The organism is Nocardia elegans NBRC 108235 (genome assembly GCF_001612845.1).
GTDB lineage: Bacteria > Actinomycetota > Actinomycetes > Mycobacteriales > Mycobacteriaceae > Nocardia > Nocardia nova.
The window spans coordinates 1-56,420 of the sequence record NZ_BDBF01000004.1 but is presented as its reverse complement, the minus strand read 5'-3'; the positions used below and the strand labels follow the sequence as shown (position 1 = coordinate 56,420).

The following is a 56,420-nucleotide window of genomic DNA, read 5'->3' as shown; positions in this document are numbered from 1 at the left end:
TCGGGGCATGAGGTCTCCTCCTCGGTGGTGGTGTGGGGGCGGGCTTCGAGGTATGCGCTGACCGTGGTTCCGTTGCGCTGGGGGAAGATTCGCCAGTCGGTGACGATGTCCACGACGGGGTCCAGGGCGGTGATCATTGCTTTGACGTGGTCTCGCTCGCCGGTCACTCGGATTTTTGTCGTGTCGCTCATACCCGGCTCCGTACCGCCGCGGGGGCGCCGAGGTTGATGCACTCGGCCATGTGGGTGATGAGGATTTCCATGTCGTTGTCGTCCAGATCGCGGATCACGACATCGAGTGCGGATTGTCCGCCAGTCGTCAGTGCGGTGACTGCGGTGTTGACCAACTGAAGCACACGGATCGGTTCGTTCATCAGCACTCCCCCTCTCCAACGGGCGGCTCGTAGACGGCGGTGTAGAGCTTCGGGGCGGAGAAGTTCGGGGCAGGCGGTTCACCGAGTCCCTCGTACCGGAGCCGCACCTTGCCGCCGACGGCGGTGCGGGTGGCGCCGGCGTCCATGCATGCGCCGATGAGGGCATCGGCGATGCCGGTGCGGACCCAGACCTTCCGCAGGCCCTGCCCATAGGGTTTGGTGGTGCCGTCGGTCTGCACGATCAGGATCGGAACCATGCGCTCGTTGCCGTCAGCGTCGAGTTTCGGTGCGCGAGTGCGGTAATCGAGGTCGGGCTCTTCCTCGATGGCGACGATGACGCCTTCGATCTGCGCGCCGGGTTCGCTGGTGCGGTTGAACGCGGCACGGGTACGCGGGGTGAACGCCTTGCTCATCGTGGTGTCGCCCGCGGGGCGGGCCGGCTTCGTCTTGGTTGCGGTGCCGGTCATGGTGGTGGTCCTACTCGCGTTCGTGGGGGTGGATTGCTGTGTGCCGCTGGGCCGCGCCCGATTCGGGCGCGGTGTCTCGGCGGCTGGCTGGCGGTGCTCGGTGAGCGGGAGCCCGTACGCGGCGGCCAATTCGTTGGCCTTGGCGTAGAACAGGACGGCTTCGGGGGTGCCGTTGACGCTGTCGGCGTGGGCGCGCAGCTTGGTGACCTTGTCGCGGGCTTGATCGGGTGTCACTGCCGTGCCCCTCGTTCCTGTGGGCGGCTGGCGGGCTCGGTGACCGGCACCGGGTGGGTGGATCGGGTGCCGGCTCCGGTGGCCGGGCGGCTGTTTCGGCTCGGGGTGGTTTGATCGAGATCGGTCATCGGTCGAGTCCGTTGAGGACGGGCTTGGTGATGACGGGGCCGTGGAAGATCGGCTGCGCCGGTCGCGGCATCGCCGCTGCGGGACCGTTCGCGGTCCGCGCCTGCTGCCGATCCAGGTCGTGTTCGGCGAATTTGTTTGTCAGTTCGGCGTTTTCGGTGCGGAGCCGCTCGTTCTCGGCCCGGGTCTGGCTGAGTTCGGCGCGGAGTCGCTCGATCTCGTTGATCTGGGTGTGCTCATGGTCGATCTGCCATCCGGTGACCTCGTCGATAACCGTGTCGCGTGGGCCGACGGCGTGGTAGGTCGGGGACTCAGCACCGACTTCGCTGATGTTGACGACCAGATCGGCGTTTTTGGGCCAGCCGTGGGAGTCGTCGGCGAGACGATCGAGCGCCCAGTCGTGTCCTTCGGGGAGGCTGGTGAACTCGGCTCGTTGGGCCATCTCCGGGTGAGTGCGCACGATCTCCGCGCTGCCCACCACTACCTCGTAAGAGCGAGCTCGCTCACTCTCTGGGCGGTTCCGAGGTCCTGTCTCGGCGTCCCGTTCCACAACTTCGGACGCCGGTTCCGGCCGCGCGGGCGCGGGCTGCTGTCCGAACTGCTCTTGCTCTCGTTCGACCGTCGGCACCCAAGCGCGCTGGAACGACGGCTGATACGCCTGCCGCTGTTCGGCCAGTGCGGCGTAGGCGGCGCGTTCGCGGTGCAGCTGTTCCCACTGCTGCAGCTGGCGCTGTTCGGCCGGGCCGGCGATACCGGTACGCAGCCGGGTCAATCCGTCGCGTGCTCGCGCACGCAGGGTGTCCAGACCCCAGGTCGGCCGGAAGATGGGCCGGACCGGGTCGCGCGGGTAGGCGTGGACGGTGGCCAGCGAGGTGACGGCCTGACCGCGTTCGGTGGCCGTGAGGTGCTGGGAGCCGTAGATACGATTCTCGATTCGCTGCCGGGTGGCGTCGAGGTCGCGCTGGCGATCGAACCAGGTGTCGGGGGTGTCCCACGCGCGGATTTGCTGTTCGTTGAGCAGTCTCCACCGGTATTCGACCAGGCTGGCGGTCAGGCGTCGACGCTCTTGGGAGTGGGCGAATTTGGTTTGGTGGGCGTCTGCCTTGACCAGTGCGTTGATCTCGCGCCGCACACTGCGGGGCACGCGCGTCGCGGTCGGGTTCATGGTTCGCCAGGAGCTCAGAACGTGGTTGACCCGGCGGGCCAGCCCGGACATTTCGTTGACGATCTGGTCGGTTTCGGATGTGTTGTGAGGCATATGGTTTGGTCCTCTTCTAGTCGGTGGTTGGATCGCGGTGTCGGTTACCAACGGGCGCGCTTGGCGCGGGCGAGCTGGCGAAGGTTGGGGCGGCCGTGGGTGGTCCACACGCTGTGGCCGGTCCAGCCGACGCCGTAGATGAACCAGGCGATGCCGACTGCGGCGCCGGCGGCGAAGAACGCGATCACGGTGATCGCGGCGACCGCCACACCGGTGGCCGCGGGGCGCCACCAGAACGCGATGACTGCGCGCCATCGCAGCGCGGCGGCGACCCACGGATCGTCGAGGTTCTCGATGTCAGCGGCCGGCAGAGCCCCAGTGTCGGTGGCATCGAGGTCGGGGACCGCGGCAAGGTGGCGTGCGCGTCGCTCGGGCGTGTTCTTGGGCATGGCGTCGGGGAACATCGCGTACAGCTGTCCGACGCTGGGGGTTTCAACGTCGAGGCGGTCGTCTGCGGCGGGTTTGGGTGCCTCGATCGCCTTCTCGGGGATGGGTGGGATGTCGTCGGGTTCGATGGGTTCGGGCAGCATGGTGGGGTCCTCCTTTGCCTGCTGGTCCTGGGATTTGTCTGGCTGGTCGTCGTGGTCGCCGAAGTCCTTGGCGGGGCTCACGCGGGCGCTCCACGCCCGTGGAGCAACGCACCGCCGGCACGTCGCCACCGGCCCTGCTTGGTTGTGGCGTGCTTGGTGCTCGGCTGCATTGGGCGCAGCGGGATCGTGTCGGGATCCAGCGGTGTGATTCGTCCCCATGTCGCGGTGCCGCGGTTGACGTAGACGCAGTCACCGGGTTCGAGGCGCCGCAGCAGGTTCGGGTCGATGAGCAAGGCGTCCTGCATGCGGACCTGGCCCTCGTCGCCGTGGCGGTCTCTTAACGTGTGCCGCGACGGTTCCAGCGCCCGGCGGGTGCCGTAGAGGGTGACGACGTCGTCGGGGCCTTCCATGCCGAAGCACAGCAGCCCACCGGACCATGCCTTCATGAGCTGTTTGGCGTCGCGGTCGGTGCCGGCCAGCGATTCGAACGAGTGCGCGCCGACGATGCAAGCCACGCCCTGCGAGCGCAGTGCCTCGCAGGCATCGGTGAGGCTGGCGCCTTCCGACACCCGGGAGAATTCGTCGATGGTGAAGGTGATCTCGCAGCCGTGCGGGGTCGCGGCGACCTGTTCGACCAGCTTGATCACGGCTTTGGCCTGCGATACCGCGACACTCTTCTGCGCGGTGCCCGGAACGGTGATGAACCAGTAGTCCTTGTCGAGCAGATCGAACGGACCGTCGAACACTCCGTCCAACTCACGAAACAGGTTGTCGAAACGTGCGGTCTCGGCCGGCAGTACCGGCTGTTTGCCGTCGTTCGCGGCGATGATCGCGTTCAGCTCCGGCCGGTGCGCCGGTTTGTCCGGGAACACGAAATGTCCGTCGCCGTTGAATTCGCCTCCCCACGCATGCCACAGCCACGCCGGGTCGAACCGCGACATGAACTCCTTCGAGTTGGTCGGCGGGTTCTCGCTCGGGCCCTTCCCGGCGTCGGGATCGGGGGCGTCGATGATCAAGTGCACCAGCGAGATACGGAGTTCTTCGTAGAACTTCTGCGCTGAATCGCTGGCCTTCGCAGTAGGGGCAAGGTCCTCGATGACATGCCGCAACGGGCCCGCCTTCAGCGCCCAGATGTTGAGTTTGTCGGCCGGGACCATCGCGATCCGCGACGGGTGCACGCCGCCGGCGAGCAGGGCCGCCTTCAGGTCCGCGTAGGTGACCAGGTCTTCGATGCCGCCCTTGCAGGACAGGAAGATGCTCACCGCGCGTTTGGGCTTGATACCCAACGCCTTCCGCGTGGCCGTCGGCAGCGCCGCGGCGGCCAGATAGCGCTCGTGGCTGGCGAAATGCGACGCCACCGACAGCCGGCACTCCCCGGTGGTCTTGCCCGAACCAGGGCCACCCAGGATGCCGACGTGCTTGCGGACCGCGCTGTACGGGATCGTCAGCAACGTGTCCGTCGTCGAGCTCAACTGTCCGGCAACGGACTTACGGTGCTGGCTCACCACGGCGGCCTGTCGTCCGAGCACGATGCTGCGCCGTCCTCGGCCGCGGCCGGTGACCGTGGTCAGCGGTGTGGCCCGGCCTGCCAGTGCCCGGGCGGCGTTGAACTTGGCGTCGATCTCTCGGCGCTGCGCGCGCTCGGTGGCGGGAATGTCTTTCTTGCCGACGGTGTGCAGCTGGTTGCGGTTGCGTGCCCACCACCACGTCGCCGCAGCCAACGCGACCGGGATACCGGTCACGCTCATCTCCAGCATCGCGGGCAGCCAGTCGGCTTCCACCGCCAGCGCGGTGCCGTGGGCGAACAGTTCCAGCGGCGCCCACGGCGACGTGCCCACCAGCGCGGTGGTCGCGGGCAGGATCAACGAGGCAGCCGCATAGTTGCGCAGCCGCGCCGGCTCCCACCCCATCCGGCGCGCCTGAAGGATCGCGGCAGCGGTCATCGCGCCGGTGACACCGACGCCGGCCCCGGCATCGGCGAGAAACGCGCCCAGGTGTTGCACCCATTCGGTATTCGGGTGCAGCGAGGGGTCGTGGGTGTTCATGAAGTGCAGCCAGCCCGGCTCTTTCGCCTGCTCCCCGTGCTGGGTCGTCGTCACCTCGAACACCGGATGCTGCGGCGTCGGCGCCGATGCGCTGCCGCAGTCCTGCGGGGTAATCAGCGGGCGACAATCGCCCACCGGTGCGGGCGTGATCTGCTGCGGTGCGGGCGCGTTGGCTGCGTCGCAGTCGTGGGGTGTGATGAGCGGTAGGCACTCGGTCGGTGCGGGGATTCTGTCGTGGGTGGTCATGCGGTGCCCTCCTGTCTTGCTGCGGGCAGGTCGATAGAGCGGTGCGCGATGACGTCGGCCAGCGACCGCAATCGGATGTCGGGACGGGCCGGGATTCGGCCGGCTTGGATGAGGTCTTCGATCACGCTGATCAGGGCTCGGCTGATCTGTTCGGTGCCGTAGACGTAGAGCAGACCGGCGTCGATGGCGGTGGCCTGCTTGTAGGCGTCGACCACGGTGGCGGCCAGCCGCTTCTTCGTGGGGCGCTTCAGCGTCAGCTCGACCTCCACAGCCAGCCAGCGCCCGCGGTGCAGATAGCGGCCGTCGTGCACATGCGGGCGCCCGAATCCCGGCCTACGCGGCACGAGCCCGCCGCGGTCGACAACCATCAACCCGCCCGGACGCTGCCCAGCCGCGATCGCGGCGTCCCGCAACAGCTTCCGTTCCGGCACCCACAGCGATTCGTCCAGTCCGCACAGGGCGGCCCGTACACGGGAGACGGCGAGTTTGTGAGTGATGTTGGTACCGGTCGGATTCCACGGCGAGACCGCGTGTTCGAGGCGCTCTGCGGCCACCGCCGGCCACGGCCAGATCACCGTGACGTCCCGGTCGGCGTTATCCGGCCGGATCGACACCGACCGCAGGACACCGAAGCCATCCCGCCACCGCTCGATCAGGGTGTATGTGCGGGAACGCTCGGTGCCGCACGCCAGCTGCACGGCGGTGAAGTCGAGACACCACTGCTGACATGCGAAGCGCGTGACCTTCTCGTCGCGATCGGTCCACTGCAATCGCGGGTTCGGCTTTGGTCGTGTCATCGGTCCAACCCCCAATCGAGTTCGGGCCGGTCCGGTGTGCCGGCAGGTGCGAGGTGAGCGGATGCGAACTGCCGATCGCGCACGACGGTGCGTTTGGTGACGTGCAGGTGCTCAGCGATTTGCGACGCCGATCGACCGCGAGCGGTGAGTTCGGCGACCTGAGCGCGGCGCGCCTGCCGAATTTCTTGCTCCGACGGCGGTTGCCATCCGGCGCGGTCCGGTTGCGCATTCGGGTCGTCGAGGGCGTCTTCATCCCATTCGAACGGCAGTGCCCAGCCGCGGGCGCGGCCGTAGGCACGGGCCTGATCTGACGGCCCTGGCGTCATCTGCAGCCGGCCGAACAGAGCCTTGATGTCACGGTCGCGACCGGCAGGCAGCGACTGCCCGGTGTGGCCTTCGGGCAAGGCTCGCTCGACGAGAGCGGCCATAGTGGCGTGACTGGGCTTGATTCCCAGTTCGTGGGCCAAACGACTTTGGGGATACCCGTACGCGATCAGTGCCTGAATGCGTCGCCGCGCCCCGGTGATCGGCACCAGTGCCGTGTCCGCCGCGACGTCGCCGGCCCGTTCGGGCACCGCGACCGCGAGAATTGCTTGCTCGGTCTTCGCGCTGATGTGCTCGGTTTCCGGGCGAGCAAGGTTGGTCATCGTCGAATGGCTGATGCCGGCCAGCTCCGCCACATGCTTGGGTTTGAGTCCGGCAGCAAGCAGCTGGTCGATGTGCGCGCGTGCAGTATCTGGAGCGACGCGTGGTTGCCAACGGCCGTACGCCAATTGGCGGCGCCGGTGCCGGCTGTAGGCCGCCTTACACATGCCGTGGCCCTGATCGCCCGGCCTGCCGCAACCGCAGCTGCACATCGGATGTGCATCGGAAGCCGTCATCGGTCCAACCCCCAATCCATCTGCGGGCGACCGACATTCGGTTGGCGCGGAACGGAGACCGTGGGAACCTGGCGCGGCCCCGTCCCCCGCCCGGCTGGGCCTTCGCGGTACAGCGCGAGCTGATCGGCCGGTATACGGGTGAGTTGGTTGATGTCGTGGCCGGCGTCGAAGTGGTCCGACAGGTCTTTTCCGGTCGCGGCCTGCATCACCTCGACGTGCCCGCCGATCCCCTGCAAGCAGTCGTGCACGCTGATCGCGTGGTCGAACCCCGGTCCGTCGCGGTCGGCGACGATGACCACATGCCGGGCGCCACGCAGCTGCTCGGCGTGTTCGGGCCGGAACTTCCCCGCACCGCCGGCGTTGCAGGTCGCCGGGTAGCCCGCGGCGATCGCGCGATCGACGTCCTTTTCGCCCTCGCACACCAAGATCGGGTGACCCTGCTCGATCGCCCACGCCACAATCGGTGCCTGATACAGCACCGGCTTGAATCCCCCCGACACCCACGTGCGATCGGAGGCGTCCCAGCGGCGCTGATAGAAGCCCTTCTCGATCCCGTGCTCGTGCGGGGTCACGGTGCGAACCACCTGTCCGACAGGCTCATTCGCCGCAGTCGTGTACGTGTAGGTCGCCACCCGGCGTCGCGGCCCGACAACGGCACCCAAATCGCGGGACGGCTGCTGAGGTCGGTGGCGGCGAACCGGATTCGGCGCCGCGGCCGGCCGACGCTGCTGGCCGGCCCGCTGCCTGCCGCGACCGCGCTCGGGCAGATGATCGAACAGATCACGCACCCGGATGTGCGCAGCCTCCAGCACCTCTTCCTGCGGACACCCGGCGAAGCAATTGACGATCGTCTTCTCCCGACGCGGGTCGTACTTCACACCCAGCGACGGCGACGAGTCCTCGTGCGCAGGGCAACGGAACTTCGTCCACTGCCCGGAATTGCTCGACGCCTCGACGGTGACCTGCCGCAACGCATCGACCACCCGATCGAACGACGGCCCAAATCCCTGCCCGGTCATAGAGGCACCACCCGGACGAATCCCGAGAAGCTCGTCAGCCGAGTCCGGCAATGGCGGGCGCCGCACCGAACAGTCCGGTAGGCATCGAAGGTGTCGCGAAGATCCTCCAAGCAGCTGTTGCAGGCGAAAACCACGGAGCCGCAGCACAAGACCGTCACAACCCAGCACACCCGGTTACTGCACGGACGTCGGTCCGCTAGCAATTCACATTCCGGGAGCAGATCGTCGGTGAACAGCTCTACCGCCGGTTCGACCGTCGTTGCGTAGTCGCGGACTGATGAAAACGACTGGTTCATCGGTCCATCCCCCGGTCCTGCTCCAGAAACGCGCCGGATCCGAGCCACTGGCCTGGCACCCGTCCTGGGGTGCGCACGGTCGGCGGTGTCGGTGCGTCGACCGAGACGAGCCGGTCGGCAGTCTCCGGATGGCGCGCCGCCGCTTCGGCGAGGTGCGGGATCTGCTGCACGCGCGTGGGAATCGCCGTCTCGCGGGCCTGAGCCTCAGCGTCGCGGACCAGTTTGACTGCCTCGCGCGGGTCGAGCCCGATGCCGAGCGCCAGGGTCTTGATCTGCGGCCAGTCCCGCCGGGCAAATGCCCGCACACGGTGGGTGTTCGACAAGCGCGCGACCACGAGAGCGTCACGCGCTTCCTCGGCAGTGAGGTCGTCACGATCGGGCAGCCAGGAGACCTGCCAGCCGCGATCACCGCGGGCGGCGGTATGCGGCAGATCGTCGAACCCCATCCGGTTCGGTTCCACACGCACGCCGGCCGCCCTGGCAGCCTGAGTCAGTCGAGTATTCATCGCGCCAGCCCCCAATCCCGCTCCACAGCGGTCGGATTCGAGGACTTCTCGACCATCGGCGTGGCCGCACGGATCAGGCCGATCGCCTCATTCACGGTCAGCCCGAGCGAACTGGCCCACTCCCGGGCTTCCAACCGATCCGGTGCCACCGCCAGGCGCATTCCATCTCGCGCCTGCTCGGACGTGAACTGGCGACCGGGGAGCCCCGTGAACGCCCACTTGCCGTCACCGATGTCCATCGCCCGGTGCTCGGTCGCCTCCGACCGCATAACACCCTGATCGACAGTGATCGACGGAATGGCCGGCGCAGCGGCGCGCGCCCACTCGGCAGGACCCCAAACCTTCGGCAGCCTCATCGAGTCACCCCCTGCGGGGCACCGCACTCGGCCGGAACAACGGCCACCTGCCCGGTTCCCGGCTCAGGGCAGACGACGATGGTCGGATCCTGGTTTGTCCCGCGGTCCAACAGCAGCACCGCGGCGTAGAAGCCGGCCGCAAACGCGAGTGCTACCACCAACAGCGCAGCACGCTGGCGCGCGGTGAGCATCGGCGTCCGAGAGCGCTGGCCCGTGCTGAATCCGCCGCCGAGAAGCGAATCACCAATGCCGATCGGCTCACCTGTGCGGTGATCGAATGTGTAGTAGTAGCGGTCCATCTCGGTCATCGCCGCGCCCCCGATCGGCGGGGACGCCGGCGCCAACCGGCCCACAGCACCACCAGGAACACAACCGCAAGCACCGTGCTCGGCGAAATGAGGAAAAGCAGGATTCCGAGTAGGACGAGGATGCTCAGAAACTCCGTCGCGAGCCTCATGCCGCATCACCGCCGGCGGGCAATTCCAGCACCTGCGCGGCCTTCGCCGCCTGCATGTCGGCGATCCCGGCCGCGAGCAACTCCCGGAGCAGGATTGCCTGATCGAGCGTCAACTGCATTCCGATGTCGCCCGAGCCCAGCTGGCCCCGAACGTCGACACAAACTTTGTCGACGTTGGCGTAGTACTTGACGCGGAACGAGCCTCGAACACTCGCCGTGGCGACGACTTCGTCGACGTCTTCCTGATGGCCGAACTTGTCGACCTTGGATACGTATGCGCCCATGAAGTCCTGCATCACGCCACCTCCAACCGGCGGCTGAGACGGGCAATCTTGCGCATCGTGCGCAGCTGATCAGCGCGCCACGCGCGCTCCTCGGGCGAGAGCAGACCATCCGGATCCACCGCTCGCTCCAAGCGATTCAGGGACGCAGACCGGGCCTGACCACGGCGCAATCGGGAAATACGGGAGACAGATTTGGCCTTACGGCCAGATACACTGGACATGCTTCGGGGACCTCTCGTCCTGGAAGTGGGAAATTGCTGAAGCGGTTGCACCCGCTTTGGTTCTTGGGCCCTCGGTAGTTGGCGCTACCGGGGGCTTTTCCTCTCTCGGCCGAATTTCGGTGCCGAGCAACGTGATTCAGAGACGGTCTCGGTCAGGGCCCCATGCCTGGCCCTCCTTCCCCAACACCACCGATACATACTGAATCATATCAGTGTGTATCAGTTGCCGTCAATGGCTGATACGTATCGGTACGCACCGGTCCGTCGTAGACTCGAACTATGGAGAGTTCGCCGCCCGGATTGGCCAAATACGAGCGTGTAGCTGCCGCAATCAAGCACGACATCCGAAGCGGAGCGCTCCAAGACGAGGACCGCAAGCTTCCTGGCCACCGCGGACTCGTGGACCGATATGAGGTGTCGCTCGGCACCGTGCAAAAGGCACTTCGTCTGCTCGAGGATCAAGGCTGGCTGACCGCTCGCGCCGCATCTGGCGTCTACGTGAACGATCCCTTGCCGGACGAAAGCGATGTCGCGCCGGCCCGATCCGTGCAAGAAGAACTCGGTCGCCTTCGCAGCACGACCGCCGAGCTGGAAGCCCGAATCGAGCGCCTGGAGCGGGCCGTTCACGACTTGACTCCGTCGTGAGGCCGATCTCGTTGCATCGTTCATGTGGTACAGAAAACACCCGGAGAAGCAGGTGAGGGCACTGTGAACACGATGTGCCCACCGACCCACCAAAAGTCACAGGGGGAGCGTCGATGTCCGACGAGATGGCCAACTTCATTGGGGAACTGAAGCGGTGGCGCGAGAACCAGGGCATATCACAGTCGGCGCTTGCCAAACGGATCCAGTACGACCGATCCTACGTCTCGAAAGTTGAGACCGGACAGGACTTTCCAGCGCCCGACTTCGCGAAGCGAGCTGACGAAGCTCTGTCGGCCGGCGGCGCGATCCGGCGCGCCTACAAGGTCGCCGCACAGGCCGCGAATGGCCAACCATCGCGGTCCGATCCGACTGCAGCGGTGAACGCGCATGACAACGGTCTGATAGTTGAACTCGAGGAAGCGGAGCTGCACTACGACCACATCATCGGCAACTACCGCGCTTCACAGCGGCGAAGGATCCGAAATTGCGGTACGGCGCCGATCTATCGCTACTTGATCCGCATATCCGTAGATCGGCATCCCGGTTCACCGGAGTACTCGAACGAGCTGTATCGGAACGATCCTCTTACCTGGGAAGAACTCAATCTGGTCGCGCACTGTGACGATGAGCCGATGACGTGGCACGTCCAGCACGATCGGGACGCGTTCAAGGAACTCTGGCTGCTGTTCGAGAATGAAGAGTCCCGATTCCCGCTGTATCCAGGCGAGTCGACCGTGATCGACTACTCGTACACGGTGGGCGACGACAAGTGGGGGCAGTGGTTCCAGCGGGCTATCCGGTTACCGACGGATCGGATCGTCGTCCGCCTCGATTTCCCGGTGGAGTGCCGCCCGAACGTCTGGGGCATGGAAACGTCGATGAGCGCGGAAGCACTGCCGTTCCGCGATCCGATCCAGCGGACGGAATCCGGTGACCGCGTACAGTTTTGCTGGAGCACAGACAACCCTCCGCTTCATGCGCGATACCGGCTCGAATGGCGTTTCAAAAACCATCACCCGAAGGATGAGATGCCCACTTCCGAGGTACTTCCAAGCGAGCGAATGTCGGCCATTGGGATCGTCCAGGAAGGCGACCCAGTGCTGTCCGGCTCCACGCAGCCGTTCGACCTACCTCGTGAGGCCGATGACGCCCGGCGCGTCATCGCTGAACTGCAATCCGCAATGACGCGAGTCGCCGATACCCATACGTTCAGCAAGGGTATGGGCATCGCCGCACCGCAGATCGGGATCCCGCGATCGGCTGCGGTAGTTCGCGCTCCCGATCAGACGCTTATCACGCTGCTGAATCCGACGATCATCGATCAATCCGTGGAAACCGATGTCCAGTACGAGGGCTGCCTGAGCTTCTTCGATGTCCGCGGCAAGGTGCCGCGCCCGCTGGCGATTCACGTTGAGCACGTCGACATCGACGGAAACGAGCAGATCACGGTGTTCGAGCGCGGTCTGGCGCGGCTTGTGGCGCACGAGATCGATCATCTGAACGGACTTCTGTATCGCTCGCGGATGCTGCCTGGTACACAACCGATCCCGGTAGCGCAATACCGCGGCACCGGTCAGCAGTGGAACTATCCGGCCTGATGGATAGTGTTGCCGGACGCCGGTTCGTCGTGATCGGTGCGTATGTCGTGGACTGCATCGCGCGAACGAGCGACCTGCCAGCCTGGGAATCCGCGACACTGGCCGAATCGATCACGCTCGTACCCGGTGGCAAAGCGCTCAACCAGGCCATTGCGCTTGCGCGACTGGGCGCCGATGTTCTGGCGTTGGGCGTCGTCGGGCGGGATCCGGCCGGCGGCATCGTGATCGATGCCCTCGAACGCAATCGCGTCGATACCACCTTGATCCGGTACGAAGACAACGCGAACACCCCGGTGTGCATGTGCTTCGTCGGCGACGCGGGCGAGACTTCATTCCTATGGCGAATCTCCGACGAAACTGCAATCGCACCAACTGATATCGACGGTGCCCGGCAACAACTGGCCGCGGCTGACGCAGTGCTCATGACATATGAGTTGCCGCTGGACACTGCGCGCTATGCGTTGTCGGCTTTTCAGCACTTCCCGGCCACAGTGGTGGTACAGCCTTCGCCGCCGCTGGCGGACGCGCATACCTTGCCATACGACGGAGTCGATGTACTCCTGCCGAATCGAAGTGAGGCACTGGCGCTCCTCGCGCCCAAGAGAACCGCGGCCACCTCCAACCCTGCCGACGTGCCGCTCATGCTGCACAACGCGACTGGGGTACCCAACATCGTCGTCACCTGCGGCGCCGACGGCTGCTACGCATTCGCGAATAGCTCGACCGCGCATTTTCCCGCGCATCCGGTCGCAGAAGTCATCGACACCACCGGAGCAAGCGACGCGTTCGCCGCACACTTCGCCGCGTCGGCCGTATCCGGCTCCCCGATCGAAACGTCGATTGCCGACGCACTCGCAGCCGCAGCGTATTCGATCCAGCACGCCGGCGGATCCGCATCGATGCCCCCCGGGCCGCCGCGCTAATTCGCCCCTGCAGACCGCCGGCCACCCACGCCGCCCCAAATCGGAGCCTTCCCCGGTGCCGGTCCTCTGCTCGACCAACTACTCACCGCAACCCTGAATCTCGAAATCTCCACGCACCCAAACCCACCCAGTGCCGGTCCTCCTCGGTCCAGTCCCCTCCCGTCCAGTCCTCTCTTCTCCCCGGTTTGCCCCGCCGACCAGCCCTATGCCCTCAACTGTCTGGCTGCCTGCCGCAGGGACACTAAATGCGCCCGCAGGGTGTGTTTAGTGTCCCTGCGGCAGGCAGCCAGACACCACCACCAAAACCGCTGGTCGGCGGGGCAAACCGGGGAGGACAGTCGGGGGCGGATACTAATCCGCCCCCGACTGTCCAGTACTTCCCCCTTCGGCTCCTGGCTCGAAACGCCAGTGCCCGCACCAGAGGAGCGGGTGGCCCACATGTACATAGGATGCCAACAGTGTTGGGAGGGAACTGATGTCGACGACTGAAGATGCGAAGTCCGAGCGACGGCGGATAGCCTGGTTCGCCATACCGGCAGCCGTCCTTGGCCTGGCGGTAGCTGGATTGGTGAGTGGGGCGGTCATTCACTATGGCCTCACTCAGCCCGTCGCGACCATCGTGACGGGGGTTGGGGCCGTAATCGCGGCGCTTCTCGTCTACCTGAATGGCGCCAGAAGTCGATCGCAGGAGCATTTTCACTATCTCGATACACGCCGGGCCGAACAGATTGCAGCATTGCATGACCGGTACGTGACTGTCGCGAAGTTCCTCGGCGACGATTCAGCGGCGGTAAGACAGGCCGGCGCCCTCGCATTAGCACAGCTCGCGGATGATTGGAACGCTCATGGTCATACCGAGCAGAAGCGAGTTTGTCTCGACTTGATGCATAACTACTTGAGGGGTCCGACGCCGAGACCGCGCAACTCGGATGATCCTGGCGTCAGGGGCGAAGCGGAAGTTCGCCGTATCATCCTCCAGTCCCTCCTCGAAAGATCGCCATCGCTGCGAGATCTGCGCAACATCGATATCTCCGGGGTCATGCTAGAAGGTTTCGGGCTGGAGGGCTTTAACCTGACTCGGGCAACTTTGGCCGGCGCAACGCTGATATCTGTCTCTTTGGATAAGGCGCAGATGGAGGGTGCGGATTTGAGCGGCACAAGATTGAAGTTGGTCGAATTCGCCGGGGCGGACATGGAAGGCGTCAGCTTTCGCAGTGCCAAGCTCTGCGAGGTCGGGTTGTCGAACACTAACCTGACCGAAGCTGACTTTAGCGGGTCGACCCTGGTGGAGCTCGAACTGTACGGAGCGGACTTGCAGGGTGCGATCTTCACCGAAGCTGAAATGCCATATATCAGCCTCAGTGAGGAACAACGTGCACAGATCGTTGGTCGCCCCGCCTCGGTCTACTGAAGTGCGGACACCGACGACGAGATCGTCGCGCGTGTCGTCGCCGAGAGCGCCGCGTTGATCTAGTGGCGGCGATCAAGAGCCGACCACCACGCTGGTAGAACTGCGACAGTGCACGACAGATCCTGGCGCCGGACCAGAGTTGGGTGCAGTTCTTCGATCCCGCCAAAGTTTGAGCACTGGGCTAATCGACACCCTCCGCTTGTTCTTCAGCTTCTCGTTCCATTTCGTCCACCTCGGGCATGCATAGATCGCAAATGACTGGGGAGGACGAACGCTGACCACGAGGAAGCACGGTGCCTTCGCCCGCGTCTACCGTGGTACCGCACACCGCACATGCCTTGCTGAACTTGTTTCTCATGACAACTCCAAACCCCAACCGGCAACGGTGTCTTCGTGATGTTCGGCCAACACGGCCCTGTTGACCTCGTCAGAGATCCGTGCCTTCGTCCCACGAAGCGACGCGTACGCCGGGTAGTCGTCGAGTTCGGGTGCCACAACAACTTCCGTAGTCACCGGGTCGATCGCGATGAGGCCGTTGTCGAACAGTCGATGGATATCTGCTCGTAGTAGCAGTCCTTCCGTGAGCACGTGAGTCTCGTGGACGGAATACTGGCGCAGGTGTGCCGCCTCCAGCACCTTCGGATGGCAGGGGCCGGTTATCGCACAGTGCAACTTGTCGCGCTGAAGCAACGCAGTGCGGAACTTATCCTGGCCGTTGCGTACCGGCACGCTCCGCCGCTTACGTCCGCCGGCAATCGGACGGCGCTGAACAACACCCGTGGTCGTGGCTGCGGGATGCCTTCCACTCGTGACCGGACCAATCGCAAAGGGAGCAAGCAGCTGTTCGAGCTGTTCTAGATCTAGTGGCCGAATTGAGCTCTGCCGGTCGTTGTTTGCTCTAGCGGACATCAGACTGTCGGTAGTCAGAGCGCCGTCGATCGCCCTCCAATGAGCAGCGATGTATGCGGTGTATACGGTCCTGGTTTCGTCTCTGACGACCGGAGCGGAGAACTCGAATCGGCAAGCCCTGCTGCCGCAAACGAATTCTGGCCGCTTCTTCTTCCGTCGCTCGACCGACGCCCTGTCGCATCTGGGGCAGCGTTTGATCTTGACCGGGACATGGTGTTCTACAGCAACCTCGTCGACCACCGATATCCCATGCACTAATCGCTTGTCGTGTACGACTGCCACATCGCCTGGGGCTACCTTGGTGCTGTTCCCCACCGTGTTGGTGTAGACGTACTGGACGCCAGGGATGTCGGCATAACCTTCGTTGCTGTGCCAGTCGCGGTCTTCGCCGACCGACTTCAACGCCCATGCCAGCACGGGGCTCTCCTTCGGCTCTTCGGTTGTGGCCCACCAGTTTCGGTCGCCGCCGGACGATCCTACGCAGCGCCACCGACACGAGTCTTCTGCTCCGCGCGGCTGCCAGTACAGCGTCACGCGACGCACCCAGGCCAGCTATGCCACTATGGGCGCATGCCGCCGGAGTCCGACCACGTCAAGCGGAACGCCGAAATCAACCATCTGATGGGAGTGGGTGAAGGCGTTATTTCCTTCATCAGCGAATCTCTTCGCTTCCTCAATCTCTCGGCGAACGGGATGCTCAATACGCCCAACATGATCACCGTGATGACAGCGAGCAATAGTGTATTTGAAAAGATCCTGGATCACGCCGAGATGCCCGACGAGTTCCGCGAGCTCATCGAGGAGGTGCATCGCACGGCCGAACTGTTGATTGCAAGACACGAGGCCCCTCACCTCTCCGCCGACGAGCTTGAAGCCGGCTTGCCTCTAATCTTCGCGACGAATCTGATTGGCATATGGGGTGCGCTTGAAAGCTTCGTTGGCGATGTGTTCAAGATCTCGCTGCGGTACAGGCCGGACCTGTTGGCAGGCTCTGCCTTCAAGGGCGTGAACCTACCTGTCTCGGTGCTTGCCAACCCTGAGGACGATGCACTTTATACCGCCATATACCAAAAGGTGCTGCCCCCAGGAACTGGGGCATTTGAAAAATTTGAGGACCTACTGAAGGACGTCGACCTCCGCAATATCGGGGTCGATCCAGAAGTTAAGAAGAAGCTGCGTGCAGCTCACCAGATCAGGAATGTGTGGGCCCACAAATCCGGCATTGCCGATTCGCACTTCGTCACTAGTTGCCCGTACTTGCCCTACAAGGTCGGTGAGCGCGTCGACTTGGACCAAGAGGCGATGGGGGAACTTGCGCAGGCCATCGTGGACTACATCACCTTGATCCTGCAGCGTCTCCACAAGAGGTTCGAGGACGACGGCGCAGTCTCACCGTCAAACTGACGGCAGGGCGGTGTCGCCGTCACTCTTGGGCAGATCGATTTCGCCGCGGACCAAGCGACGATACCCAGCGGTCACGTAAGTGTCGTCAAGCCTCGCGGCAGATGCGAGGCATGGTCGTCGTCTACCGGTTCTCCGATTGGGCGATAGATAGATCAGTAGGATACGGCTATGACCAGCACATTCGCAGCTTGCGCCTGGGACAGCTGCACTCAGCCAGCAACCCACCTGGTCGAAATCGAGTACCCCAACCAGACTCACGAAACCTGGCGCGTGTGCCGAACACATGAAAAAACTGTCAAGTTCAACGTCATGCGCAGCCGTGGGAGCGCCCCGGAGCCAACGGGCCCCTCGCCTACATTCACGTGCCGCAATTGCGGACATGCGCTGGAGCGAAGTGCGACCGCTTGTCCGAAATGCGGGTCGGTCGATCGGATCATCGGCGCCGGTGACACGGCCACCTGGCACGAGTCGGTCACACGCAGGGCGTGCCCGGCCCCTCTGGCTCGGTGGGAGTACAAAGACACTGTGGGCGAAAGCTTTACCAGGGATATCAATAGCTGGAGCGAGCTCGAACGTCACGTCGATCGTGTAGATGACCGCTACCAAGAGATCATCACGTACTACGACGGCACACGAATAGAGAGCACTGCACAGGAATCCGAACACTGAGCTGTATCGCACGGTTCGTTCGGTCCCTGGTCGGCCCGCGCCAATCTCGGCTGCCCTCGTATGCCCATCAACATCCTCGATGCCTCAAACACCGAGACGAACGACCTCGAAACCGTTGCCGCGCAGGTACGTATACACCGCGATTAGGGCCCCGCCGGCCGCAACGCCTTGGCTGGACACCACTGCCTCACCGGGAGCGTTCCCTGCTGATTCCCCGTCGTCAGCACGAACTCGACCAACCCAAGCCACGTTCCATCGCTTGCGCGCGCCCGCGCGCGCAAGCGCCCGGGTGTCTGGCCGGTGAGAACCAGGCCGCCAGCCTTGATTCGCATGGCGATCCGGTTGCGACCGAATGGTCCGTCGACGCCGGTGGGTATAGCGGCGGCGAGGTCGACAAGGACCGGCGCTGGCGGATCCCCAACCCGTCGCAGAGGCGGGTCAAACGGGTCGCGCCATTCCTCGAACATACTTTCGAATACTAGAGGGTCTCTAATCTCGGTGGTCGGGAGCCAGTCCACGTATTCACAATCCCGACCGCCACCATGGCCATCCCTGGTGCCGCCGACCACAAACTTGCCGAACAAACGAAGAGCCGCTGCTGAAAAGTCATCCTCTTCAGCAGCGGCTCCCGGGAACTCGCCGAGACCGGTAACCGGCCAGCGCCCTTACTTAAACCGTCTTACGAGGGCGGCCCGGTTTCCGGGCAGCAGATTCGAGCCCTACCGCAATCAAAGTGTCCCGCTGCTCAAGAGGCTTGAGTCGAGCATCCGCGCTGGCGAGGGCACGGATGATCTTCCGGGTCGCCTCCTCATAGAGATCACGACGCGCTCCAGCCGTACCTGCGGTCCACATGCCGTCCTTATCCAGTTTGGTGACAACGAGTGTCCCTTCGAAGAACTCGTGCACCTTCGCCGCGTTGCCGTCTTCGTCCTGTGCGTCGCGAAGCGCATCCCGTTTCCACGGAATCACTTTGGCCATCACGTCGATGACGAACTCAGTCGAGACTCCGCACGCCCTAGCAGCTGCCAACACGGTGACAATCGCAGTCAGGCCACTCGCTGTGCTGTGGACGTACTTCGACTTGAAAGATTTGACATCGCTACGCCCCGTTGCGATCTCACGCCAGCCCGGCAGCGTTCGGTACGCATAATCAATGATCGAAACGATCTCATTCCCCGTGGCTTCGATAGCCGCACTCTCGCCGCCGCCGTCACGCTTTGCCCGCCTGGTGATGATCTCTTCCAGCAGCCTCTCCCGCTGGTCCGGAGAGCGATCCTTGACCCCCACTCCCGCAAGGTTCGCCGCCGCGTCCCGAGCAGCGTTCGCCCGATAGAGATCTTCGAACTCCTTGCCCTTCTGTGCTGCGAGCTCCTTCGCTGCTTTGGTACCCAGGTAGCCGGCACGGTTGCGGAACAAATCGGACTTGTTCATGACGTATTTGCCCAGGCGGTTCTGAATCTTGGTGACGTCCATGACCGCCACGAGCGCAGGACTAATCGGCTTGGTGGACGCCATCTGCACGAAAATGGTTGAAAGAACGTCTGTCTCGTTCTCCAACAGCATCTCGATCGTGATGCTCGACTCCGCAAGGCGCTGACGCACGGCATAGCGTGGATCGTCGGGATCGTCCACGTCCTTAACCTGCCGCCATGCGTGCACTGCCGCCCTGTTGCGATGCTGCCCGTCTTCGATGACTGGGTGCTCCGCGCCTTCGAAGATTGTGAACTTGACCAGATCCGCGCCCTCTCCAACGGGGGTGATCTGTTCGATGGTGACTTGGTCTGGGTTCATCGCGATGGTCAGCATCCCAAGGAAGGGCCGCTCCGACTCGCTGTCCTGAAGAAACTCCGCAATCTTATGCCAGTGCGCTTCGGCGATGTCTCGGTTGCCGGGGCGACTGCTGTCGATGTCGAAGTCGTGCCGCTTCAGCAACTGCTCGAAGTTCAGTTGCTCCCCGATCTCCCTGAACGTCGCAGAGAAGACGATCTTGCTCATCTTGCCTGCATGGGTAAGGATTCCGACCTTCTGGAGCCTGATCGTCTTGCCGATCGACGCAAGGGCGGCGGTGTCGATGTCCGGCGCACCGAGAAGTTGCGACGTTGTATCGTTCACGTTGTGGACCTCCAGTCCATGTGAGGCCGGTTCTCGTTGGCGCGGGGCCGGCCTCGCTTCTCTCTTACGCCAGATACGTTAACTCGCCGGGCGAGTTTTCGCATCCGAATAAAAAATAGGCCGGCGGGTTTCTTTCTATCTGTGGGGCGCACCCTTCGGCAATCCATCGACCCTGCATGCGGGCGGCGCACTACACGTGGGCGCCGGCAGAGACCACGCACGGCACCCAGACCGCAACTACCTGCGGCATGTAAGTCATCGCCTGAGGCAGCCGAATCGCTACCGACATCGTTCGTCGCCGCCACGCCAGCGATATTCCGTGCCTCGTGATCGCATATCGACAGACCCGCGCCTGGGATCCGTGGGACATACGTGCGACAGGCATCAGCGAAGCGGGGTGATTCGCGGTCAATCACGGACAACCACTGGGGTAGCGCCTGGGCACGAAAAATCCCCCCGACCAGGAATGACCGGGGGGATTTGAGAGTGGCCAAGGCCGGGATCGAACAGGCGACCTTCCGCTTTTCAGACAGGCACTAAACTAACGCGTCGACCGATCACGACGACTGGCTGCGACCAGTGTGGCGACTCAGTCGAGTTCTGCTTCTCGGGCTTCGTGTTCCGATTCGTCGACTTCCGGCATGCACAAGTCGCAGATCACCGGATACGGGCGGCTCCGGCCCTTAGTGAGCACCGTGCCGTCGTCGGCACCAAGGGTACTCCGCACTTCGCGCAGACCGCTCCGAACTGATTTCTCATCGCCACTCCCCGTTGGATTGAATCGCCCTGCACGACGTTCCCATGATGCCGTTGGACACCGACAGACATGCAGCGACGCCGGATGCACTGCGCCCGCAAACGGCCCGCAGCAGCGTCCGACGCCGCCAATCTCCCCAACAACTCCAACCAGCGGATTACCTGGTCAGCTCACATCGCCCACATCCCCGTCAACAGCCAACTTGCGCCAAACGTCGAGACCGACGACCTTGAAAACCGTCGTGGTTCACGCCACCGTGGGTTCAAATCCCACACCCACCGCAGGTGCAGGGCCTGTCACCAGGGGACTGTTCCGGCGTCGGAGAAGAATCCGCCGGTCGGTCCGTCGTCGGGCAGGGTGGCCAGGTGGATCGCGATCGCGGCGCCCTGTTGGGGGGTTCGGACGCCGCGGAAGCCGTTGAGGTCGGTGGCGGTAAAACCGGGGCAGCCGGCGTTGATCAGGATGTTGGTGTCGGCCAGTTCCTTGACGTATTGGACCGTGACCGCGTTCAGGAAGGTCTTCGACGCCGCGTAGGCCGCGGAGATCGGGCCGGTGTCCGCGCCGGGCGTGGTCTGCAGCGTGAGCGAGCCGACGCTGCTGGACATGTTCACGATCCTCGGTGCTGCCGAACGCCGCAGCATGGGCAGCATCGCGTTGGTGACGCGGATGACCCCGATCACGTTGGTTTCCACAGCAGCTCGCACGGTCGCGGGATCGACCGAGGTGGGCGTCTGGGGCATGCCGCCGGTGATCGCGGCGTTGTTGACGAGGACGTCGAGGCCTCCGGCACGGTCGGCGATCAGGTCCGCCGCGGCGGCCACGCTCGCGTCGTCGGTCACGTCGAGCGGAACGCCGAAAGCATCGATCCCGTCCGCGCGGAGTTTCTCCACCGCCGTGTCGCGGCGTTGTGCGTCGCGCGCGCCCACGCCGATTCGCCAGCCCAGGGCGCCCAGCCCCGCCGCGATCTCGTATCCGATTCCCTTGTTCGCACCCGTCACCAGCGCGATCGTCTGTTCACTCATACCGTCGATCCTGGTTCGGTCGCGGGTGGTGGGTCCAACACCGATCGGGTGGCCGCTGATACCGCCCGGGTATCAATGCCGGATACGATGACGTGGTGGAGACGCGGGAGTTGCGATACTTCGTCGCCGTCGCCGAGGAGTTGCATTTCGGGCGAGCGGCACAGCGACTCGCCATGGCGCAACCACCGCTGTCACGGGCGATCCGACAGCTCGAACGGCGGCTCGGCGTGGTGCTGCTGCACCGCACCACTCGCTCGATCACCCTGACCGAGGCCGGCGCGGTGCTCTTGCGGGAGGCTCGTGCCGCGCTCGCCGCGGTCGACGCCGCGGAGCGCCGCACCCGCCGCGCGGCCGGTCGGCCGGGCGTGGTGCTGGCTACGAAGGCCGGCGCGTCCAGCGAACTGCTGTCGAAGTTGCTGGACGCCTACGCTGCCGAACCGGGCGCTGTCGCTGTCGAGGTGCTGCTGTGCGGGCCCGGCGAGCAGGGGGCGCTGCTGCGCGACGGCCGGGCCGACGTCGCACTGCTCCACCGGCCCTTCGACACGACCGCCGGACTCGACACCGAGGATCTGCACACCGAACAACAGGTTCTGGTCCTGCCCGCGGGCCACCCCCTCGCCCACCGGCCCCACCTGTCGTCGGCCGAGGTCTCCGCCTTGACGGATCTGCCCCTGCCCCGCTGGCCTCGGCAGGACGGAAGCTATCCCGACGGCCCCGGTCCGAAGGTTCGCGACCACACCCAACTGGCCCAGCTGATCGCGCTCGGACGAACCTGCGCGGTCATGCCCGAGTCGGTCCGAACCCACCTTCGCGACGATCACGCGATCGTGCCGGTGCCGGACGCACCGGCGGTCACGACCGTCATCGCTTGGCCGCCACACAGCAGATCCAAGGCCGTCGCCGACCTCGTCCGCACCGCGACACGTCTCTAACCGACACCGCGATTCCACGGCCGCCCTGTGTCACGACTGTGGCGCCGACCGGCGTACCGGTCGGCGCCACAGTCGTTTCCGGTCTCGATTCGGACGGCCGGCCCCAGGTTCAGAAGCACCACACCCAATCGGCGGATCCCGGCAACGGGATGGTGATGCAGATGGCGATCGGTTTCGCCGTGGTATCGGAAGCGCTGTCGGCGGAGGCGATGGGCGCCGCCACGGCGCCGAGCGACATGACTATCGCGGAGGTAGCGAGGACTTTCGCGGGACCAACGTCCCCGATCAACTCCGGCGGGGGTCGGTTTTGGTGTTCACTCGGTCGAAGGCGTCGCCGATGGCGGTGAGTTCTTCGGGGCTGAGCAGGTCGACGAAGGTTCGGCGGACCGCGGCTACGTGGCCGGGGGCGGCGGCGCGCAGGCGGCGCATACCTTCCTCCGTGAGGTGGGCGCGGACGCCGCGGCCGTCCTCTTCGCAGCTGGTGCGGCGGACCATGCCCTGATCCTCCATGCGGCGGATCTGGTGGGTGAGGCGGCTGCGCGAGGACAGGACGCCGTCGGCGAGATCACTCATCCGCAGCGAACCGCCCGGAGCCTCGGAGAGCATCACCAGGATGCGGTATTCGGGCAGGCTCATATCGCTGTCGGCCTGGAGCTGGCGGTTGAGCTCCACCATCAGACGCTGGTGCCCGTCCATGAAGGCGCGCCACGCCCGCTGCTGTGCCGAGCTCAACCACGGCGGCGTTGCCGGGTGACCACTCGGTTCGTAAGCCATGGCGCCATTCTATTGGGCCCGAATGGAAGCAATGTCGCCTGGTCAGCGACCCGCGGACAAGATCACCCGGATCGGATCCACAGCCGCACCCGTTCCAGCGCGGCGAGCACATAGAGTCGGGGTATGTACGCGGTGACATTGGACGGTTTCGGTGGGCCCGAGGTGATCCGCTGGGCGGAGGTGCCGGATCTGCCGCCGCCCGGGCCGGGCGAGGTGGCGATCGACGTCGTGGCCGCCGGGGTCAATCGCGCGGATCTGTTGCAGCGCCAGGGCTTCTATCCGCCTCCGCCGGGCGCGAGCGACATTCTGGGCCTCGAGGTGTCGGGCGTTGTGGCCGAGATCGGCGCGGGCGTACGGGATCTGCGGCCGGGCGACCGGGTGTGCGCGCTGCTGTCCGGCGGGGGCTACGCCCAGCGCGTGGTGGTCGCCGCGAGTCAGGTGCTGCCGGTGCCCGAGGGCCTGGATCTGGCTGCGGCGGCGGCACTTCCGGAGGTAGCCGCCACCGTGTGGTCGAATCTGGTGATGCGCGCCGGATTACACGCCGGCCAACTGTTACTCGTCCACGGCGGCGGTAGCGGAATCGGCACCCACGCCATTCAGGTCGCGGTGAATCGCGGTGCGCGCGTCGCGGTGACCGCCGGTTCGCAATACAAATTGGATCGCTGCGCCGAATTGGGTGCGAGCATCGGAATCAATTATCGCGAACAGGATTTCGTGGAAGTCGTCGGCGAATTGGGTGGCGCCGATATCATTCTCGACAATATGGGCGCGAAATACCTGCCGCGCAACGTCACCGCCCTCGCCGAGGACGGGCAGCTGTGCGTGATCGGCATGCAGGGCGGAGCGAAGGGCGAGCTGAATCTGGCGGAGCTGCTCGGGAAGCGCGGCACCATCCATGCCACCAATCTGCGTAAGCGGCCGGGCACCGGGCGGTCGAGTAAGGCCGAGATCATCGCGGAGTTGCGGCGCCATCTGTGGCCGCTGATCGCGGAGGGCGCGGTGGTACCGGTGGTACATGCCGAGGTCCCGGTCACGGAGGCGGCGCACGCCCACGGACTGCTCGATTCGGCCGAGACCGTCGGCAAGGTGATCCTGCGCATCGATCAGGCGTGAACGTCCGCGGCACCCGTCGGCGACCGTGCGCCGGACGGCCGCCTACTTCTCCAGCGAGTTCAGCGCCCGGCCGAGCTGTTCGATCTCGAATTTCGTTGTGTAGGGCGCCAATCCGAGGGTGACCGCGCCGCCCTCGTCGTTGACGCCCAGGGCGTCGAGCAGGCGGCTCCCGCCGTGCGCGCCGCTGACCGTGCCGATGCGGTGGTCGGCGAGCTCGGCGGAGATCTTCTCCGCCTGCATCCCCGCGATGGTGAAGCTGACCGTGGGAATGCGGGTGGACGCGCGGCCGATCACGGTCAGATCCGGGACCGCGTCGAGCACCTCCATGAGATGTTCGAACAGCTGGTCGTGATAGTCCTGCAGCGAGGTGATCGATATCTCCAGCCGCTCCCGGCGGCTGCCGGTGGCCTGTTCGTCCAGTCCGGCGAGATAGTCGATGGAGGTGGTCAGCCCCGCCAGCAACGCGTACTGATGTCCGCCGACCTCGAGCCGCTCGGCGCCCTTGGCGTAGGGGTTGAGCGACATCGAGGGAATGCGATCCAGGAATGCCGGATCACGGAACACCAGCGCGCCGATCTGCGGACCACCCCAGGCCGGCGCGGAGAGAGCGACGACGTCGGCATTGAGTTCGTCGATGTCGATCAGGGCATAGGGCGCCGCGCCGAAACAGTCGGCCACCAGCAGTCCGCCCACCTCGTGCACCCGGTCGGCGGCGACCCGGACCGCGGGCGCGGAACCGACGATCGGCGAGGCGGCGGTGACGGCGACCAGTCGCGCGGTCGGGCCGATCAGTTCCTCGAACTGCCAGGCCGGCATCTCGCAGGTTTCGATCTCCACCTCGGCCCAGCGCACATGGGCGCCGTAGCGGTTGGCGATGCGCAGCCACGGGGCCACATTGGCCTCGTCGTCCAGGCGCGAGAGCACGATGCCGGTGCCGAGCCCGAGCCGCGAACTCAGCGATTCGGCCAACCACGCCAGCAGGACGGCCCGGTCCGGGCCGAGGACGACACCCGCCGGATCGCCACCGACGAGATCGGCGACCGCCTCCCGGGCCGCGTCGAGAATGGCACCACTGCGGCGCGCGGCGGCATGACGATTGGTATGCGAAAAAGCAGAGGTCCGGAAACCGGTTGACACGGCGCGCGATACCGAATCCGGGACCAGCATTCCTGCCTGGGGGTCCAGATGGATCCAGCCGTCGCCCAGGGACGGTATCAACCCCCGAACCCTCGCGACGTCGTAAGTCATGCTGGCCACTCTAAGGGCAGCGGGCAAGTCGGCGGAACCGTGCGCCGACCCAATGCGATATCACGCGACATGGCAACCGACTTTCACAAACCGAACCACACACGAGGCGGACAGAACCGCAACAGAATACTTCCGCCCGAAATCGGACCGCATACCCCGTTCCGGCACCGGGCCCCCACCGGGCGATGCGTCGTTCACTTAGCGCTCCGCGCGGGAACCAGACATCATGGATCCCATGACGCAATCGGACGGAGCACCGGATTCCATCGTGGTGATCGGACCCGAGGGGCGGCCGCTGGTCATTCCGGCGGGCGCCCAGGGTGAGGCGCCGTTCGCCGGGCAGGTGGTCGGCGAGGGCGAGACCGCCGCCGAGGGCGCACAGACCGGCGGCGAAGAGTCGCTCGCCGATATGGTCGAGCAGCCCGCGAAGGTGATGCGGATCGGCACCATGATCAAGCAGCTGCTCGAGGAGGTACGCGCGGCTCCGCTGGACGATGCCAGCCGCAACCGGCTCAAAGAGATCCACAAGACCTCGGTGCACGAGCTCGAGCAGGGTCTCTCCCCCGAGCTGCGCGACGAACTCGAGCGGCTCGCGCTGCCGTTCAGCGAGGAGTCCGTGCCGTCCGATGCGGAACTGCGGATCGCCCAGGCCCAGCTGGTCGGCTGGCTGGAGGGTCTGTTCCACGGTATTCAGACCGCGCTGTTCGCCCAGCAGATGGCGGCCCGCGCACAGCTCGAGCAGATGCGTCACGCTCTGCCGCCGGGCGCGCACATCCCGCGCGAAGGCGGACAGGGTGGATCGGTCACCGGAGGCGGTCAGTACCTCTGAACACCGCTGATCATCGGATACCCTCGAGCCCCCACCGGCGGGGATCGGCTCTGCGCTACAGTCGTGCACTGTGCCAGCAGCTGCCCCTGCCGATTCGGCCACAGCCGAACGCCCGGCCGACGCCACGGTGCCCCTGATGTCGGATGCGCAAACATTCCCGCGGGCCTTCAAAGACCTCCGCGAGGGGTTCACTCAGCGTGAGCTGTGGCTACAGCTGGGTTGGCAGGACATCAAGCAGCGATACCGGCGATCGGTGATCGGCCCGTTCTGGATCACCATCGCCACCGGCGTGCAGGCGGCCGCGATGGGTGTCCTCTACGCGGCGATCCTGAATCAGGACCTGTGGACGTATCTGCCGTACGTCACAGTCGGCCTGATCATCTGGAACGTGATCAACGCCAGCATCCTCGAGGGCTCGGACGTGTTCATCGCCAACGAGGGGCTGATCAAACAGCTGCCCTCGGCGCTGAGCGTGCACGTTTATCGGCTGGTGTGGCGGCAGTTCCTGTTCTTCGCCCACAACATCGTGATCTATCTGGTCATGCTGGTGGCCTTCGGCGTCTGGGAACATCTGGACTGGTCCGTGCTGCTGGCGATTCCGGCGATCGCGCTGGTGTTCCTGAATTCGGCGTGGGTGTCGATCGTCTTCGGCATCTTCTCCACCCGCTACCGCGACATCGCCCCGATTTTGGGCAGCATGACTCTGATGCTGTTCGTGCTGACTCCGGTCATGTGGACCACGAAGTCGCTGCACGACCAGGGCGGGGCGGTGAGCGAGCGGGCCAAGCTGGTCGAGCTGGTGCCGACCTACCACTATCTCGAGATCGTGCGCGCACCCCTGCTCGGCGATCCGGTGCAGGTGCGGTCGTGGCTGGTCGTCGGTGTGATCACCGCGGTCGGCTGGGCGGTGGCGATCCTGGCGTTGAAGCAATACCGTTCCCGCGTGCCGTACTGGGTGTAGAGGACGTTATGACCGGAGTAAGCATCGAAACCCACCAGGCGTGGGTGGAGTTTCCCATCTTCGACGCGAAGTCACGGTCGCTGAAGAAGGCGTTCCTGGGCAAGGCCGGCGGATCCATCGGCCGCAATCAGTCCGATGTGGTCGTGGTCGAGGCCCTGCGCGACATCACGCTGTCGCTGAAGGAGGGTGACCGGGTCGGCCTGGTGGGCCACAACGGCGCCGGGAAGTCGACACTGCTGCGGCTGCTCTCGGGCATCTACGAGCCCACCCGCGGCAGCGCGCGCGTGCGTGGCCGGGTGGCGCCGGTGTTCGACCTCGGCGTCGGTATGGATCCGGAGATCTCCGGCTACGAGAACATCATCATCCGCGGGCTGTTCCTCGGTCAGACCCGCAAGCAGATGCTCGCCAAGGTCGACGAGATCGCCGACTTCACCGAACTCGGTGAATACCTGAACATGCCGCTGCGCACCTATTCCACCGGTATGCGGGTGCGGCTGGCGATGGGCGTGGTGACCTCGATCGATCCGGAGATCCTGCTGCTGGACGAGGGTATCGGCGCGGTCGACGCGGAATTCATGAAGAAGGCCCGCAACCGGCTGCGCGATCTGGTGGCGCGCTCCGGAATCCTGGTGTTCTGCAGTCATTCCAACGAATTCCTGGCCCAATTGTGCGATACCGCAATGTGGATCGACCACGGCACGCTGCGCATGCAGGGTGATATCGAGGATGTGGTGCGCGCGTACGAGGGCCCCGAGGCGGGCGATCACGTGAAGCAGATCCTGCGTGAGCTCGAACTCGAACGCAATCCCGCATGACCACCGCCGCAGACCCGGACATGGGCGGTCGAGCGCGGAGGGGGCATGTCCCAGAGAACAAGGATATGGACATGAGTGATCAGGCGGCCTCGTCCGCGGACAGCGGAGTGGCCCGGATCATCGCGGTGGTCGTGACCCACAAACGCCGGGAACTGCTGAGCGAATCGCTGAAGGTGCTCGCCGCGCAGACCCGCCCGATCGACCATTTGATCGTCATCGACAACGGCAACGAGCCCGAGGTCGGCGAGCTGGTGGAAGAACAGCCGATCGAATCCACCTATCTGGGTTCCGAACACAACCTGGGTGGTGCGGGGGGCTTCGCCCTCGGCATGCTGCACGCGCTGACCATGGGCGCGGACTGGGTGTGGCTGGCCGACGACGACGGCCGCCCCGAGGGTCCGGACGTGCTCGAGAAGTTGCTCGATTGCGCCGAGCGCCACGGCCTTTCGGAGGTCTCGCCGGTGGTGGCCGATATCGATGATCCGGATCGGCTGGCATTTCCGCTGCGCCGCGGCGTGGTGTGGCGGCGGCTGCGGTCCGAACTCGGTGACGAGGACTTCCTGCCCGGTATAGCGTCGCTGTTCAACGGCGCCCTGATCTCCGCCGAGGCGCTCGAGGTGATCGGTGTGCCGGATCTGCGGCTGTTCGTGCGCGGCGACGAGGTGGAGGTGCACCGGCGGCTGGTGCGCTCGGGCCTGCCGTTCGGAACCTGTTTGCAGACGGCGTATCTGCACCCGAACGGGTCGGCGGAATTCAAGCCGATTCTCGGCGGCCGCATGCACACCCAATATCCGGACGATCCGGTCAAACGCTATTTCACCTACCGCAACCGTGGCTATCTGATGGCACAGCCCGGGATGCGGAAACTGCTACCCCAGGAATGGGCGCGGTTCTCCTGGTTCTTCCTCGTACAGCAAAAAGATCCGGCCGGTCTGCGAGAATGGTTGCGACTGCGGCGTCTGGGGCGACGCGAGCAGTTCCATAAACCCGGTTAGATCAGTGCTTTTCGCATGAGGAGGTAACGGCTGTGAGCAACCCCTACGGTGGGCAGCCACCCTATGGGCAACCATTCCAACCGAACGGTGCACAGCCGTATCCCCCGCCGCAGCCGAACGGTCCCTATAGCGCGCCGCCGCCGCACGGCGGTAGCGGAGCCGTTGCCGCACCGGGATATCCGCAGCCGCACGCGGGCTCGCAGCCACATATTCCCCAGCCGCACAACGTGTCCCAGCCGCATCAGGCGCCGGGGTGGGGCGCTCCCCCGGCTCCGCCGCAGCCCTACGGCCAGCCGCCGGCGAATCCGTACGGGGCGCAACCGTATCCCGGTCAGCAGCAGTTCAACGGCGGGCCGGCGCCCTACGGTGCACCCAATCCCGTTGCGCCGCAAGGCCAATACGGGCCCTACGGCCCGGCGGTGCAGTTCCAGCCGCAGCCCGGACCGCAGGGCATCGTCGTCGACGCCTCGTACTTCCCGCTGGGATTCCTGCTCGCGCTGACCGGCCCGAAGATCATCGTCAACGGCATGGAGGTGCCGATGGCGAAGTGGGGACAAACCCACATTCCGGTCGGTCCCGGGCAGCACCACGTCCGAGTGGCGACCAAGTGGCTGTGGGATATGGGACCGGCCGAGACGACCGTGCCGGTCGCCGAGGGCCACAGCACCCACGTGTATTACAAATCGCCCGCTATCGCCTTCATCAACGGCGCGATCGGGCCGGTGCCGCAGGCCGCGCCGGGTGCGATCGTGTCCTACATCAGCCTCGGCGTGGTCGGGGTGTTAATCCTGCTGCAGTTGCTGATCGCCTGCTCGCTCTGATCGCGCAGCCCGCGAAGACGTAGGCCCGGAAAAGAAGACGTAGGCCCGGAAAATACGTTGCGGCCCGCGCGGCGGGCTGTCATCGTTTATCCATCCGGTTGCGCACGCGACCGAACCGAGTAGCGAGACACGAGAGGGTCGAGGAGGTGGAATACGTGAACGTCGACAGTCGGATTGTCGCGGCCGGAGCCCGGTATCAGACCGAGAAGCGCTCCGCCGCACGTATTTCCACTCTTCTCCCCATGCACTGAGCCCTTCGCGGGCTCGGTGCCCGACGAAGGATGTCTCCCCTCATGGTCGATTACGACCGTCTCATTCCTTACGGCTGGACCGCCGACCTCTCCGCCGCGTACACAGGACTGCTCGATACCGGCTGGGTCCCGGCCCGCGTGATCCGGATGGATCGCAGTGAATGCGATGTCGCGACGCCCGATGGGCTCGCCCGCGCTTCCTGTCCGCGGGCGGATACCAACATCAACGGCCTGTGTACCGGTGACTGGGTCGCCATCGCACCGGCCGACACGTCCGGCGGCCCGCCGTTCACGGTACGAAAGTTGTTGCCGCGCCGCACGATTCTGCAGCGCGCGACGGTATCCGGACGTTCCGACGCGCAGGTGCTGGCCACCAATGTGGATACCGTCGCGATCTGTGTCGCCGCCGACGGCGAGATCGACCTGGGTCGCATCGAGCGGATGCTGGCCCTGGTCTGGGAGTCCGGTGCGCAGCCGCTGGTGGTGCTGACGAAATGCGATCTGGCGCCGGATATTTCGCTGTCCGAGGTGCGTGCCGCCGGGCCGGGTGCGGCGGTGCTGGCCGTCTCGGCAACGACCGACGCCGGTATGGATGGGCTGCGCGCGGTGGCGGCCGGAACGGTCGCGCTGATCGGATCGTCCGGCGCCGGTAAGTCGACCCTGGCGAATGCGCTGCTGGGCGAGGAAGTCTTCGCGACGGACGGGGTTCGCGCCTCGGACAAGCGCGGGCGGCACACCACGGTGCATCGCGAGTTGCGGCCAATTCCCGGCGGCGGAACTCTGATCGACACGCCGGGGCTCCGGGCGATCGGTCTGTGGGATGCCGAACAGGGTCTGGCCCGGACCTTCACCGATATCGAATCGCTGGCAGCGCAGTGCCGATTCTCCGACTGCGACCACCGCACCGAACCCGGATGCGCGATCCTCGCGGCCATCCGGAGCGGCGACCTGCCGCAGCGACGACTGGACAGCTATCGCAAATTGCAGCGCGAGAACGAGCGGCTCGCCGCCCGCAGCGATGCGCGGTTGCGGGCCGAACGGGAGCGGGTGTGGCGCGACATCAGCAAATCGCAGCGGCGAATGTACAAGGAACGTGATCCTCGTCGCCATCGGCGCTGACCTGCTATGCAACTGGTTGCATAGCATCACTCGGTGCCCTACTGTGCGAATCGGGTAGTTCAGCACCCCGGCCTCCACGGCATCGCCGATCATGGAGCCCGGGGTGATCGCACAGATGGGAGCAGGGATATGACCGAAGCTGGTAAGCCACTGGCCGGCCGCACCATGATCATGTCGGGCGGCAGCCGCGGTATCGGCCTGGAGATCGCCAAGCGGGCCGCCGCCGACGGTGCGAACATCACGCTGATCGCCAAGACCGATCAGCCGCATCCGAAACTTCCGGGCACGATCCACACCGCCGCCGAGGAGCTCGAGGCCGCGGGCGGGCGGGTGCACAAATTCGTCGGTGATGTGCGCGACGACGAGGGCGTCGCCGAAGCCGTGCGGCAGACCGTGGAGCGGTTCGGCGGTATCGATATCGTCGTCAACAACGCCTCGGCGATCGATCTGTCACCGACCGAGACGCTGTCGATGAAGAAGTACGACCTGATGCAGGACATCAACTGCCGCGGCAGTTTCCTGCTGTCCAAGACCAGCATCCCGGCACTGAAGGAATCGGCCGAGGCCGGGCGCAACCCGCACATCCTCACCCTGTCGCCGCCGCTGAACCTCGACCCGAAATGGGCGGGCAGCTCGCTGGGCTACACCATCGCCAAGTACGGAATGTCGCTCACCACTTTGGGTTTGGCCGAGGAACTGCGCAAGTACGGCATCGGCGTGAACTCGCTGTGGCCGCGCACGACGATCGCCACCGCCGCGGTCCGCAACCTGCTCGGCGGTGAGGAAATGGTCCAGACCTCCCGCACCCCCGACATCTACGCCGACGCCGCGTACCTGGTCCTCACCTCTCCCGCCAAGGACACCACCGGCAACTTCTTCATCGACGACGAAGTGCTGAACGCGCACGGCATCACCGATCTGGACAAGTACCGCGTAGTCCCCGGTGACGGGCCGCTGACCACGGACCTGTTCCTGTAAGCCGGTCCGCACTCCGCGAACACAGTGGTGTTGCCACTACCGACAGCCCGATCCTGCGCCGATAGGTTGGTCCTCGGGTCGGGCTGTCGACAGGAGCGCGAAGATGCCACAACGGTTTTCGGCCGTGCGGGGTAGAGTTCCCGGCAGCGATATCGAGGGGAGTTGATTCGCGATGGGGTACCGCTGGATTTTCGGCGTCGCGGTCGTATCGGCCGTCGCCGCGAGCACGCTGATCGGGGGCGCGGCCGGAGCATCGGCCGTCGAGGTCTCACCCGGTGTGTTCTGCGACCGGGCCGGCTGTCACAACGACAACGACGACACCTACCGGGTGGATGCCGAGGTGGTGTGCTCGGGTATGGGTGGCACCGCCCGGGGCACGGCGTGGGTGACGCCGCACGGTGACGCCCGCATCAACGACGGATGCCCGCTGGTGAGCGGCCCGGGCCACTGGGAGACCCCGCCGCCCGAAGTGCAACCCGACGGCACCTGGAACCAGCCGCCGATGCGGTTCGTCCCGGACCCTCCGGAGCCGACCTACCCGACCTCGTACCGATATCTCGGCGCAGTGGTCGACAACAATCCACCGCCGCCTCCGACGGGCTCGTTCGGCCGCTGAACGCGGAGAATTCGCCGAGGCCCGCCCGGTGACTTACCGGGCGGGCACGCGAATCAGATGCCGTACAGCCGTTCCCAGTTCTCGCGGCTGGTCAGTTCCGGCGCGGCCGCCCGGTACTGCCGGCTCAGCTCCGGGAGTTCGCGGCGCAGCCGGCGCAGGACTCGGAGGGTGCGCAGCAGCAGGGCGCGAGCTTTCTCCTTGTCGCGCTGTCGGATTCGCACGCCGGACTGGGAGGCGTCGGTGACCACGACGTGGTCGAACAGCGCCAGGTGCCACCAGTGCGCATCCTCGCGGGTGACGCCCACGACGCCGTGCTGGGTACGCCCGGTCCACTGCTGGATCGCGCGCTTGACCAGCACCAGCAGCGGCCGGCTCGGTTCACCGCCGGCGCGGCGGAGCTGGATGTCCGACTGCCGGACCGGTGCGGTCGCGGCCGCGTGCTTCTTGGTCTCGCCGTAGTCGGCGCGGCTGGTGCGAGCGGTGGCCAAAGCCTGAATTCCGCCGTCGCGCAGGATCTTCGGGCCCTGCAGGAAGTCCTCGATGCCCTGCAGCGTGGTGTGCGCGAGGCCGTACTGCATACCCACCAGGTATTCCGCGATCTCACGGAACAGCTTGCGGGTCACCGCCTTCGGATCGAGATCGGTGTGCATGGAGCTGACGATGAGCGAATTGCGCATGCTGAAGTAGCGCGCCCAGTCGTCGAAATCCTTCCAGTAGAAGTCCGCGTGCCAGACCGCCGCATTCGGCAGCGTCACGGTCACGAATCCCGCCTCGCGGGCGCGGACGCCGTATTCGACGTCGTCCCACTGGAAGAAGATCGGCAGCGGCAGTCCGATCCGGGCCACCACCTCGGCCGGGATCAGGCAGGTCCACCAGGCGTTGTAGCCGGCGTCGACGCGGCGCTCCTGATTGCGCTTGAGCATGCTGGTGTTGCGCAACGCCTTGGGCACCTTCTGACCGTGCCGCAGCTCGTTCAGGTGTACCTCCTCGGCGCCGACGTTGAGATAGTCGGGGTTCAGCAGGAACAGCATCTGCGCGCCGACCAGCGTCGGCTCCACCGTGAGATTGGCAAAGGCGTTGAGCCGCAACACCGTTTCGGGCTCGCAGAGGATGTCGTCGTCCATCAGGATGACGTCGGCGTGCTCGTTCGCCGCCGACACCTCGTACAACCCGCGGGTGAATCCGCCCGCACCGCCGAGATTCGGCTGCCGGATGTAGCGCAGTTTGTCACCGAAGAGCGGCTGCGTCTGCTGGAACAACTCCCGGTCCGAGACCAGGTCGGTGCCCTGGTCGACCACGTACACCGCGTCGATGGCGGCCAGCACCTCCGGATCCGAGGCGAGTGCGGCGACCGTGTGCGCGCAGTCCTCGGCCCGGTTGAAGGTGCAGATCGCGATCGCGACCGGGCGGACCCGATCCGGAGCGGCGGCGGTCCAAGTGAGCTCACCGATCGCGAGTTCGCCTCCGACAGCATCGAATTCGACCCACAGCGCACCGCCGTCCACGTACTGATCCAGCGGGGCCCGCAGGGTGACCGTCCCGTCGGAATCCACATCCGCGGAGTCGATGATGCGCCGGTGCCCGGCGATATCGGAGGCGGCCAGCCGGATCCGGGCCCGGTCGCCGACCGCGACCCGCATCGAGACCTCGACCTCGGTCACCGTCGTCCAGCGCTGCCAGTAGCTGGCCGCGAACCGGCCGAAATAGGTGTTGGTGTGGGCGTGCGCGCCCTTTTCCAGCCGCAGCGACAGCCGTTCGCGATGCGATTTGCCCTTGACCACCGCATACAGTTCGTCGCTGATCTTGGGCGCCGGGCCGGTGAAGATGCCGCGGGCCAGAACCAGGCGGTCGGGGGCGCGGTGCTCGGTCCGCAGGGCGCCGGGTGCGGGCTCGGCGATCCGCGGATCGTTCTCGGTTGCGGTCACGGCCTGGCCAGCCGACTGATCCATGGTGGAATCCCTCGTAAACAGTGTCCGATGGCGCCGAATACGGCGCGGGCGCGGTCAAGTGCGGGCTCGGTGCGAGCGATACCCATTATGTCCGTCTCATGTCGCGGAGTCCGACCGGAGGGCCGGTGATCGACAATTGCGAAGCACGATCATCGGCCCGACCGGGTGCGGGTGTCCCGCAAATCCCGACCCGAGCGGGACTCGGCGAAGACGAAAGTGTCGTAGGCCCAGTAGCGGAAAACCACCGCCACGATCTGGCCGATCAGGGTGCCGGAGATGTTGTCCGCCAGCGGGGAGGACAGGTGCAGCACATATCGGGAGAATCCGAGACATCCGAGCTGCAATCCGATGGCAACCACATTGAAAACGGTGTACAGCAGATATTCGCGAGCGGGACTGCCGCCTTGCTTGTGCGCGAAAGTCCACCATTTGTTGCCGAAATACGTGACCACCGTGGCCACCAGAATCGAGATGATCTTCGCGAGCAGCGGCGCGTGATTCAGTACGCCGTCGCCGCCCCAGAAGACCAGCACATTGTAGGTTCCGGCGTCGACGAGAAAGCCGATCGCGCCGACCACCAGAAAGGCCGATCCCTGCCGCAAGGCGGTGACGACCTTGTGTCGCAAGCTATCGCCGGTTCGATCGACCGGTTCGGTCGCCGTCTCACTGCTGGCCACCCGGCGACGGTACCGCACCCGGGTTCCCCACCGCGTGATGCAGGTGGAGTGCGGCTCGCCGCGGGTGTGATCGGACGGCCCACAGCGGATGCACAGGGCGCGAGGTCGGGGCCGGCACACCGGCCCGCAGCCGACACAGTGAGGGTTAGCGGGCGCGGGTCGGGCGCCGACCTGTACCCTCCCGGTGTTCCGTATTTCATCGGCCGATCAAATGAGGGATTGACGGGGTGAACCCCACCGAGCTTCGCATCGCCGCAGTCGTGCCCTGCCACAACGAGGAGGCTGCGGTCGCCAAGGTCGTCACGGACCTCAAGGCTGCCGTGCCGGGCATCGACGTCTACGTCTACGACAACCGCAGCACGGACGCCACCGCCGAACGTGCCCGCGAGGCGGGCGCGATCGTGCGCACCGAGACCGTCAAGGGCAAGGGCAACGTGGTCCGGCGCGCGTTCGCCGATATCGAGGCCGATGTCTACCTGATGATCGACGGCGACGACACCTACGACGCCTTCGCCGCTCCGAAGATGATCGAGGCGCTGCTGTCCGGCCCCTACGACCACGTCCTCGGCGTGCGGAAAGAGGACGAGGGCACGCAGGCCTACCGCGCGGGCCACGAAGCCGGTAACCGCGTGCTCAACGGCGTGGTCGGCAAGGTGTTCGGCGAGAACGTCGAAGATATGCTCTCCGGCTACCGGGTGTTCTCCCGTCGCTTCGTGAAGAGTTTCCCCGCGGTGTCGCGCGAATTCGAGATCGAAACCGAATTGACCGTGCATTCGCTGCATCTGCGGGTGCCGCAGACCTCGGTGCGGGTGGGATTCCGCGATCGGCCGGAGGGCAGTGAATCCAAGCTGCGCACCTACCACGACGGATTCAAGATCCTGGGCCTGATCTTCGGCCTGGCCCGGCACGAACGTCCGGTCGCGTTCTACGGGCTGTTCGGGACGCTGGCCTGGCTGATCTCGATCATTCTGATCGTGCCGATCGTGATCCAGTTCTACGAAATCCACCAGGTGCCGCGGTTCCCGACGCTGTTCCTCGGCTTCACGCTGCTGCTGCTGGGCAGCCTGGCGTGGACCGCCGGTCTGATCCTCGACGGCATCCGCCGGTCCCGGCACGAGGCCGCCCGCCTGATGTACCTGCGGTATTCGGCCGTCGGCGTCGAAACGCCCGAGCAGGTCCGGCAGGCACACTGATGACGACCCAGGCCGACAAGGAGGCCTCCGACAGGCAGGCCTCCGACCCCGGCGCCGTGACCGGCGAAGCCGATACCGAACAGCCGACGCGCGACGAGGTGAGCCACGGAAGCAGCCGGGCCGCCGAGGAGCGACGGCCCGCGCGTCCGCTCCGGCGCGCCTGGTCCCCCGTCGCACGCCACCTCGGACCGGCCGCGGCCGTATTCGTCCTCGTGGCGGGCGTCTTCGGCATCGTGTTCGCGACCATCACGCCGCCGTTCTGGGGTCATGACGAGATCACGCAGTTCGGCCGCGCGTATCAGGTGGCGCACGGCGGGTTCACCCCCGAACGGATCACCGACGACCGCGGCGTCTCCTACGGCGGCCAGATCCCGTTGAGCATCGACGGGCTGATGGGCTACGCCTTCACCGACTACAACCGTCACCCGACCGAGCCGGCCCTGCTCGCCACCGACGAAACCGCCTACGACCGGCTGGGTTCCGCGCCTGTGACCACGACCGCGACCAAGCAGATGTGGTTCACCAACACCGCCGCCTACTCCCCGCTGCCGTATGTGCCCGCGGCCGTAGGCATTCGGCTGGCGCAGGCCATCGGGCTCGATGTCGGCGATACGGTGCTGCTCACCCGGCTGGCCGGATTGCTCGCCTATCTGGTGATCGTGGCATTCGCGCTGCGGGCGCTGCGGGCGTTCCGGATCCAGTGGCTGGCCTTCACGGTCGCGGTGCTGCCGATCGCCCTGTTCCAGGCGGGTACGGTCACCGCCGACACCGTCACCAACGCCCTGGCCGTCCTGGTGTCGTGCCTGGTGGTGAAGGGCGTCTTCCTCGACACCCGGCTGACGAAGCCGGAGGCGGCGGCCGCATTGGCGGCGACGCTGGCGCTGCCGCTGAGCAAGCCGACCTACGTCATCCTCGCCATGCTGGTGGTGCTGATTCCCGCCGGGCAGTACGGCTTCGGGAAGGTGCTGCGCTGGCTACCGTGGTGTTTCGCGGCGCTGGGCGCGATCCTGTTCGCGGTATGGATGAAGATCGCCGCGCCGACCGGCGACGGTATGGGGCTGATGCGCAAGCCGGCGGAATGGCATTCGGTGCGTCCGGGCGATCAGCTGCACGAAATTCTTTCGAATCCGGTGCATTTCGCCAATACTTTCGGTGACAGCATCTGGTACCGGGACGAGAAATGGTTCACCCAATTCTTCGGCGAGCTCGGATTCGCCTATGTGGACGTTCCCGCGCTGTCGATCCTGGCCTGCCTGCTGGCATTGGCGGTGAGCGTCGGAATCGCGGATCGGCTGACCGGTAACCGGTGGCGCACCTGGATCGTCGCGCTCACCGTACTGGCCAGTGTGGCGATGATCTACGTGACGCTGTACATGTCCTTCACGCCCGTGGGTTACTGGATGATCGACGGCGTGCAGGGGCGCTATTTCGTGCCGCTGGCGATCGCCGGATTCGCGGTGCTGCTGCGGTGGATGCCGTTGCGCCTGAGCGATTCCCGCGGCGTGACGCCGGTACGCGGACCCGCGATCACGGTGGTGGTCGCGACCGTGATCGCACTGGCCGCGGCCGCGATCAAATACAACGTCCTGATCTGGGGCTAGAGCACCTTTTCGCCGGCCGCCGCGTACGCGCGTTCGGTGTGTTCCTTCTGCGGGCGCCACCACGCCTCGTTGTCGCGGTACCAGGCGACGGTCGCTGCCAGTCCGGCCCGGAAATCGCCGTAATGCGGCCGCCAGCCCAGTTCGGTGCGCAGCAGGGTGGCATCGATGGCGTAGCGCTGATCGTGCCCGGGCCGATCGGTGACGTGGTCGAAATCGCCGGGGTCCCGGCCGAATTCGGCGAGCAGCAACTCCACCACGGTCCGGTTGTCCAGTTCACCGTCGGCGCCGATCAGATAGGTCTGCCCGATGCGCCCGCGCTCGAGAATCTCCCACACCGCGCGATTGTGATCGGTGACGTGAATCCAGTCCCGGATCTGATGTCCGGCACCGTAGAGGCGCGGTCGCACGCCGTCGATCAGATTGGTGATCTGGCGCGGGATGAATTTCTCCACATGCTGATACGGCCCGTAGTTGTTGCTGCAGTTGGAGATCGTCGCTCGCACCCCGAACGAGCGCACCCACGCACGGACCAGCAGATCGCTGGAGGCCTTGGTCGCCGAATACGGGCTGGACGGTTGGTAAGGGGTGTTTTCGGTGAACGCCGGATCGTCGGCTTCGAGGTCGCCGTAGACCTCGTCGGTCGAGATGTGGTGGTAGCGCACATCGTATTTGCGCACGGCCTCCAGCAGGGTGAACGTGCCGACGATATTGGTCTGCACGAACGACCGCGGCCGGGCCAGCGAATTGTCGTTGTGCGATTCGGCCGCGAAATGCACCACCGCGTCGGCTGCGGAGACCAGGCGGTCCACCAGACCGGAATCGGCGATATCGCCGTGTACGAACTCGATTCGATCCGCGATCGGCGCCAGCGAGGCGCGATTTCCGGCATAGGTCAGTGCGTCGAGCACGGTGATGCGGACGTCCGGACGATCCGCCACGGTTTGATGGACGAAGTTCGCGCCGATGAATCCGGCTCCGCCGGTTACGAGCAATCGCACGATGCCACCCTAACGCGGGCGCGAATACGCGCTCCGAATCACCACCGAGTCACACCGGCCGCGCACATCGATGTGACCTTCGTCACACCACATGCTTTATGTCCCTTTTGTTCGAATTGGAGGTGGTGTCCGAAAACCGCACGCATACTGCATGTTTCCGCAACCTGACAATCGGCAAGAACCCGACGGTGAACAGAATTTGAATGAACGGACACAACAGGTTCACCGCTCGTTAGCTGACGTCGATTTTTATTTCTCATGTCCCAGAACCACTCTGTATCGAGGTTCCGCAAAAAATGATGATGAGGAAATTCGTCGCGACCGCCGCCATGCTGGTCGCCGCTGTCGGTGTCGCGGCCGGAACTGCCACGGCCGACCCCGCGGCCCCCGCGGCGCCCGAGAGCGTCTACTACAAGGCCAGCGTCGAGAACGACAAAGCGATTATCAAGACCGACGGCGGCTCGATCGTCAACGAGAACGGCATGCTGGAGATCAAGGCTGCCAACGGCGCCGTGCTCGCCGGCACCCCGCTGAACTTCCGGGTCGACGACTTCGAGTTCCCGATCGCCGCCGACATCTCCGGCAACACCGCCACCCTGACCCCCCAGTACGACATGGCGCACGCGGTCTACAAGCCGGTCGCCCTGCCGTTCGAGGACTCGGCTCCGTGGAAGACCCCCTACGACCGTGAGGTCGCCGCCTTCACCCGTATGAAGGACACCATCGCCACCGGCGCCACCATCGGCACCCTGGCCGGTGGTATCGGCGGCGCGCTCATCGGCTGTGTCGCGGGCGCCGCTATCGGTCTCGCCGCGACCGGTGCGCTGCTCGCCCTGTTCGGCGCCGGCCCGCTGGGCGGCTGTGTCGCCGGTGCTGCCGCCGTCGGCTTCCTGGGTGTGCTCGCCGGCCAGATCTTCGTGACCGCTCCGGTCGCGATCGGCGCCGCGATCCAGTACTTCGCCACCACCACCGCGCCGTTCAACCCGCCGGCGCCGGCGCCGGCCAAGTAATTCCGAAGGCTGCCCGTCCCCCTGAGCGGGCGGATACCTCGGATCAGAGACAGTGCCCCGCCCACCGTCACGGTGGGCGGGGCACTGTCGTTTCCGCTGCCCCGGGCCCTCCCTGTCAGGCGGTCCGCGCGGCCTCTTCCGGTTCGACCCGCGCCCGCACGAATCGCGCCACCCGGGCCAGCGCGGCCCGGCTCTCCGGCATATTCGGCAGGATGCTCATGAAGGCGTGGACCTGTCCGCGCCACAGCTCCAGCGAATTCGGCACCCCGGCCGCGGTGAGCCGGTGGGCCATCAATTCGCTGTCGCAGCGCAGCAATTCGTCCTCACCGACGATCAGCAGCGCCGGCGGCAGGCCCGTGAGCGATCCGTTGACCGGGGACAGCGCCGGGTCCAGCGGCCGCTCCGCCTCGGCCCCGTAACGCACCATCTGCCGCACCGCCGCCATCGGGATGTAGGCATCGCGACCGACGTTCATGTACTCGCCCTTGAGCCGGTAATCGAGATCCAGCAGTGGTGACAGGCCGACCAGGCCGGCCGGGCCGGGCAGTCCGGCCTGCGCCGCCCGCAGTGCGGTGGCGAAGGTGAGGAAACCGCCCGCCGAATCTCCGGCGAAGACGATGCGCGCCGGATCGGCGCCGTGCCGTAACAACCAGCGATAGGCCGTCAGGCAGTCCTCGACCGAGCCGGCGATATTCGTCCCGGGCAACTGCCGATAGTCCACGTTCACCACCGGCAGCCCCGTACGACGCGCCAGGCTGGCCGCCACCGGCCGGTGCGAGTCCAGTCCACAGAGGAAGAAGCCGCCCCCGTGCATGTACATCACGGCGCCGTCGCGCAGGGATCGCCGGGCGCCGGCCGGGCGGATGATCTCCATCCGGAAGCCGCTCATCCGCACCTGTTCGCGTTCCACGCCACGCACCTGCGGCCGCAGCGCCGCCAGCCGGTCGATCAGGACCCGCGCGACCGGCATGGTCATCGGGGTGATCGGGTAGCGGCGGATAACGGGGCCCACCACGCCCCGGCAGGTGAGCAACACCGCTTGCGAATGCAGACTCGCACGGTCCGGGTTCACCACCACCGGATCCACGACAACACCGGGTTCGAGCCCCGGCCGGTATTCGGCCTCGCCGATGGGAATCGCGGTCATCGCGCACCTACCTGCCACTCGGCGCCGAGTGACCGGCTACCGGCAGATTCGGTAGCTGAGGTGTCGGCGCTGACATCTCACACACTCATGTTTCAGAACACCACGGATGTGTGACCTACGCAATACTTGATCGCCCGACCAGGCCGCGGCGAAACCATCGTGACCATTTCGCGGTCCAGTCGGAACCTCATCGAGCCCGAGCGGGCGAGAGCTGGCAAACTTGCGTCACATGCGCGGAATCATTCTGGCCGGGGGCACCGGGTCCCGGTTGCACCCGATCACGCGCGGGGTCAGCAAGCAGCTGGTCCCGGTGTACGACAAGCCGATGGTCTACTACCCGCTCTCCACGCTGATGCTGGCGGGCATTCGCGACATCCTGGTGATCACCACGCCCGAGGATGCCGAGGCCTTCCGCCGGCTGCTCGGCGACGGTACCCAGTTCGGCCTGGCGATCGACTACGTGGTGCAACCCGAACCCGACGGCCTGGCCCGGGCGTTCGTGCTGGGCGCCGACCACATCGGCGGCGAATGCGCGGCACTGGTGCTCGGCGACAACATCTTCCACGGTCCCGGCCTGGGCACCCGGCTGCGGCGCTTCGACGGACTCGACGGCGGCGCGGTCTTCGCCTATCGGGTGTCCGATCCCTCGGCCTACGGCGTGATCGAATTCGACCGAGGCAGGGCCGTTTCCATCGAGGAGAAACCGAAACTCCCGCGGTCCAACTACGCCATTCCCGGCCTCTATTTCTACGACAACGACGTCGTCGAGATCGCCCGGGGACTGCGACCGTCCGCGCGCGGCGAATACGAGATCACCGATATCAACCGCACGTACCTCGAACAGGGGCGATTGCAGGTCGAGACCCTCGCGCGCGGCACCGCGTGGCTCGATACCGGCACCTTCGATTCGCTGCTGGACGCCGCCAATTACGTGCGCACCATCGAGGAACGCCAGGGTCTCAAGATCGGCGTTCCGGAGGAGGTGGCCTGGCGGATGGGCTTCATCGACGACGAACAGCTGTGCCGGCTGGCCGAGCCGCTGGTGCGCTCCGGATACGGGACCTATCTGCTGGACCTGCTGAATCGCGGGCGCGACGATCGCTACGGACAGGACGGTTGAGATGCGGATTCGAGAACTGGCGGTCCCGGGTGCGTGGGAGTTCACGCCGCAGTTGCGCGGCGACGAGCGCGGCGTCTTCGCCGAGACGTTCAAGGCCTCGGAATTCGAGAAGGCGACCGGACGGCCCCTGGACCTGCTGCAGATGAACACCTCCACCTCGGCGGCCGGTGTCCTGCGTGGCATCCACTACACCGAAAATCCGCCCGGCCAGGCGAAATACGTCACATGCATGCGCGGCGCCTTCCTCGACGTCGTGGTCGATCTGCGCCGCGACTCCCCGACCTTCGGCCGCTGGGACAGTGTCGTGATCGACGACGTCTCGCGCCGCTCGGTCTTTCTCTCCGAAGGACTCGGCCACGCCCTGCTGTCACTGGCCGACGATTCCACCGTCACCTATCTGTGTTCGCTCGAATACTCCCCCGAATTCGACCGGGACCTGGACGCATTCGATCCGGATCTCGGAATAGACTGGCCCACGGTCGGTTCCGACGGCACTCCGCTGACCTTCCTTCGCTCGCCGAAGGACGCGGCCGCACCGCGCCTGCGCGAACTGCGCTGAACGCGCAAACGCCACGCCCGGCTCGAATGGATGAGCCGGGCGTGGCGCTCGGGTGAAACCTCAGGCCGCCGCGAGTTCCGGTGCCTGTTCGGACTCCTCGACCTCTTGCCGCTTCTTGCGGGCGGGCAGGAAGTGGGTGAAGGCGATGAGGGCGCCGATGATCGCCGCGATGCCTGCGAAGATCAGGCCGGGACGGTAGCTGTCGAGTACCGCCTGCGGTGAATTGCCGTGTGGCCCCGAGGAGATCAGCGCGGTGGTGATGGCGAGGACGATGGCCGCGCCGACCTGCATGGAGGTCTGCAGCACGCCGGCCGCCAGGCCCTGTTCCTCGTCCTCGATGCCGTTGGTGGCCTGAATGTTGATGGCCGGGAAGCCGATCCATCCGATGCCGATCAGCAGGACCGCGGGCAGGATGACCGCGAGATAGGACGGTGCGGTGTCGATGCGCAGGAACAGCAGGTAGCCGATCGCCATGACGGTGGTGGTGACCGCGATGATCGGGCCGGTGCCGAAGCGGTCCACCAGCTTGTCGGAGAACACCGATGACAGCGCCACCAGCACACCCACCGGCAGCAGCGCCATCGCCAGGGTCAGCGGCGACCAGCCCAGGCTGTCCTGCAGGTACAGGGTGACGATGAACTGCCAGCTGAAGTAGGAACCCGCCACCGCGACGATCACCAGACTGGCTCGCACCAGCGTGGCCTTGCGCAGGATGCCCAGCCGGATCAGCGGATGCCGCACCCGCTTCTCCACCGCGACGAACGCGGCGAACAGGACGAGCACAGCCGCGAACGAGCCCACGGTGCGCGCCGAACCCCAGCCGGCCTGCGGTGCGGACACCACGGTGTAGACCAGCAGCAGCATGGCGGCGGTGGAGAACAGCGCACCCAGCAGATCGTGACCGCCCTCAGCGGTGTCACCCTTGTCCTTCGGCACCAGGATGGCTGCGGAGACCAGGGCGGCCAGCGCGATCGGCACCGGCAGCAGGAAGGTCCAGCGCCAGCCGAAACCGGTCATCAGGCCACCGAAGACCAGGCCCATGGAGTAGCCGCCCGCACCGAAGACGGTGTAGATGGACAGCGCCTTGTTGCGCGCGGGCCCCTCGGCGAAGTTCGTGGTGATGATCGACAACCCGGTCGGCGCGGTGAAGGCGGCCGCCAGCCCCTTGACGAAGCGGGTCGCGATCAGCAGCGGCCCGGAACTGACCAGCCCGCCCGCCAGGGAGGCGACCGCGAAGACGGCCAGTGCGATGAGGAAGACCTTGCGCCGGCCCAGCAGATCGGCGGTGCGGCCACCGAGCAGCAACAGACCGCCGTAGCCGAGCACGTATCCGCTGACGAGCCACTGCAGGGTCGAGGTTTCGAGATGGAGTTCGGTACCGATGGACGGCAGCGCGACGCCGACCATCGAGACGTCGAGGCCGTCCAGGAACAGCACGATGCACAGCGTGATGAGCATGCCCCAGAGCCGGATCGGCCACCGAGTATCGGCCGCCGAGGCGGCCGGAAGTGTTGCTGTGGAAGTCATGTCGCGGAACATTACATGCGTGCGCATCTAATGCACAAGCATTTAATGCGGTTGCATGAACCCGCCCCAGGCACTAGGATGGCGACATGACAAAGGCGTCGACAGCGTTTCCGGCGCATTCGACGGACGCGGTGGCACCGGATACGGAGCTCTCCGCAGGTCTGCCGTCCACCGCGCCGAGTGATACCGAGACCGGTTGCCCGTCCCCGGCCGGCCGGAACGACGGGCCGGGCGGCTTGGTCGGCGAGTGGCGCGATCTACTCGCTCGTCATGCCGCGGTGTCCTGTGCGCTGGAGAAGGACCTGCAGCGCGAACACCACATCGGCCTGAGTGAGTTCGAGACGCTGGACCGCCTGGTCGACGCCTCCTGCGACAGCTACCGGATGAGCGATCTGGCGCACGACATCCACCTGAGCCAGAGCGCACTGTCCCGTACGGTGGCACGGCTCGAACGCGACGGACTGGTCGATCGCACCCTGTGCACCGAGGACCGCCGCGCGATCTTCGTCTGCCTCACCGACAAGGGCCGCGCGCTCCACACCGCCGCCGTTCCGACTCATCGCGAAGTATTGGAACGGACCCTGCACTGAATCCGCCCGTACCAAATCCGGTAGCGCGTCAGGCGGCGGCGATGGCCTCGTCCAGCGCCGCTCTCCCGTCCACCGAGGCCGCGCGGATATTCGCGAATGCGCCTCGATAGCGGTCGATGTCGGAATTTTTGTCGAAATAGGTGGATACGCCGAAATTTTCGACGTAAACGACCGGCGGCTCGGTCGTTTCCGCGCCGGCCGCGCCGAATTCCAACAGGACGAATCGCCCGGAATCGAGACCGTCGTGGTAACCGGAATCGTTGGGCACCAGACGAATGTCGATATTCGGGCGCTCACACATGCGGCGCAGATGATCCAGTTGCCCCGCGATCACGGCCGGATCACCGATCCGCCGCCACAGCAGCGACTCGGCGATGATCGCCACCAGCCGCACCGGCTCCGGGGTGCGGGTGAGCAGACGCTGCCGCTGTCCGCGCACCTCGATCCGGCGCTCGATATCGGCGGGGCTCAGATTCGGCCGGGCCGCGGTCAGCAGCGCGCGAGTGTAGTCCTCGGTCTGCAGCAGGCCCGGCACGAATTCGTTCTCGAAGGTGGAGATTTCGGTCGCGGCCTCTTCCAGGCCGATGTACACGTCGAAACCCTCGGCGATCACGTCACTGTAGGGAGCCCACCAACCGCGCGCCTTGGTTTCACGGGCGAGAGCGGTCAGGGGTTCCAGCTCGGCCTCGGGTGCGCCGTAAATCTTGCACATGGCTTCCACGTCGAGGCTGCGCAGGGAGGTCTGACCGGTCTCGATCCGCCAGATCTTGGCTTCCGACCATTCCAGCCGGCGAGCGGCCACCCGGGTCGTCATCCGGGCGCGATTGCGCAGGTCACGCAACCGGCGGCCCAGTTGCCGCCGCGGCATGGTCGAACCGGTGATCCCCTGCGGTGAAGCCATTTTTCCCCCTCGGCAGAAAGCTTCGCGGGCATCGGAATTCGCTCCGGACACCCCCGAACGGATTGTTGCACAACAGAACAACGCCCGACAGCCGCGCCGATCGGCCGGGCCGCCGGTGCGCTGCTACTTGCGCGGGGGACGCTTGCGGAACCGCCAGAACTGCACCGCGCGAACGTCTTCCGAGAGCTGGTTCACCGGCTCGGCGACATCGGACAGAGCGCGGAACAGATCGTCGGCGAGGGTGTTGATGTGTTCCACCCGGGTTGCCAGCCGCGAGGCGTTGACCAGGAATTCCAGCGCCAATCGCACCGAGGCCGCGATGGTCAGGCCGAGCGGCACCGCCACCACGATCGCGAAGATCAATCCCAGCAGTGCGGATACCTGCCACAGGACCACGACGAGAACCAGGGGGATGCCGACCGCGAAGGCCAGCCCCAGGAGATAGGCCAGCGGCAGCAGCGTGCGCGTGGCCGGCGTGCGGAACTGCACATCCAGAAGCGCGCGGGCGGCCGCACCGCACCAGGCCCGGAAGGCGCCCGGACTCCGGAACGGTTCGGGCCGCTCGTCCTCCTCGGCGGTATCGCTCTCCTCGGCGGCATCGTCCGGCGACCGGCGTCGTCGTGCGGAGTCCTTCCATGCGAGCCAGCGCGATTCCACCGCGTAGTCGGCGTCGCCCGGTTCGCCTTCGCCGGACCGGTCGTCGATTCCGGCGCGTTCGGCCGGCGACTCGGGCGCTTCGTCCATATTTCGTGCGGCCCCAGCGGAATCGCGCGCGGCGGTATCGGAGTCCCGGTTCCTGGGCCGCTGCGGGTCGTCGCTCATGATTCGAATCCTCTCCCGGCACAGCGGAAGCGAGCAATCTCCCGGCGGGATCGAATCCCATCGGTCACATGCGACTCACATCACACTTTCATCCCATTTCTTCCCAGCGACCTGCCAGGGAATCAACAGCCGCAACGCATTCGATTCACAGCGACGCGCACAAAGGTGGTAGTCGTAGCAGTTCACAACGGCGGCGAACGGCGGTCCGAAAGGTTCATAGCCACCGGCGATCAACGCCCGCCCCTGTGACGTATCCGACCATCACGAAGAAATTTCCACCAAGTTGTAACACCGCCGGTAGCGCGGCCCGATACGTCCCATGAACACCGACGCAGGACCCAGATCTACCCGGGGAATGGAGAACACAGTGCGTACAGCGTTTCCGACTTCCGTCCACGCGGCGACGTTGGCCGCTACCGCGCAGGACTACATCCAGCGCGGGTGGACGGTCGCTGAAACGGCCAACGGCATCTGCCTGATCACCGACACGAATGTGTCGGGTATCGAGGTCGCCGGCGAACTGGCCGCGAACGTGCGCCGATTCCTGCGGGCCAACAACCTGTCCGGACCGGTGATCGAGATCCCGGGCGCCGAGCGCCGCGAGATCCACCTGGTGACCGGACTCGCCAAGGCCGCGATGGCGCTCGAGGCGCTGCGCGCGGCCGGCGCGATCGTCTACACCGACGGTGCGGGCATCCCGTTGCCGCCCACCCAGCTCTCGGCCGGCGAGGCCTGCTGGGGTGTAGCGCCGACCGAGGCCCGCTGGCTGCCGCCGGTCGTCGCGATCGCCGCGGCCGTGCGTTCGGCGAACTCCGGCCGCAAGCCGCAGGTCGCTCGCATCGCCAGCTGAATCGACCATCCGCGAAACCGCGAGAACAACACTGTTCTCGCGGTTTCGCGGTTTTCGTGCATTTCGAATGAATCTCGACGCGACGACGAGTCGCCGACGATGATGGGTCCATGTCACGCGTCACCGCAGAAGCCCGGACCACCTACCGCACCTGCCCGCTGTGCGAGGCCGTCTGCGGACTCGAGATCACCCTGGACGCTCAGGAGCGGGTGACGCGCGTGCGCGGCGACCGCGAGGACCCGTTCAGCCGCGGCTTCATCTGCCCGAAGGGCGCGAGCCTCGGGGCGCTGGACGCCGACCCCGATCGGCTGGCCGAACCGATCATCCGTGATCGCGCCACCGACACCTGGCGCCAGGCCACCTGGACCGAGGCCTTCGATCTCATCGCCGAGCGGGCCCCGGCCGTCCTCGACGAATACGGCCGCCAGGCCGCCGGGCTGTATCTGGGCAATCCGAATGCGCACACAGTCGCCGGCGCGCTGTACGTGCCGGCACTGATCCGGGCGTTGAGCACGCGCAATCTGTACTCGGCCAGCACCGCCGATCAGATGCCGAAGCAGGTGTCGAGCGGGCTCATGTTCGGCGATCCGCTCACGGTCGCGGTGCCCGATCTGGACCGCACCGACTACCTGCTGATGCTCGGCGCCAATCCGCTGGAGTCCAACGGCTCGCTGTGTACCGCCCCGGACTATCCGGGCCGGTTGAAGGCGCTGCGCAAGCGCGGCGGGCGGTTGGTCGTGGTCGATCCGCGGCGCACCCGGACCGCGGATCTCGCCGACGAGCATCTGTTCATCCGGCCCGGCAGCGATGCCTATCTGCTGTTCGGCATCGTGCACACGCTCTTCGCGGAGGATCTGACCGATATCCGAGTCGAGGTGGCGGGACTCGAACAGATCCGTTCGGCGGCAGTCCCGTTCACGCCCGAGGCCGTGCAGGCACGCACGGGCATCCCCGCCGAGACCGTGGCGCGGCTGGCGCGGGAGCTGGCCGCGGCGCCGACGGCCGCGGTCTATGCGCGCATCGGCACCTGCACCGCCGAATTCGGCACTCTCACGCAGTGGCTGGTGGATGTGATCAACGTGCTCACCGGCAATCTCGACCGGCCCGGCGGCGCGATGTTCGCGACCGCCGCGGCACTGGGCATCGTGCGGACGCGGCCGTTCCGGCTCGGGCGCTGGACCAGCCGGGTGCGCGAATTGCCCGAAGCCATGGGCGAATTCCCCGTCGCGACGCTGGCCGACGAAATTCTCACGCCCGGTGAGGGACAGGTCCGGATGCTGGTGACGGTGGCCGGCAATCCAGTGCTCTCGGCGCCCGCGGGCGCACGGCTGGGCGAAGCGCTGGCCGGGCTGGACTTCATGATCAGTGTGGATCGCTACCTCAACGAGACCACCCGCCATGCGGATGTGATCCTGCCGCCGCCGCGCACACTGCAGGCGCCGCACTACGATTTCGCGCTGCTGCAGTTCGCGGTGCACAACTACGCCCGCTATTCCCCGCCGCTGGTCGCCCTGCCGGACGACCGGCCCTCGGAATCGGAAATACTTGCCCGCCTCGCACTTTCCCTGGCTGGGCAGCGACCGGAGCCCGGCCGCGATTACGTCGCCGAGGTGGACGAGCTGATCATCGCCGGCACGCTGCACAAGGCCGGACTCACCGAGCGACGCGGCGAATTGATCGGCGCCGACACCACCGAACAGCGCATCGACATGATGCTGCGCCTGGGCCCGTACGGCGAGTGGAATCCCGATCGTCAGCCGGTGGACATCGGCACCGGCGAGAACGGGGCGCCCGAGGGACTGAACCTGCAGGTTCTCCTCGACAATCCGCACGGCGTCGACCTGGGTGCGCTGCGACCGCGACTGCCCGGTGTGCTGCGCACCGCCTCCAGGAAGGTGGAACTGGCGCCCCAGCCGCTGCTCGACGATACGACCCGGCTGGTGGCCGAATTGTCCGCTGCCCGACCGGATGTGGTCTTGATCGGCCGGCGGCAGCTGCGGTCGAACAACAGCTGGATGCACAACGTACCGGCGCTGGTCGGCGGCTCCAATACCTGCACGCTGCATATTCACCCCGACGACGTCGCGCGCCTCGGGCTGGGCGAGCTGGCCGCGATCGAATCGGCGGCCGGAAAGCTGACCGTGCCGGTGGAACCGAACGACCGGATCATGCCCGGCGTGGTGAGCCTGCCGCACGGATGGGGACATTCGGGCAGTACCCAGACGGTCGCGCGAGAGCACGCCGGCGTGAATGCCAATGCCCTGACCGATGATTCCCGCATCGACGCCGTGTCCGGGAATGCGGTATTCAACGGGGTTCCGGTGACCATCACGCCGGTGTGATTCTCCGACCGGTCGGCACGTGCAAGGGGGATAGCGCTCGTGGCGCAACGGGCAACCCGCGCGCTATCTCCGCACTCGCGGATGTGAAAAGCTCACGCTCACAAGCAGTTCGGCCGCCACTACCCTGCACATTCGGCCAGCAGCCTTGAGGCAAACGGCATTTCGGGCGTTGCCACGTACCTGTCCCGTACGCGAGACTGATGCGCGGTAGCGGCTCAGCTCACAGATTGTCTTTACAGACAGTGCGCCCATCTGCTGGTTCGCTGATTTCGCCATCCGAAACACGTTCGTTCCTATAGGATTTCGACATATTTCAGGTTCAATGCCGAACCATCCACGTGCGGATCTCAGCTACCCGGAGGGGTGTGGCATGTCCGGTTCCACAGGCGGCAGTGACGGCGAGCGAGAACTGCAACGCCGATTCGGCACCGAGGAGCGCGCGGAGCGCTTCTACGACGAACAGGTGCTGAACAGCCTCAACTCACGCATGCGCGAGTTCGTGGGACGGATGGATATGGCCTTCATCGCCACCGCCGACCGGCACGGTGAATGCGATACCAGCTTCCGGGCCGGCAAACCCGGATTCGTGCACGTCATCGACGACCGCACGGTCGCCTATCCGGAATACCGCGGCAACGGAGTGATGGCCTCCCTCGGCAACATCCTGGAGAATCCGCACGTCGGCATCCTGATGATCGACTTCGTCCACGACCTGGTCGGGCTGCATATCAACGGATCGGCACGCATCGTCGACGATCAGTCATTGCGAGGCCGGGTACCCGACCTGCCGGCGGCCGAGCGCGGCCGCGTCGCCGAGCGGTGGGTGGTCGTGGATGTCGAGGAGGCCTACATCCACTGCAGAAAGCACATCCCGCACCTGACGCCGGCCGCCCGCGAGGAGCGGGAATGGGGTACCGACAGTCCGCGGGCCAAGGGTGGGGACTATTTCGGCGCCAAGGCGCAGGCGCGGGCCCTCGTCGCGGAGGGTTGACGGTTCGGGATCGGCGATCCGGAACGTCAGCGGATCTTGAAGATCACCGCACGTTGCACGACGAAGTTGATCACGGTGGCCACGCCCTGCGCGATGACGAAGGCGATCAGCACCGCACCCTTCACCGAATGGCCGGCGATATCCACCGACATCGCGGGCAGGGTGTCGTTGAGCAGCGCGTTGATACCCACCTGCGCCGCGAAGGTCACCGCGTAGAGGATCACCACCGCCACGAACCGGCTGCGGCTCGGCGGCGCCTTGAACGTCCAGCGCCGATTGATCAGATACGCCGTGGTGGTACCGGCGATGAAACTGCAGGCCTTGGCGAAATCGCGCGGGACCCCGAACAGGGCCATGAGCAGCACGTACAGCCCGAAGTCGACCACCGCCGACAATCCGCCGGTGAGGACGAACCGGACAATCTGCGTCTTCAGATCGACATCCGTACCGCCCGGCTCGTCTACCAGGGGCAACTCGGCCGGAAGAGGAAGATGGGGTTCCGCACTCACGGCACGAGAGTAGCGGGTCACGCCGCACACGCCGCGACAACCGCGCTCCCGCCCCGGTCGCCGCTGTGAAATCCGCCTCGAGCGGGCCGCGGACACGCGACAGCCGACCCCTGCCCCGGCCATACCTGTAGCCTCTATGCCGATGTCCACGAAAGCTCAGACCTCCACCGCCGCGGGTCCTGCGAACTCCGCGGGCGACGGCGAGGCGTCACAGGCAAGCAGCAACGGCTCCGCCGACAGCTTTTCGCTGCCGACGCATACCCGTCGACTGACCGGATGGGGTCGTACCGCGCCCTCCACCTCCGAAGTGCTCTCGACCGGCGATCCGGAACTGATCGCCAAGGCCGTGGCCATGGTCGCGGAGGACAACGAGTCCAAGCCGGCGTACCTGCGACGCGGTGTGATCGCGCGCGGGCTCGGCCGGTCCTACGGTGACCATGCGCAGAACGGTGGCGGCCTCGTCATCGACATGTCGGCGCTGAACAACATCCACCGGATCGACCGTGACAGCCACCTGGTCGATGTGGATGCCGGCGTCAGCCTCGATCAGCTGATGAAGGCCGCGCTCCCGTTCGGTTTGTGGGTTCCGGTTCTTCCGGGCACCCGGCAGGTGACCGTCGGCGGCGCCATCGCCTCCGATATCCACGGCAAGAACCACCACAGCGCCGGCAGCTTCGGCAACCACGTGCGTTCGATCGACCTGCTGACCGCCGACGGCAAGATTCAGCACATCGGTCCCAAGAAGAACGCCAAGCTGTTCTGGGCGACCGTCGGTGGCAACGGCCTGACCGGCATCATCCTGCGCGCCACGATCGAGATGACGCCGACCGAGACGGCCTACTTCATCGCCGACGGCATCAAGACCACGACGCTGGACGAGACCATCGCCGTACACAAGGACGGCTCCGAGGAGAACTACACCTACTCCTCGACCTGGTTCGACGTGATCAGCGCACCGCCGAAGCTGGGGCGCGCCAACGTTTCTCGCGGCCGCCTGGCCAAGTTGGACGAACTGCCGAAGAAGCTGCGCGCCAACCCGCTGAAGTTCGACGCGCCGAATCTGCTGACGGTGCCGAACATCTTCCCGAGTTTCGCGGCCAATAAGCTCACGCTCGGCATGGTGGGCGAGGCGTACTACGCGCTCGGCGGCAACTACACCGGCAAGATCATGAACTTGACGCAGTTCTATCACATGCTGGACGTGGTCTCGGAGTGGAATCGGGCCTACGGGTCGGCCGGTTTCATCCAGTACCAGTTCGTGTTGCCGCCCGAGGCGCTGGACGAATTCACCAAGATCATCGTCGACATCCAGCGTTCCGGTCACTACTCCGCGCTCAATGTGCTGAAGTTCTTCGGGCCGGGCAACCAGGCGCCGCTGAGCTTCCCCATGGAGGGCTGGAACATCTGCGTCGACTTCCCCGTGCGTCCGGGCCTCAACGAGCTGGTCACCGAATTGGACCGTCGCGTCCTGGAATTCGGCGGTCGCCTCTACACCGCGAAGGACTCCCGGACCACCGCGGAGACCTTCCACAAGATGTATCCCAAGATCGACGAGTGGATCAAGGTCCGCCGAAGTGTCGATCCCACAGGCGTTTTCATGTCCGATATGGCGAGAAGGCTGGAGCTGCAGTGATCAACGCGGTAGGTAACCCGCAGAACATTCTGCTTTTGGGCGGTACCTCGGAGATCGGCCTCGCGATCGTCGAGGAGTATTTGAAGAAGGGCCCGGCGCGAGTGGTGCTCGCGGCGCTGCCGAACGACCCGTTGCGCGCGCAGTCGGTCGCTCAGTTGGAGGCCGCGGGCGCGTCGAAGGTCGAGATCGTCGACTTCGACGCGCTGGACACCGGCAGCCACCCCAAGGTGATCGAACAGGCCTGGGCCGACGGCGATATCGATGTCGCGATCGTCGCCTTCGCGCTCGACGGCGACGCCGAGGAGCTGTGGCAGAACCAGCTCAAGGCCGTGCGGGTCGCCGAGGTCAACTACACCGCGGGCGTGTCGGTCGGCGTGCTCGTCGGCGAGAAGATGAAGGCCCAGGGCTTCGGGCGGATCATCGTCATGTCCTCGGTGGCCGGTGAGCGCGTCAAGCGCGCCAACTTCGTCTACGGCTCCACCAAGGCCGGGCTGGATGGTTTCTATCTCGGCCTGGGCGAGGCGCTGCGCCCGCACGGCCCGCGCGTCACCGTGGTGCGGCCGGGCCAGGTGCGCACCCAGTTCTCCGCGCACGTCGCCGAGGCGCCGCTCACGGTGAACAAGGAAGACGTTGCGGTGCTTGCGGTTTCGGCGTCCGAGAAGGGTAAGGAACTGGTCTGGGCGCCGGGTACGTTCCGCTGGGTCATGATGATCCTGCGCCACGTTCCGCGCCCGATCTTCCGCAGACTTCCCATCTAGACCGGTTCGGTTTCGAGCCGCGAAGGAGAGTCGCCGCTACCGAGCGCCGGCTCTCCTTCGTCGTTTCACGAGGACGGCCGCCGGCATCGCGCCGACGCGAACCGGTTCCACCCGGCTTGTAGGCTCGCGGGCAGATCGGCGGCGAGAGAGGATCCGGAGGCACTGTGCGCGTACTAGTCCGGCAGGTCGGGGGCGGGCTCGGGGAGGCTGTCGTCGGGGCGGTGGTCGCCGCGCTGGTGGCGGCGATCGGGCTGACGGCGATGTCGGCGGTGCAGTGGCCGGCGTTCAACTCCTCCAATGTGACTCGCGCGCTGACCACCGTGGGGCAGGCGGGTGCGGCGGTGCTGCTGGTGCTCGCCATCGTGCTGATCCGGATGCGCCGGTGGCCGTGGGTGGCGAAAGTGCTGTCCTGGGCGGGTATTTCCGCCTTCGTCACGGTGACGCTCGGAATGCCGCTCGCGGCGACCAAGCTGTATCTGTTCGGCATTTCGGTGGATCAGGAATTCCGCACCGAATATCTGACGCGCCTCACCGATACCGCCGCGCTGCACGATATGACCTACGCCGACATTCCGGCGTACTACCCCGCCGGCTGGTTCTGGATCGGCGGACGCGTCGCGAATCTGCTCGGCCTGGCCGGGTGGGAGACGTTCAAGCCTTATGCGATCGTGTCGCTGGCGGTGGCGTCGGTGCTGGCACTCGTGTTGTGGTCCAAGCTGATTCGCTGGGATTGGGCGGTCGCGGTCGCGGCGACGACCACCGCGGTGATGGTGGCGTTCGCCTCCCCCGAGGCCTACAGCGCCGTGCTGGTGATCCTGTTCGCGCCGGCGATGGTGCTGGCGTGGGGTGCGCTGTATCGGCCCGCCGAATCCGGGGCGACGGCGAGCCCGGCCGGCGAGCCGCGCACCGCGGGCGGCTGGGGCGCGGCGATCGGAGCGGGGGCGTTCCTCGGACTGTCGGCGATGTTCTACACGCTGTTCTTCGTGGTCGCGGTCTTCACCGTGGTCCTGATGGGGCTCGTCGCCTGGGCAACCCTGTGGTGGCAGCAGCGCGAGATCGCGGTACATCAGCCGCGCGCTCCGCGGCTGGGCGTCTTCCGCCTGCTGTGGCCGATTCTGCTGCGGCTGATCGTCATGGGCGTGATCGCCGCGATCCTGGCCCTGATCGTCTGGGCCCCGTATCTGGCGAAGGTGCTGACCGGGCATCTGCCGGAATCCAATACTGCCCTGCACTACCTGCCGGAATCCGGTTCGCGGCTGGCGTTCCCGATGTTCGACTTCTCCGAACCGCTGCTCGGTGCCCTCTGCCTGCTCGGCACCCTCTGGCTGGTGGTGCGGGCCGCGAGTTCGCGACGGGCCCAGGCACTCGCCATCTCGGTGGTCGCGATCTATCTGTGGTCGCTGGCCTCCATGCTGGTCACGGCCGCCGGTACGACGGGGCTGGCCTTCCGGTTGGAACCCATCCTGCAGGTGCTGCTCGCCGCGGCGGGAGCGTTCGGATTCGTCGAGGGCGCACGGGCCGTGTACCAGGCCGGGGACGAACCGCGACGATTCCGGGCGGCGACCGCGGTGGTCGCGGTCCTCGGTGCACTGGCCTTCACACAGAGCATTCCCGGCATCCTGAATGCCGAGATCACCACCGCCTACACCGACACCGACGGCAACGGGGTGCGGGCGGACAAGCGCAGCCCCTCGGCGGTGTCGCATTACGGCCGCATCGATCAGGTCCTCACCGAGCAAACCGGGCGGCCGCGCGACGAGACGGTGCTCCTCACCGCCGACACGAGCTTCCTGTCCTACTATCCGTATTTCGGTTTCCAGGCGCTGACCTCGCATTACGCCAATCCGCTCGCCGATTTTCCGGCCCGGGCCGCCGAGATCAAGCGCTGGAGCGAGCTGAAATCACCGGCCGAGTTGATCGACGCGCTGAACCACTCTCCGTGGCGCGCGCCGGACGCCTTCCTGTTCCGTCGCAGCGGCGAGAACTACACCCTGCGCCTGGCCGAGGACGTCTATCCCAACGACCCCAACGTGCGCCGCTACACGGTCGAATTCCCGGGAACGCTCTTCGCCGATCCGCATTTCCGGATCACGGATATCGGACCGTTCACCCTGGTCGTGCGCTCCTGACCCGTACTGTGGATAACGCTGTGGAATTTCCCCGTTCCTGTGGATAACCAACGCTCACCCGGCGCCGCCTCACTCCGGATGGGTACGGTGGGTGGCTGATTGTCGGCCGAAGGAGT

At 65.9% G+C, this 56,420-nt stretch carries 55 protein-coding genes (2 of these 55 only partly in view); 28 read left to right on the top strand and 27 right to left on the bottom strand.

Annotation, left to right across the window (positions count from 1 at the left end):
- A protein-coding gene (locus NE2_RS36550; RefSeq protein ID WP_174553909.1) for an ASCH domain-containing protein crosses the window boundary here: on the bottom strand, positions 1 to 9 show its 5' end (the start). The gene continues 420 nt to the left of window position 1, outside the view; 9 of the gene's 429 nt are visible here — the first part of the coding sequence; its start codon is at positions 7 to 9; its stop codon lies off the left edge, out of view.
- On the bottom strand, positions 1 to 191 hold the 5' portion of the coding sequence (locus NE2_RS35445; protein WP_146165135.1) for a hypothetical protein. Its footprint begins 4 nt before the window's first position; the window shows 191 of its 195 coding nt (coding positions 1–191); its start codon is at positions 189 to 191; its stop codon lies off the left edge, out of view. The genes NE2_RS36550 and NE2_RS35445 overlap by 13 nt, the downstream gene beginning before the upstream one ends.
- A complete protein-coding gene (locus NE2_RS03945; protein ID WP_146098686.1) occupies positions 188 to 373 on the bottom strand; it encodes a hypothetical protein in 186 nt (61 codons plus the stop codon). The genes NE2_RS35445 and NE2_RS03945 overlap by 4 nt, the downstream gene beginning before the upstream one ends.
- A complete protein-coding gene (locus NE2_RS03940; RefSeq protein ID WP_063023947.1) occupies positions 373 to 1,074 on the bottom strand; it encodes a DUF2786 domain-containing protein in 702 nt (233 codons plus the stop codon). The genes NE2_RS03945 and NE2_RS03940 overlap by 1 nt, the downstream gene beginning before the upstream one ends.
- Before the next feature lie 124 nt (positions 1,075 to 1,198).
- Positions 1,199 to 2,458 (bottom strand): coiled-coil domain-containing protein, encoded by a 1,260-nt coding sequence (locus NE2_RS03935; RefSeq protein WP_063023945.1) that lies wholly within the window; start codon positions 2,456 to 2,458, stop codon positions 1,199 to 1,201.
- A gap of 44 nt (positions 2,459 to 2,502) precedes the next feature.
- Positions 2,503 to 3,069, bottom strand: coding sequence for a hypothetical protein (locus NE2_RS03930; RefSeq protein WP_063023943.1), 567 nt, complete (start codon positions 3,067 to 3,069; stop codon positions 2,503 to 2,505).
- Positions 3,066 to 5,279 carry a hypothetical protein gene (locus NE2_RS03925; protein ID WP_063023941.1) on the bottom strand — a complete coding sequence of 738 codons (2,214 nt, stop codon included), beginning with the start codon at positions 5,277 to 5,279 and terminating at the stop codon, positions 3,066 to 3,068. Before NE2_RS03925 ends, NE2_RS03930 begins: the two co-directional genes overlap by 4 nt.
- Complete coding sequence (locus tag NE2_RS03920; protein WP_146165134.1) at positions 5,276 to 6,076, bottom strand: hypothetical protein; 801 nt, start codon at positions 6,074 to 6,076, stop codon at positions 5,276 to 5,278. The genes NE2_RS03925 and NE2_RS03920 overlap by 4 nt, the downstream gene beginning before the upstream one ends.
- Entirely contained in the window at positions 6,073 to 6,957 is an 885-nt protein-coding gene (locus NE2_RS03915) for a helix-turn-helix domain-containing protein (RefSeq protein WP_146165133.1), read from the bottom strand. Before NE2_RS03915 ends, NE2_RS03920 begins: the two co-directional genes overlap by 4 nt.
- Entirely contained in the window at positions 6,954 to 7,976 is a 1,023-nt protein-coding gene (locus NE2_RS03910) for a hypothetical protein (protein WP_146165132.1), read from the bottom strand. The genes NE2_RS03915 and NE2_RS03910 overlap by 4 nt, the downstream gene beginning before the upstream one ends.
- Before the next feature lie 292 nt (positions 7,977 to 8,268).
- Positions 8,269 to 8,718 (bottom strand): hypothetical protein, encoded by a 450-nt coding sequence (locus NE2_RS03905; protein ID WP_063023932.1) that lies wholly within the window; start codon positions 8,716 to 8,718, stop codon positions 8,269 to 8,271.
- Between the two features lie 56 nt (positions 8,719 to 8,774).
- On the bottom strand, positions 8,775 to 9,017 hold the full coding sequence (locus NE2_RS36545) for a hypothetical protein (protein ID WP_174553908.1): 243 nt from the start codon (positions 9,015 to 9,017) through the stop codon (positions 8,775 to 8,777).
- 113 nt (positions 9,018 to 9,130) lie between these two features.
- On the bottom strand, positions 9,131 to 9,442 hold the full coding sequence (locus NE2_RS03895; protein WP_063023928.1) for a hypothetical protein: 312 nt from the start codon (positions 9,440 to 9,442) through the stop codon (positions 9,131 to 9,133).
- A gap of 145 nt (positions 9,443 to 9,587) precedes the next feature.
- Complete coding sequence (locus NE2_RS03890; RefSeq protein WP_063023926.1) at positions 9,588 to 9,887, bottom strand: hypothetical protein; 300 nt, start codon at positions 9,885 to 9,887, stop codon at positions 9,588 to 9,590.
- Between the two features lie 488 nt (positions 9,888 to 10,375).
- On the opposite strand from NE2_RS03890, the gene NE2_RS03885 reads away from it, so the two are divergent.
- The 4 genes from NE2_RS03885 (at position 10,376) to NE2_RS03870 (ending at position 14,673) form a co-directional block, all read left to right on the top strand.
- A complete protein-coding gene (locus tag NE2_RS03885; protein WP_063023924.1) occupies positions 10,376 to 10,741 on the top strand; it encodes a GntR family transcriptional regulator in 366 nt (121 codons plus the stop codon).
- 113 nt (positions 10,742 to 10,854) lie between these two features.
- On the top strand, positions 10,855 to 12,339 hold the full coding sequence (locus NE2_RS03880; protein ID WP_063023922.1) for a peptide deformylase: 1,485 nt from the start codon (positions 10,855 to 10,857) through the stop codon (positions 12,337 to 12,339).
- Entirely contained in the window at positions 12,339 to 13,262 is a 924-nt protein-coding gene (locus NE2_RS03875; RefSeq protein WP_146165131.1) for a carbohydrate kinase family protein, read from the top strand. Before NE2_RS03880 ends, NE2_RS03875 begins: the two co-directional genes overlap by 1 nt.
- Positions 13,263 to 13,737: 475 nt before the next feature.
- Positions 13,738 to 14,673: a pentapeptide repeat-containing protein gene (locus NE2_RS03870; protein ID WP_084493774.1), complete on the top strand. Its 936-nt coding sequence runs from the start codon at positions 13,738 to 13,740 to the stop codon at positions 14,671 to 14,673.
- Positions 14,674 to 15,027: 354 nt separating this feature from the next.
- Here NE2_RS03870 and NE2_RS34700 read toward each other — a convergent pair whose 3' ends face one another.
- A complete protein-coding gene (locus tag NE2_RS34700) occupies positions 15,028 to 15,999 on the bottom strand; it encodes an HNH endonuclease (protein ID WP_084493772.1) in 972 nt (323 codons plus the stop codon).
- 153 nt (positions 16,000 to 16,152) lie between these two features.
- Here NE2_RS34700 and NE2_RS03860 point away from each other — a divergent pair, with 153 nt between their 5' ends.
- A complete protein-coding gene (locus NE2_RS03860) occupies positions 16,153 to 16,986 on the top strand; it encodes a hypothetical protein (RefSeq protein WP_063023915.1) in 834 nt (277 codons plus the stop codon).
- A gap of 168 nt (positions 16,987 to 17,154) precedes the next feature.
- The gene (locus NE2_RS35440; protein WP_146165130.1) at positions 17,155 to 17,655 is read left to right on the top strand and encodes a hypothetical protein; all 501 of its coding nucleotides are present in this window, start codon (positions 17,155 to 17,157) and stop codon (positions 17,653 to 17,655) included.
- A gap of 669 nt (positions 17,656 to 18,324) precedes the next feature.
- On the opposite strand, the gene NE2_RS03850 is transcribed toward NE2_RS35440, so the two are convergent.
- Positions 18,325 to 19,767 (bottom strand): DNA sulfur modification protein DndB, encoded by a 1,443-nt coding sequence (locus NE2_RS03850; protein ID WP_063023913.1) that lies wholly within the window; start codon positions 19,765 to 19,767, stop codon positions 18,325 to 18,327.
- A gap of 1,053 nt (positions 19,768 to 20,820) precedes the next feature.
- Positions 20,821 to 21,546 carry an SDR family NAD(P)-dependent oxidoreductase gene (locus tag NE2_RS03845; protein WP_063023911.1) on the bottom strand — a complete coding sequence of 242 codons (726 nt, stop codon included), beginning with the start codon at positions 21,544 to 21,546 and terminating at the stop codon, positions 20,821 to 20,823.
- A gap of 95 nt (positions 21,547 to 21,641) precedes the next feature.
- Here NE2_RS03845 and NE2_RS03840 point away from each other — a divergent pair, with 95 nt between their 5' ends.
- Positions 21,642 to 22,478, top strand: a complete 837-nt coding sequence (locus NE2_RS03840; RefSeq protein ID WP_063024063.1) for a LysR family transcriptional regulator — start codon at positions 21,642 to 21,644, stop codon at positions 22,476 to 22,478.
- Positions 22,479 to 22,763: 285 nt separating this feature from the next.
- On the opposite strand, the gene NE2_RS03835 is transcribed toward NE2_RS03840, so the two are convergent.
- Positions 22,764 to 23,252, bottom strand: a complete 489-nt coding sequence (locus tag NE2_RS03835; protein WP_063023908.1) for a MarR family winged helix-turn-helix transcriptional regulator — start codon at positions 23,250 to 23,252, stop codon at positions 22,764 to 22,766.
- A gap of 123 nt (positions 23,253 to 23,375) precedes the next feature.
- Here NE2_RS03835 and NE2_RS03830 point away from each other — a divergent pair, with 123 nt between their 5' ends.
- Positions 23,376 to 24,365 carry an NAD(P)H-quinone oxidoreductase gene (locus tag NE2_RS03830; protein WP_063023906.1) on the top strand — a complete coding sequence of 330 codons (990 nt, stop codon included), beginning with the start codon at positions 23,376 to 23,378 and terminating at the stop codon, positions 24,363 to 24,365.
- 42 nt (positions 24,366 to 24,407) lie between these two features.
- On the opposite strand, the gene NE2_RS03825 is transcribed toward NE2_RS03830, so the two are convergent.
- Entirely contained in the window at positions 24,408 to 25,613 is a 1,206-nt protein-coding gene (locus NE2_RS03825) for a cysteine desulfurase-like protein (RefSeq protein ID WP_063010817.1), read from the bottom strand.
- Between the two features lie 235 nt (positions 25,614 to 25,848).
- On the opposite strand from NE2_RS03825, the gene NE2_RS03820 reads away from it, so the two are divergent.
- From NE2_RS03820 to NE2_RS03785, 8 genes are all read left to right on the top strand, one after another.
- Positions 25,849 to 26,442, top strand: coding sequence for a bacterial proteasome activator family protein (locus tag NE2_RS03820; RefSeq protein ID WP_063024062.1), 594 nt, complete (start codon positions 25,849 to 25,851; stop codon positions 26,440 to 26,442).
- Positions 26,443 to 26,578: 136 nt separating this feature from the next.
- Positions 26,579 to 27,403 (top strand): galactan export ABC transporter permease subunit Wzm/RfbD, encoded by an 825-nt coding sequence (wzm, locus tag NE2_RS03815; RefSeq protein WP_063023904.1) that lies wholly within the window; start codon positions 26,579 to 26,581, stop codon positions 27,401 to 27,403.
- An 8-nt stretch (positions 27,404 to 27,411) separates the two neighbouring features.
- Positions 27,412 to 28,218 carry a galactan export ABC transporter ATP-binding subunit Wzt/RfbE gene (wzt, locus tag NE2_RS03810; RefSeq protein ID WP_030516838.1) on the top strand — a complete coding sequence of 269 codons (807 nt, stop codon included), beginning with the start codon at positions 27,412 to 27,414 and terminating at the stop codon, positions 28,216 to 28,218.
- Positions 28,219 to 28,289: 71 nt separating this feature from the next.
- Positions 28,290 to 29,213 carry a galactofuranosyltransferase GlfT1 gene (glfT1, locus tag NE2_RS03805; protein ID WP_063010842.1) on the top strand — a complete coding sequence of 308 codons (924 nt, stop codon included), beginning with the start codon at positions 28,290 to 28,292 and terminating at the stop codon, positions 29,211 to 29,213.
- Between the two features lie 227 nt (positions 29,214 to 29,440).
- Positions 29,441 to 30,034: a DUF3824 domain-containing protein gene (locus NE2_RS03800; RefSeq protein WP_233429655.1), complete on the top strand. Its 594-nt coding sequence runs from the start codon at positions 29,441 to 29,443 to the stop codon at positions 30,032 to 30,034.
- Between the two features lie 293 nt (positions 30,035 to 30,327).
- Entirely contained in the window at positions 30,328 to 31,404 is a 1,077-nt protein-coding gene (gene rsgA / locus NE2_RS03795; RefSeq protein WP_063023902.1) for a ribosome small subunit-dependent GTPase A, read from the top strand.
- A 129-nt stretch (positions 31,405 to 31,533) separates the two neighbouring features.
- The gene (locus NE2_RS03790; protein ID WP_063023900.1) at positions 31,534 to 32,382 is read left to right on the top strand and encodes an SDR family oxidoreductase; all 849 of its coding nucleotides are present in this window, start codon (positions 31,534 to 31,536) and stop codon (positions 32,380 to 32,382) included.
- 172 nt (positions 32,383 to 32,554) lie between these two features.
- A complete protein-coding gene (locus NE2_RS03785; protein ID WP_063023898.1) occupies positions 32,555 to 32,998 on the top strand; it encodes a hypothetical protein in 444 nt (147 codons plus the stop codon).
- A 53-nt stretch (positions 32,999 to 33,051) separates the two neighbouring features.
- Here NE2_RS03785 and NE2_RS03780 read toward each other — a convergent pair whose 3' ends face one another.
- Together NE2_RS03780 and NE2_RS03775 are read right to left on the bottom strand one after the other, a co-directional pair.
- Positions 33,052 to 34,947 (bottom strand): glycosyltransferase, encoded by a 1,896-nt coding sequence (locus tag NE2_RS03780; RefSeq protein ID WP_084493770.1) that lies wholly within the window; start codon positions 34,945 to 34,947, stop codon positions 33,052 to 33,054.
- 149 nt (positions 34,948 to 35,096) lie between these two features.
- A complete protein-coding gene (locus NE2_RS03775) occupies positions 35,097 to 35,624 on the bottom strand; it encodes a GtrA family protein (RefSeq protein ID WP_063023897.1) in 528 nt (175 codons plus the stop codon).
- A 227-nt stretch (positions 35,625 to 35,851) separates the two neighbouring features.
- On the opposite strand from NE2_RS03775, the gene NE2_RS03770 reads away from it, so the two are divergent.
- Together NE2_RS03770 and NE2_RS03765 are read left to right on the top strand one after the other, a co-directional pair.
- Complete coding sequence (locus NE2_RS03770; RefSeq protein WP_063007002.1) at positions 35,852 to 36,817, top strand: glycosyltransferase; 966 nt, start codon at positions 35,852 to 35,854, stop codon at positions 36,815 to 36,817.
- Positions 36,817 to 38,418: a DUF2142 domain-containing protein gene (locus tag NE2_RS03765; protein ID WP_084493766.1), complete on the top strand. Its 1,602-nt coding sequence runs from the start codon at positions 36,817 to 36,819 to the stop codon at positions 38,416 to 38,418. The genes NE2_RS03770 and NE2_RS03765 overlap by 1 nt, the downstream gene beginning before the upstream one ends.
- Here NE2_RS03765 and rfbB read toward each other — a convergent pair.
- Positions 38,415 to 39,416 carry a dTDP-glucose 4,6-dehydratase gene (rfbB, locus tag NE2_RS03760; RefSeq protein WP_063023896.1) on the bottom strand — a complete coding sequence of 334 codons (1,002 nt, stop codon included), beginning with the start codon at positions 39,414 to 39,416 and terminating at the stop codon, positions 38,415 to 38,417. The genes NE2_RS03765 and rfbB overlap by 4 nt on opposite strands.
- A gap of 296 nt (positions 39,417 to 39,712) precedes the next feature.
- On the opposite strand from rfbB, the gene NE2_RS03755 reads away from it, so the two are divergent.
- Positions 39,713 to 40,426 (top strand): DUF8020 domain-containing protein, encoded by a 714-nt coding sequence (locus NE2_RS03755; protein WP_063023895.1) that lies wholly within the window; start codon positions 39,713 to 39,715, stop codon positions 40,424 to 40,426.
- A 115-nt stretch (positions 40,427 to 40,541) separates the two neighbouring features.
- Here NE2_RS03755 and NE2_RS03750 read toward each other — a convergent pair whose 3' ends face one another.
- Positions 40,542 to 41,573, bottom strand: coding sequence for an alpha/beta hydrolase (locus NE2_RS03750; RefSeq protein WP_084493764.1), 1,032 nt, complete (start codon positions 41,571 to 41,573; stop codon positions 40,542 to 40,544).
- 229 nt (positions 41,574 to 41,802) lie between these two features.
- On the opposite strand from NE2_RS03750, the gene rfbA reads away from it, so the two are divergent.
- Together rfbA and NE2_RS03740 are read left to right on the top strand one after the other, a co-directional pair.
- Positions 41,803 to 42,693 (top strand): glucose-1-phosphate thymidylyltransferase RfbA, encoded by an 891-nt coding sequence (rfbA, locus tag NE2_RS03745; RefSeq protein WP_063016822.1) that lies wholly within the window; start codon positions 41,803 to 41,805, stop codon positions 42,691 to 42,693.
- 1 nt (position 42,694) lies between these two features.
- Complete coding sequence (locus tag NE2_RS03740; protein ID WP_063023894.1) at positions 42,695 to 43,252, top strand: dTDP-4-dehydrorhamnose 3,5-epimerase family protein; 558 nt, start codon at positions 42,695 to 42,697, stop codon at positions 43,250 to 43,252.
- A gap of 60 nt (positions 43,253 to 43,312) precedes the next feature.
- On the opposite strand, the gene NE2_RS03735 is transcribed toward NE2_RS03740, so the two are convergent.
- Positions 43,313 to 44,779: an MFS transporter gene (locus NE2_RS03735; protein ID WP_063016868.1), complete on the bottom strand. Its 1,467-nt coding sequence runs from the start codon at positions 44,777 to 44,779 to the stop codon at positions 43,313 to 43,315.
- Positions 44,780 to 45,015: 236 nt separating this feature from the next.
- Between NE2_RS03735 and NE2_RS03730 the strand changes: the two genes are divergently transcribed.
- Positions 45,016 to 45,369: a MarR family winged helix-turn-helix transcriptional regulator gene (locus NE2_RS03730; RefSeq protein ID WP_036525409.1), complete on the top strand. Its 354-nt coding sequence runs from the start codon at positions 45,016 to 45,018 to the stop codon at positions 45,367 to 45,369.
- Between the two features lie 28 nt (positions 45,370 to 45,397).
- Here the strand turns inward: NE2_RS03730 and NE2_RS03725 are convergent, their stop codons facing one another.
- Together NE2_RS03725 and NE2_RS03720 are read right to left on the bottom strand one after the other, a co-directional pair.
- Positions 45,398 to 46,270, bottom strand: a complete 873-nt coding sequence (locus NE2_RS03725) for a helix-turn-helix domain-containing protein (protein WP_063016826.1) — start codon at positions 46,268 to 46,270, stop codon at positions 45,398 to 45,400.
- Positions 46,271 to 46,393: 123 nt separating this feature from the next.
- Entirely contained in the window at positions 46,394 to 47,092 is a 699-nt protein-coding gene (locus tag NE2_RS03720; RefSeq protein WP_228830957.1) for a DUF4282 domain-containing protein, read from the bottom strand.
- 367 nt (positions 47,093 to 47,459) lie between these two features.
- Between NE2_RS03720 and NE2_RS03715 the strand changes: the two genes are divergently transcribed.
- The 3 genes from NE2_RS03715 to NE2_RS03705 all read left to right on the top strand — a co-directional run bounded on the left by NE2_RS03715 (position 47,460) and on the right by NE2_RS03705 (position 51,275).
- Positions 47,460 to 47,942: a hypothetical protein gene (locus tag NE2_RS03715; protein WP_036525405.1), complete on the top strand. Its 483-nt coding sequence runs from the start codon at positions 47,460 to 47,462 to the stop codon at positions 47,940 to 47,942.
- Positions 47,943 to 48,052: 110 nt separating this feature from the next.
- Entirely contained in the window at positions 48,053 to 50,284 is a 2,232-nt protein-coding gene (locus NE2_RS03710; protein ID WP_063023893.1) for a molybdopterin-dependent oxidoreductase, read from the top strand.
- 370 nt (positions 50,285 to 50,654) lie between these two features.
- On the top strand, positions 50,655 to 51,275 hold the full coding sequence (locus NE2_RS03705) for a pyridoxamine 5'-phosphate oxidase family protein (RefSeq protein ID WP_063024051.1): 621 nt from the start codon (positions 50,655 to 50,657) through the stop codon (positions 51,273 to 51,275).
- A 26-nt stretch (positions 51,276 to 51,301) separates the two neighbouring features.
- Here the strand turns inward: NE2_RS03705 and NE2_RS03700 are convergent, their stop codons facing one another.
- Positions 51,302 to 51,784: a GtrA family protein gene (locus NE2_RS03700; protein ID WP_281262703.1), complete on the bottom strand. Its 483-nt coding sequence runs from the start codon at positions 51,782 to 51,784 to the stop codon at positions 51,302 to 51,304.
- Between the two features lie 142 nt (positions 51,785 to 51,926).
- Here NE2_RS03700 and dprE1 point away from each other — a divergent pair, with 142 nt between their 5' ends.
- From dprE1 to NE2_RS03685, 3 genes are all read left to right on the top strand, one after another.
- Positions 51,927 to 53,417 (top strand): decaprenylphosphoryl-beta-D-ribose oxidase, encoded by a 1,491-nt coding sequence (gene dprE1 / locus NE2_RS03695; RefSeq protein ID WP_167356699.1) that lies wholly within the window; start codon positions 51,927 to 51,929, stop codon positions 53,415 to 53,417.
- Entirely contained in the window at positions 53,414 to 54,175 is a 762-nt protein-coding gene (dprE2, locus tag NE2_RS03690; protein WP_030516814.1) for a decaprenylphospho-beta-D-erythro-pentofuranosid-2-ulose 2-reductase, read from the top strand. Before dprE1 ends, dprE2 begins: the two co-directional genes overlap by 4 nt.
- A gap of 164 nt (positions 54,176 to 54,339) precedes the next feature.
- Positions 54,340 to 56,304 carry a galactan 5-O-arabinofuranosyltransferase gene (locus tag NE2_RS03685; protein WP_063023891.1) on the top strand — a complete coding sequence of 655 codons (1,965 nt, stop codon included), beginning with the start codon at positions 54,340 to 54,342 and terminating at the stop codon, positions 56,302 to 56,304.
- The last annotated feature ends 116 nt before the right edge of the window (positions 56,305 to 56,420 follow it).

Excerpts from the sequence above, each read along its gene's own strand:
- NE2_RS03780 (WP_084493770.1), bottom strand. The coding sequence starts at position 34,947 with ATGGATCAGTCGGCTGGCCAGGCCGTGACCGCAACCGAGAACGATCCG.
- NE2_RS03895 (WP_063023928.1), bottom strand. The coding sequence starts at position 9,442 with ATGACCGAGATGGACCGCTACTACTACACATTCGATCACCGCACAGGT.
- NE2_RS03785 (WP_063023898.1), top strand. The coding sequence starts at position 32,555 with ATGGGGTACCGCTGGATTTTCGGCGTCGCGGTCGTATCGGCCGTCGCC.
- NE2_RS03825 (WP_063010817.1), bottom strand. The coding sequence starts at position 25,613 with ATGACTTACGACGTCGCGAGGGTTCGGGGGTTGATACCGTCCCTGGGC.
- NE2_RS03720 (WP_228830957.1), bottom strand. The coding sequence starts at position 47,092 with ATGAGCGACGACCCGCAGCGGCCCAGGAACCGGGACTCCGATACCGCC.
- NE2_RS03925 (WP_063023941.1), bottom strand. The coding sequence starts at position 5,279 with ATGACCACCCACGACAGAATCCCCGCACCGACCGAGTGCCTACCGCTC.
- NE2_RS35440 (WP_146165130.1), top strand. The coding sequence starts at position 17,155 with ATGACCAGCACATTCGCAGCTTGCGCCTGGGACAGCTGCACTCAGCCA.
- NE2_RS03725 (WP_063016826.1), bottom strand. The coding sequence starts at position 46,270 with ATGGCTTCACCGCAGGGGATCACCGGTTCGACCATGCCGCGGCGGCAA.
- wzt (WP_030516838.1), top strand. The coding sequence starts at position 27,412 with ATGACCGGAGTAAGCATCGAAACCCACCAGGCGTGGGTGGAGTTTCCC.
- NE2_RS36545 (WP_174553908.1), bottom strand. The coding sequence starts at position 9,017 with ATGGACATCGGTGACGGCAAGTGGGCGTTCACGGGGCTCCCCGGTCGC.
- rsgA (WP_063023902.1), top strand. The coding sequence starts at position 30,328 with ATGGTCGATTACGACCGTCTCATTCCTTACGGCTGGACCGCCGACCTC.
- NE2_RS03890 (WP_063023926.1), bottom strand. The coding sequence starts at position 9,887 with ATGCAGGACTTCATGGGCGCATACGTATCCAAGGTCGACAAGTTCGGC.
- NE2_RS03880 (WP_063023922.1), top strand. The coding sequence starts at position 10,855 with ATGTCCGACGAGATGGCCAACTTCATTGGGGAACTGAAGCGGTGGCGC.
- NE2_RS03875 (WP_146165131.1), top strand. The coding sequence starts at position 12,339 with ATGGATAGTGTTGCCGGACGCCGGTTCGTCGTGATCGGTGCGTATGTC.
- wzm (WP_063023904.1), top strand. The coding sequence starts at position 26,579 with ATGTCGGATGCGCAAACATTCCCGCGGGCCTTCAAAGACCTCCGCGAG.
- NE2_RS03735 (WP_063016868.1), bottom strand. The coding sequence starts at position 44,779 with ATGACTTCCACAGCAACACTTCCGGCCGCCTCGGCGGCCGATACTCGG.
- NE2_RS03765 (WP_084493766.1), top strand. The coding sequence starts at position 36,817 with ATGACGACCCAGGCCGACAAGGAGGCCTCCGACAGGCAGGCCTCCGAC.
- NE2_RS03860 (WP_063023915.1), top strand. The coding sequence starts at position 16,153 with ATGCCGCCGGAGTCCGACCACGTCAAGCGGAACGCCGAAATCAACCAT.
- NE2_RS03750 (WP_084493764.1), bottom strand. The coding sequence starts at position 41,573 with ATGACCGCGATTCCCATCGGCGAGGCCGAATACCGGCCGGGGCTCGAA.
- NE2_RS03705 (WP_063024051.1), top strand. The coding sequence starts at position 50,655 with ATGTCCGGTTCCACAGGCGGCAGTGACGGCGAGCGAGAACTGCAACGC.
- NE2_RS03915 (WP_146165133.1), bottom strand. The coding sequence starts at position 6,957 with ATGACGGCTTCCGATGCACATCCGATGTGCAGCTGCGGTTGCGGCAGG.
- NE2_RS03790 (WP_063023900.1), top strand. The coding sequence starts at position 31,534 with ATGACCGAAGCTGGTAAGCCACTGGCCGGCCGCACCATGATCATGTCG.
- NE2_RS03830 (WP_063023906.1), top strand. The coding sequence starts at position 23,376 with ATGTACGCGGTGACATTGGACGGTTTCGGTGGGCCCGAGGTGATCCGC.
- NE2_RS03905 (WP_063023932.1), bottom strand. The coding sequence starts at position 8,718 with ATGGGGTTCGACGATCTGCCGCATACCGCCGCCCGCGGTGATCGCGGC.
- NE2_RS03755 (WP_063023895.1), top strand. The coding sequence starts at position 39,713 with ATGATGATGAGGAAATTCGTCGCGACCGCCGCCATGCTGGTCGCCGCT.
- NE2_RS03870 (WP_084493774.1), top strand. The coding sequence starts at position 13,738 with ATGTCGACGACTGAAGATGCGAAGTCCGAGCGACGGCGGATAGCCTGG.
- rfbA (WP_063016822.1), top strand. The coding sequence starts at position 41,803 with ATGCGCGGAATCATTCTGGCCGGGGGCACCGGGTCCCGGTTGCACCCG.
- NE2_RS03885 (WP_063023924.1), top strand. The coding sequence starts at position 10,376 with ATGGAGAGTTCGCCGCCCGGATTGGCCAAATACGAGCGTGTAGCTGCC.
- NE2_RS03920 (WP_146165134.1), bottom strand. The coding sequence starts at position 6,076 with ATGACACGACCAAAGCCGAACCCGCGATTGCAGTGGACCGATCGCGAC.
- NE2_RS03910 (WP_146165132.1), bottom strand. The coding sequence starts at position 7,976 with ATGACCGGGCAGGGATTTGGGCCGTCGTTCGATCGGGTGGTCGATGCG.
- NE2_RS03710 (WP_063023893.1), top strand. The coding sequence starts at position 48,053 with ATGTCACGCGTCACCGCAGAAGCCCGGACCACCTACCGCACCTGCCCG.
- dprE1 (WP_167356699.1), top strand. The coding sequence starts at position 51,927 with ATGTCCACGAAAGCTCAGACCTCCACCGCCGCGGGTCCTGCGAACTCC.
- NE2_RS03845 (WP_063023911.1), bottom strand. The coding sequence starts at position 21,546 with ATGAGTGAACAGACGATCGCGCTGGTGACGGGTGCGAACAAGGGAATC.
- glfT1 (WP_063010842.1), top strand. The coding sequence starts at position 28,290 with ATGAGTGATCAGGCGGCCTCGTCCGCGGACAGCGGAGTGGCCCGGATC.
- NE2_RS03835 (WP_063023908.1), bottom strand. The coding sequence starts at position 23,252 with ATGGCTTACGAACCGAGTGGTCACCCGGCAACGCCGCCGTGGTTGAGC.
- NE2_RS03945 (WP_146098686.1), bottom strand. The coding sequence starts at position 373 with ATGAACGAACCGATCCGTGTGCTTCAGTTGGTCAACACCGCAGTCACC.
- NE2_RS03820 (WP_063024062.1), top strand. The coding sequence starts at position 25,849 with ATGACGCAATCGGACGGAGCACCGGATTCCATCGTGGTGATCGGACCC.
- NE2_RS03740 (WP_063023894.1), top strand. The coding sequence starts at position 42,695 with ATGCGGATTCGAGAACTGGCGGTCCCGGGTGCGTGGGAGTTCACGCCG.
- NE2_RS03935 (WP_063023945.1), bottom strand. The coding sequence starts at position 2,458 with ATGCCTCACAACACATCCGAAACCGACCAGATCGTCAACGAAATGTCC.